General features: G+C 64.3%; 46 protein-coding genes (2 of these 46 running past the window's edge). 11 read left to right on the forward strand and 35 right to left on the reverse strand.

The window, feature by feature from the left end; translation table 11 throughout:
• Positions 1 to 966: the 3' portion of a Do family serine endopeptidase AlgW gene (gene algW / locus ACVWY1_RS14100; RefSeq protein ID WP_102685198.1), read on the forward strand. 195 nt of this gene lie to the left of the window's left edge; 966 of the gene's 1,161 nt are visible here — the last part of the coding sequence; its start codon lies beyond the left edge, outside the window; its stop codon occupies positions 964 to 966.
• A 251-nt stretch (positions 967 to 1,217) separates the two neighbouring features.
• On the opposite strand, the gene ACVWY1_RS14105 is transcribed toward algW, so the two are convergent.
• The 4 genes from ACVWY1_RS14105 to ACVWY1_RS14120 all read right to left on the reverse strand — a co-directional run bounded on the left by ACVWY1_RS14105 (position 1,218) and on the right by ACVWY1_RS14120 (position 5,375).
• A complete protein-coding gene (locus ACVWY1_RS14105) occupies positions 1,218 to 1,982 on the reverse strand; it encodes an amino acid ABC transporter ATP-binding protein (protein WP_023629378.1) in 765 nt (254 codons plus the stop codon).
• A 10-nt stretch (positions 1,983 to 1,992) separates the two neighbouring features.
• On the reverse strand, positions 1,993 to 3,090 hold the full coding sequence (locus ACVWY1_RS14110; RefSeq protein ID WP_110700506.1) for an amino acid ABC transporter permease: 1,098 nt from the start codon (positions 3,088 to 3,090) through the stop codon (positions 1,993 to 1,995).
• Positions 3,091 to 3,100: 10 nt separating this feature from the next.
• The gene (locus ACVWY1_RS14115) at positions 3,101 to 4,279 is read right to left on the reverse strand and encodes an amino acid ABC transporter permease (RefSeq protein ID WP_277502974.1); all 1,179 of its coding nucleotides are present in this window, start codon (positions 4,277 to 4,279) and stop codon (positions 3,101 to 3,103) included.
• 67 nt (positions 4,280 to 4,346) lie between these two features.
• Complete coding sequence (locus ACVWY1_RS14120) at positions 4,347 to 5,375, reverse strand: amino acid ABC transporter substrate-binding protein (protein ID WP_198754366.1); 1,029 nt, start codon at positions 5,373 to 5,375, stop codon at positions 4,347 to 4,349.
• 335 nt (positions 5,376 to 5,710) lie between these two features.
• Here ACVWY1_RS14120 and ACVWY1_RS14125 point away from each other — a divergent pair, with 335 nt between their 5' ends.
• Together ACVWY1_RS14125 and rhlB are read left to right on the forward strand one after the other, a co-directional pair.
• A complete protein-coding gene (locus ACVWY1_RS14125; protein WP_110700510.1) occupies positions 5,711 to 6,367 on the forward strand; it encodes an alpha/beta hydrolase in 657 nt (218 codons plus the stop codon).
• Positions 6,368 to 6,459: 92 nt separating this feature from the next.
• Positions 6,460 to 7,926, forward strand: a complete 1,467-nt coding sequence (gene rhlB, locus ACVWY1_RS14130; RefSeq protein WP_457378411.1) for an ATP-dependent RNA helicase RhlB — start codon at positions 6,460 to 6,462, stop codon at positions 7,924 to 7,926.
• 124 nt (positions 7,927 to 8,050) lie between these two features.
• Here rhlB and moaE read toward each other — a convergent pair whose 3' ends face one another.
• The 8 genes from moaE to ACVWY1_RS14170 form a co-directional block, all read right to left on the reverse strand.
• A complete protein-coding gene (gene moaE / locus ACVWY1_RS14135) occupies positions 8,051 to 8,497 on the reverse strand; it encodes a molybdopterin synthase catalytic subunit MoaE (RefSeq protein ID WP_277502972.1) in 447 nt (148 codons plus the stop codon).
• Between the two features lie 2 nt (positions 8,498 to 8,499).
• The gene (gene moaD / locus ACVWY1_RS14140; protein WP_023629385.1) at positions 8,500 to 8,745 is read right to left on the reverse strand and encodes a molybdopterin converting factor subunit 1; all 246 of its coding nucleotides are present in this window, start codon (positions 8,743 to 8,745) and stop codon (positions 8,500 to 8,502) included.
• Positions 8,745 to 9,215: a cyclic pyranopterin monophosphate synthase MoaC gene (gene moaC, locus ACVWY1_RS14145; RefSeq protein ID WP_046857035.1), complete on the reverse strand. Its 471-nt coding sequence runs from the start codon at positions 9,213 to 9,215 to the stop codon at positions 8,745 to 8,747. The genes moaD and moaC overlap by 1 nt, the downstream gene beginning before the upstream one ends.
• A 123-nt stretch (positions 9,216 to 9,338) precedes the next feature.
• Positions 9,339 to 10,733 carry a PhoH family protein gene (locus tag ACVWY1_RS14150; protein WP_102685458.1) on the reverse strand — a complete coding sequence of 465 codons (1,395 nt, stop codon included), beginning with the start codon at positions 10,731 to 10,733 and terminating at the stop codon, positions 9,339 to 9,341.
• Between the two features lie 292 nt (positions 10,734 to 11,025).
• On the reverse strand, positions 11,026 to 11,793 hold the full coding sequence (gene phnE / locus ACVWY1_RS14155; RefSeq protein WP_277502971.1) for a phosphonate ABC transporter, permease protein PhnE: 768 nt from the start codon (positions 11,791 to 11,793) through the stop codon (positions 11,026 to 11,028).
• Positions 11,790 to 12,617, reverse strand: coding sequence for a PhnE/PtxC family ABC transporter permease (locus ACVWY1_RS14160; protein WP_277502970.1), 828 nt, complete (start codon positions 12,615 to 12,617; stop codon positions 11,790 to 11,792). The genes phnE and ACVWY1_RS14160 overlap by 4 nt, the downstream gene beginning before the upstream one ends.
• Positions 12,611 to 13,405, reverse strand: coding sequence for a phosphonate ABC transporter ATP-binding protein (locus ACVWY1_RS14165; protein ID WP_457378412.1), 795 nt, complete (start codon positions 13,403 to 13,405; stop codon positions 12,611 to 12,613). The genes ACVWY1_RS14160 and ACVWY1_RS14165 overlap by 7 nt, the downstream gene beginning before the upstream one ends.
• Positions 13,402 to 14,256, reverse strand: a complete 855-nt coding sequence (locus tag ACVWY1_RS14170; protein ID WP_277502968.1) for a putative selenate ABC transporter substrate-binding protein — start codon at positions 14,254 to 14,256, stop codon at positions 13,402 to 13,404. The genes ACVWY1_RS14165 and ACVWY1_RS14170 overlap by 4 nt, the downstream gene beginning before the upstream one ends.
• Positions 14,257 to 14,376: 120 nt before the next feature.
• Between ACVWY1_RS14170 and selD the strand changes: the two genes are divergently transcribed.
• Both selD and mnmH read left to right on the forward strand, forming a co-directional pair.
• Entirely contained in the window at positions 14,377 to 15,411 is a 1,035-nt protein-coding gene (gene selD, locus ACVWY1_RS14175) for a selenide, water dikinase SelD (protein ID WP_139668746.1), read from the forward strand.
• Positions 15,411 to 16,523 carry a tRNA 2-selenouridine(34) synthase MnmH gene (gene mnmH, locus ACVWY1_RS14180; protein WP_457378413.1) on the forward strand — a complete coding sequence of 371 codons (1,113 nt, stop codon included), beginning with the start codon at positions 15,411 to 15,413 and terminating at the stop codon, positions 16,521 to 16,523. Before selD ends, mnmH begins: the two co-directional genes overlap by 1 nt.
• 73 nt (positions 16,524 to 16,596) lie before the next feature.
• On the opposite strand, the gene ACVWY1_RS14185 is transcribed toward mnmH, so the two are convergent.
• From ACVWY1_RS14185 to ACVWY1_RS14200, 4 genes are all read right to left on the reverse strand, one after another.
• Positions 16,597 to 16,953 carry a hypothetical protein gene (locus ACVWY1_RS14185; protein ID WP_457378414.1) on the reverse strand — a complete coding sequence of 119 codons (357 nt, stop codon included), beginning with the start codon at positions 16,951 to 16,953 and terminating at the stop codon, positions 16,597 to 16,599.
• A gap of 63 nt (positions 16,954 to 17,016) precedes the next feature.
• The gene (locus ACVWY1_RS14190; RefSeq protein WP_046857043.1) at positions 17,017 to 17,457 is read right to left on the reverse strand and encodes a Panacea domain-containing protein; all 441 of its coding nucleotides are present in this window, start codon (positions 17,455 to 17,457) and stop codon (positions 17,017 to 17,019) included.
• 117 nt (positions 17,458 to 17,574) lie between these two features.
• The gene (locus ACVWY1_RS14195) at positions 17,575 to 17,961 is read right to left on the reverse strand and encodes a lysozyme inhibitor LprI family protein (protein ID WP_457378415.1); all 387 of its coding nucleotides are present in this window, start codon (positions 17,959 to 17,961) and stop codon (positions 17,575 to 17,577) included.
• Positions 17,962 to 17,995: 34 nt separating this feature from the next.
• Positions 17,996 to 18,916: a LysR family transcriptional regulator gene (locus ACVWY1_RS14200; protein ID WP_457378416.1), complete on the reverse strand. Its 921-nt coding sequence runs from the start codon at positions 18,914 to 18,916 to the stop codon at positions 17,996 to 17,998.
• Positions 18,917 to 19,007: 91 nt separating this feature from the next.
• On the opposite strand from ACVWY1_RS14200, the gene ACVWY1_RS14205 reads away from it, so the two are divergent.
• A complete protein-coding gene (locus ACVWY1_RS14205; RefSeq protein WP_038707398.1) occupies positions 19,008 to 19,475 on the forward strand; it encodes a DMT family transporter in 468 nt (155 codons plus the stop codon).
• Between the two features lie 5 nt (positions 19,476 to 19,480).
• Here ACVWY1_RS14205 and ACVWY1_RS14210 read toward each other — a convergent pair whose 3' ends face one another.
• From ACVWY1_RS14210 to ACVWY1_RS14220, 3 genes are all read right to left on the reverse strand, one after another.
• Positions 19,481 to 20,020, reverse strand: a complete 540-nt coding sequence (locus ACVWY1_RS14210) for a hypothetical protein (protein ID WP_457378417.1) — start codon at positions 20,018 to 20,020, stop codon at positions 19,481 to 19,483.
• Positions 20,021 to 20,137: 117 nt separating this feature from the next.
• Positions 20,138 to 20,677 (reverse strand): hypothetical protein, encoded by a 540-nt coding sequence (locus ACVWY1_RS14215; RefSeq protein WP_457378418.1) that lies wholly within the window; start codon positions 20,675 to 20,677, stop codon positions 20,138 to 20,140.
• A 50-nt stretch (positions 20,678 to 20,727) separates the two neighbouring features.
• Complete coding sequence (locus ACVWY1_RS14220) at positions 20,728 to 21,291, reverse strand: GNAT family N-acetyltransferase (RefSeq protein ID WP_277502960.1); 564 nt, start codon at positions 21,289 to 21,291, stop codon at positions 20,728 to 20,730.
• 352 nt (positions 21,292 to 21,643) lie between these two features.
• Between ACVWY1_RS14220 and ACVWY1_RS14225 the strand changes: the two genes are divergently transcribed.
• Positions 21,644 to 22,963, forward strand: coding sequence for a hypothetical protein (locus ACVWY1_RS14225; RefSeq protein ID WP_457378419.1), 1,320 nt, complete (start codon positions 21,644 to 21,646; stop codon positions 22,961 to 22,963).
• A gap of 103 nt (positions 22,964 to 23,066) precedes the next feature.
• Here ACVWY1_RS14225 and ACVWY1_RS14230 read toward each other — a convergent pair whose 3' ends face one another.
• The 15 genes from ACVWY1_RS14230 to hmpA all read right to left on the reverse strand — a co-directional run bounded on the left by ACVWY1_RS14230 (position 23,067) and on the right by hmpA (position 52,874).
• The gene (locus ACVWY1_RS14230) at positions 23,067 to 23,318 is read right to left on the reverse strand and encodes a DUF3077 domain-containing protein (protein ID WP_457378420.1); all 252 of its coding nucleotides are present in this window, start codon (positions 23,316 to 23,318) and stop codon (positions 23,067 to 23,069) included.
• Positions 23,315 to 23,560, reverse strand: coding sequence for a hypothetical protein (locus ACVWY1_RS14235; protein ID WP_457378421.1), 246 nt, complete (start codon positions 23,558 to 23,560; stop codon positions 23,315 to 23,317). Before ACVWY1_RS14235 ends, ACVWY1_RS14230 begins: the two co-directional genes overlap by 4 nt.
• Before the next feature lie 425 nt (positions 23,561 to 23,985).
• Positions 23,986 to 39,192 (reverse strand): autotransporter-associated beta strand repeat-containing protein, encoded by a 15,207-nt coding sequence (locus ACVWY1_RS14240; protein ID WP_457378446.1) that lies wholly within the window; start codon positions 39,190 to 39,192, stop codon positions 23,986 to 23,988.
• 369 nt (positions 39,193 to 39,561) lie between these two features.
• Positions 39,562 to 39,945 carry a YkgJ family cysteine cluster protein gene (locus tag ACVWY1_RS14245; RefSeq protein ID WP_038707396.1) on the reverse strand — a complete coding sequence of 128 codons (384 nt, stop codon included), beginning with the start codon at positions 39,943 to 39,945 and terminating at the stop codon, positions 39,562 to 39,564.
• 232 nt (positions 39,946 to 40,177) lie between these two features.
• Positions 40,178 to 41,386, reverse strand: coding sequence for an alanine transaminase (alaC, locus tag ACVWY1_RS14250; protein WP_457378422.1), 1,209 nt, complete (start codon positions 41,384 to 41,386; stop codon positions 40,178 to 40,180).
• 220 nt (positions 41,387 to 41,606) lie between these two features.
• Positions 41,607 to 43,367 (reverse strand): isocyanide synthase family protein, encoded by a 1,761-nt coding sequence (locus tag ACVWY1_RS14255; protein WP_457378423.1) that lies wholly within the window; start codon positions 43,365 to 43,367, stop codon positions 41,607 to 41,609.
• Positions 43,368 to 43,389: 22 nt separating this feature from the next.
• Positions 43,390 to 44,091, reverse strand: a complete 702-nt coding sequence (locus ACVWY1_RS14260) for an HAD family hydrolase (RefSeq protein WP_277502954.1) — start codon at positions 44,089 to 44,091, stop codon at positions 43,390 to 43,392.
• 11 nt (positions 44,092 to 44,102) lie between these two features.
• Positions 44,103 to 45,095, reverse strand: a complete 993-nt coding sequence (locus ACVWY1_RS14265) for an isocyanide synthase family protein (protein WP_277502953.1) — start codon at positions 45,093 to 45,095, stop codon at positions 44,103 to 44,105.
• Between the two features lie 186 nt (positions 45,096 to 45,281).
• Positions 45,282 to 46,169, reverse strand: coding sequence for a heme o synthase (gene cyoE / locus ACVWY1_RS14270; protein ID WP_023629877.1), 888 nt, complete (start codon positions 46,167 to 46,169; stop codon positions 45,282 to 45,284).
• A gap of 11 nt (positions 46,170 to 46,180) precedes the next feature.
• A complete protein-coding gene (gene cyoD, locus ACVWY1_RS14275) occupies positions 46,181 to 46,513 on the reverse strand; it encodes a cytochrome o ubiquinol oxidase subunit IV (RefSeq protein WP_023629876.1) in 333 nt (110 codons plus the stop codon).
• Positions 46,513 to 47,136 carry a cytochrome o ubiquinol oxidase subunit III gene (locus ACVWY1_RS14280; protein ID WP_023629875.1) on the reverse strand — a complete coding sequence of 208 codons (624 nt, stop codon included), beginning with the start codon at positions 47,134 to 47,136 and terminating at the stop codon, positions 46,513 to 46,515. The genes cyoD and ACVWY1_RS14280 overlap by 1 nt, the downstream gene beginning before the upstream one ends.
• Before the next feature lie 3 nt (positions 47,137 to 47,139).
• Positions 47,140 to 49,161 carry a cytochrome o ubiquinol oxidase subunit I gene (cyoB, locus tag ACVWY1_RS14285; RefSeq protein WP_102682485.1) on the reverse strand — a complete coding sequence of 674 codons (2,022 nt, stop codon included), beginning with the start codon at positions 49,159 to 49,161 and terminating at the stop codon, positions 47,140 to 47,142.
• A gap of 3 nt (positions 49,162 to 49,164) precedes the next feature.
• The gene (cyoA, locus tag ACVWY1_RS14290; protein ID WP_102682486.1) at positions 49,165 to 50,109 is read right to left on the reverse strand and encodes a ubiquinol oxidase subunit II; all 945 of its coding nucleotides are present in this window, start codon (positions 50,107 to 50,109) and stop codon (positions 49,165 to 49,167) included.
• Between the two features lie 560 nt (positions 50,110 to 50,669).
• On the reverse strand, positions 50,670 to 51,176 hold the full coding sequence (locus tag ACVWY1_RS14295; protein ID WP_023629873.1) for a disulfide bond formation protein B: 507 nt from the start codon (positions 51,174 to 51,176) through the stop codon (positions 50,670 to 50,672).
• A 519-nt stretch (positions 51,177 to 51,695) separates the two neighbouring features.
• A complete protein-coding gene (hmpA, locus tag ACVWY1_RS14300) occupies positions 51,696 to 52,874 on the reverse strand; it encodes an NO-inducible flavohemoprotein (protein WP_102682488.1) in 1,179 nt (392 codons plus the stop codon).
• Positions 52,875 to 53,028: 154 nt separating this feature from the next.
• Between hmpA and norR the strand changes: the two genes are divergently transcribed.
• The 4 genes from norR to ACVWY1_RS14320 all read left to right on the forward strand — a co-directional run bounded on the left by norR (position 53,029) and on the right by ACVWY1_RS14320 (position 56,836).
• Positions 53,029 to 54,579, forward strand: coding sequence for a nitric oxide reductase transcriptional regulator NorR (gene norR, locus ACVWY1_RS14305; RefSeq protein ID WP_139668718.1), 1,551 nt, complete (start codon positions 53,029 to 53,031; stop codon positions 54,577 to 54,579).
• Between the two features lie 226 nt (positions 54,580 to 54,805).
• Complete coding sequence (locus ACVWY1_RS14310) at positions 54,806 to 55,705, forward strand: chemotaxis protein (protein ID WP_102682490.1); 900 nt, start codon at positions 54,806 to 54,808, stop codon at positions 55,703 to 55,705.
• 88 nt (positions 55,706 to 55,793) lie between these two features.
• Positions 55,794 to 56,105 carry a hypothetical protein gene (locus ACVWY1_RS14315; protein WP_198754354.1) on the forward strand — a complete coding sequence of 104 codons (312 nt, stop codon included), beginning with the start codon at positions 55,794 to 55,796 and terminating at the stop codon, positions 56,103 to 56,105.
• Complete coding sequence (locus tag ACVWY1_RS14320) at positions 56,102 to 56,836, forward strand: YkgJ family cysteine cluster protein (protein ID WP_277502950.1); 735 nt, start codon at positions 56,102 to 56,104, stop codon at positions 56,834 to 56,836. Before ACVWY1_RS14315 ends, ACVWY1_RS14320 begins: the two co-directional genes overlap by 4 nt.
• 97 nt (positions 56,837 to 56,933) lie before the next feature.
• Here ACVWY1_RS14320 and ACVWY1_RS14325 read toward each other — a convergent pair whose 3' ends face one another.
• Positions 56,934 to 57,671, reverse strand: partial view of a methyl-accepting chemotaxis protein gene (locus ACVWY1_RS14325; protein ID WP_373682090.1) — the 3' portion only. The gene runs 369 nt beyond the window's last position; 738 of the gene's 1,107 nt are visible here — the last part of the coding sequence; the start codon falls outside the window, past its right edge; it ends in the stop codon at positions 56,934 to 56,936.

Below are 57,671 nucleotides of genomic sequence, written 5' to 3' on the forward strand. Positions count from 1 at the left end.
GTGGTCAACCTCTATACCACCAAGGTGGTGAACAAGAGCGCGCACCCGCTGTTCGAGGACCCGCAGTTCCGCCGCTTCTTCGGCGACAACCTGCCCAAGCAGCGGCGCTGGGAGTCGAGCCTGGGCTCGGCGGTAATCATGAGCCCGGAAGGCTACCTGCTGACCAACAACCACGTCACCAGCGGCGCCGACCAGATCGTCGTGGCCCTCAAGGATGGCCGCGAGACCCTCGCCCGGGTGATCGGCAGCGACCCGGAAACCGACCTGGCAGTACTGAAGATCGACCTCAAGAGCCTGCCGGCGATCACCATCGGCCGCTCCGACAGCATCCATATCGGTGACGTGACCTTGGCCATCGGCAACCCCTTTGGTGTCGGTCAGACCGTGACCATGGGCATCATCAGCGCCACCGGCCGCAACCAGCTGGGCCTCAACAACTACGAAGACTTCATCCAGACCGACGCGGCGATCAACCCGGGCAACTCCGGCGGTGCGCTGGTGGATGCCAACGGCAACCTGGTGGGCATCAACACCGCGATCTTCTCCAAGTCCGGTGGTTCGCAAGGTATCGGCTTCGCCATCCCGGTCAAGCTGGCATTGGAGGTGATGAAGTCGATTATCGAGCATGGCCAGGTGATCCGTGGCTGGCTGGGCATCGAAGTGCAGCCGCTGAGCCAGGAACTGGCCGAATCGTTTGGCATGCAGGGGCGCCCGGGAATCGTGGTCGCCGGTATTTTCCGCGACGGGCCGGCGGCACGTGCGGGGCTGCAACTGGGCGATGTGATCATGAGTATCAACGGCGAGCCCGCCGGTGACGGGCGCAAGTCGATGAACCAGGTGGCGCGGATCAAGCCGACCGACAAGATCAGCATCGAAGTGATGCGCAATGGTCAGCAGATTAAGCTGATCGCCGAGGTGGGCCTGCGGCCACCACCAGCGCCGGTGGCCGCCAAGGAAGAGAAGTAAGGCTACAGGTGTGGGGCCGCTCAGCGGCCCCTTTACCGCGTCACGTCGCCACGACAAGCCGGCTCCCAAAGTTGCTATAGGCCTGATTGATGTGGGAGCAACTGCCCTGTGTCGTTTGCAAGGGCCTCATCGCTGGCAAGCCAGCTCCCACAGGGACGGCGCTTGAATTGAGGGCCGTGCGGTCGGAGTGGGAGCCGGCTTGTCGTGGCGACGAACCGCGGCGAAAGGGCCGCGAAGCGGCCCCGGGTACATCAATGCAGGATCTGGCTCAGGAACAGCCTGGTCCGGTCACTGCGCGGCCGGTCGAAGAAGTCGTCCGGCGCCGCCTGCTCGACGATCTCCCCCTTGTCCATGAAGATCACCCGGTTCGCCACGGTGCGGGCAAAGCCCATCTCGTGGGTCACGCAGAGCATGGTCATGCCATCCTCGGCCAGGCTGACCATGGTGTCGAGCACCTCCTTGACCATCTCCGGGTCCAGCGCCGAAGTCGGTTCGTCGAACAGCATGATCTTCGGCTTCATGCACAGCGCCCGGGCAATCGCCACCCGCTGCTGCTGACCGCCGGACAACTGCCCCGGGTACTTGTGCGCCTGCTCCGGAATGCGCACGCGCTCGAGGAAGTGCATGGCGATTTCCTCTGCCTTGCGCCGCGGCAGCTTGCGCACCCACATAGGCGCCAGGGTGCAGTTCTCGAGGATGGTCAGGTGCGGGAACAGGTTGAAATGCTGGAACACCATGCCCACCTCGCGGCGGATCGCCTCGATCTGCTTGAGGTCGTTGGTCAGCTCGACGCCGTCGACGACAATACGCCCCTGCTGGTGCTCTTCCAGCCGGTTGAGGCAGCGGATGGTGGTCGACTTGCCCGAGCCCGACGGCCCGCACAGCACGATACGCTCGCCCTGGCGCACGTTCAGGTTGATGTCCTTGAGCACATGGAACTGGCCGTACCACTTGTTCACGCCCTGCATCTGGATGATGCCTTCGGGGCCGGCAGGCTGCTTGATCGCTTCACTCATTTCGAAACTCCTAACGCTTGTGGCCAGTGTCCAGCTTGCGCTCCAGATGCATGGAGTAGCGGGACATACCGAAACAGAAAATCCAGAACACCAGGGCGGCGAACACATAGCCCTCGGTCGCCATGCCCAGCCAGGCCGGGTCGGCTGCGGCCTGCTTGACGCTGTTGAGCAGGTCGAACAGGCCGATGATGATCACCAGGCTGGTGTCCTTGAACAGGGCAATGAAGGTGTTGACGATGCCAGGGATCACCAGCTTGAGCGCCTGGGGCAGGATCACCAGGCCCATCGCCCGCCAGTAGCCCAGGCCCATGGCCGCGGCGGCTTCGTACTGGCCCTTGGGGATGGCCTGCAGGCCACCGCGCACCACCTCGGCGATGTACGCCGACTGGAACAGGATCACGCCAATCATCGCCCGCAGCAGCTTGTCGAAGCTCATGCCTTCGGGCAGGAACAGCGGCAACATCACCGAGGACATGAACAGTACGGTGATCAGTGGCACGCCGCGCCAGAACTCGATGAAGGTCACGCAGACCACCTTCACCGCCGGCATGTTAGAGCGCCGCCCCAGGGCCAGCAGGATGCCCAGTGGCAACGCGCCGACAATGCCGACCGTGGCGATCACCAGGGTCAACATCAGGCCGCCCCATTGGCTGGTGGGCACGGTGTCCAGTCCTAGCGTGCCACCGTGCAGCAGGATGTAGGCCAGGATCGGATACACCACCAGGAAGCCCAGGCCATACACAGCCTTGCGCGGGAAGCGCTTGATGAACAACGGGGCCGCGCCGAGCACGGCGAGCCACACGGTCAGGTCGACGCGCCAGCGCAGTTCCGTCGGGTAATAGCCGTACATGAACTGGCCGAAGCGCTGCTGGATGAACACCCAGCAGGCGCCCTCCTTGGTGCAGTCGGCGCGGGTGGTGCCAACCCAGTTGGCGTCGATGAACGCCCACTGCACCAGCGGCGGCACGATCAGCCACACCAGGTACAGCGCGAACAGCGTCAGCAAAGTGTTGAGCCAGCTGGAGAACAGGTTGGCCCGCATCCAGGCGAGCACGCCAACGGTCTTCACCGGTGGCGGCATGTCGGGTTTGAAAACATGGGCTGTCACGGAAGGACCCTCACCGTTCGATCAGCGCAATGCGCTTGTTGTACCAGTTCATCAACAGCGAAATGCTGATGCTGATGGCGAGATAGACGCTCATGGTGATGGCGATCACCTCGATGGCCTGGCCGGTCTGGTTGAGCACGGTACCGGCGAACAGCGAGACCATCTCCGGGTAGCCGATGCCGGCAGCCAGCGACGAGTTCTTCGCCAGGTTCAGGTACTGGCTGGTCAGCGGCGGGATGATCACCCGCAACGCCTGGGGGATGATCACCTTGCGCAGCGTCGGGCCTTCGCGCAGGCCCAGCGAACGGGCCGCCTCGGTCTGGCCGTGGCTGACCGAACGGATACCCGAGCGCACGATCTCGGCGATGAACGCTGCGGTGTAGATGGTCAGCGCCAGGGTCAGCGCCAGCAGCTCGGGGATCAGCACCCAACCGCCGACGAAGTTGAAGCCCTTGAGCTGCGGCACTTCCCAGTGCACCGGGCTGCCGAACAGCAACGCGCACACACCGGGGATGCCGATTAGCAGCAGCAGGCCCACCCAGAACTTGTGGAACGGCTGGCCGGTTTCATCGAAACGCTTGTTGGCCAGGCGCACCATCAACACGATGGCGACGATCGCCAGCACCAACGCGATCATGAACGGCCAGAAGCCCTCGGCCATGGCGGCGCCAGGCATGTTCAGGCCACGGTTGCTGATGAAGAAGGTGTCGTCGATATTGATGCTGCCCCGCGGCCCCGGCAGGGTCAGGAACACGGCGAAGTACCAGAACAGGATCTGCAACAGCGGTGGGATGTTGCGGAAGGTCTCCACGTACACCGTCGCCAGCTTGCTGATCATCCAGTTCGGCGACAGCCGCGCCACGCCGATGATGAAGCCCAGCAAGGTAGCCAGGATGATGCCGATGAAGGTCACCAGCAGGGTGTTGAGCAGGCCGATGACGAACACCCGGGCGTAGCTGTCCGATTCCACGTAGGGGATCAGGTGCTGGGCGATGCCGAAGCCGGCACTGCGCTCGAGGAAGTCGAAGCCCGAGGTGATGCCCCGGTGCTGCAGGTTGGTCTGGGTGTTGTGGAACAGGTACCAGCCCAGGCCCACCACGAAGACCACCGTGAGGATCTGGAACAGCCACGCGCGCACACGTGGATCACTAAGGGAAAACCCTTTCCGTGCGCCGATTTGATTTTGCATGAAGTGCCCCGAAAAGAAGGGATTCGAACGACCCGCGGCGGCAGGATGCCGCCGCGGGGTGCAGCCATCAGCGCACAGGTGGCGCGTACTGGATGCCGCCGTTGTTCCACAGGGCATTCATGCCACGGTCGATCTTCAGGTCGGTGCTCTGGCCCAGGTTCTTCTCGAACACTTCGCCATAGTTGCCGACTTGCTTGACGATCTGCACTACCCAGTCCTTGGGCAGCTTGAGGTCCTTGCCGTACTCGCCATCGGCGCCCAGCAGGCGGGCGACGTCAGGGTTCTTGGTGGACTTGGCCTCGGCCTCGACGTTCTTCGAAGTGACCCCTGCTTCTTCCGCGTTGAGCATGGCGAACAGGGTCCACTTGACGATGCTGAACCATTCCTCGTCGCCCTTGCGCACGACGGGACCCAGGGGCTCCTTGGAGATGGTTTCCGGCAGCACCACGTACTCGGTCGGCGCGGCCAGCTTGGAGCGCTGGGCGAACAGCTGCGACTTGTCCGAGGTCAGCACGTCGCAACGGCCGGACTCCAGCGACTTGGCGCTCTCGTCGGAGGTGTCGAAGGTGATCGGGGTGTACTTGAGGTTGTTGGCGCGGAAATAGTCGGAGACGTTCAGTTCAGTGGTGGTGCCGGCCTGGATGCAGATGGTGGCGCCGTCGAGCTCCTTGGCGCTGGAGACACCGAGCTTCTTGTTGGCGAGGAAACCGACGCCGTCATAATAGGTGACGCCGGCGAACACCAGGCCCATGCCGGCATCACGCGAGCTGGTCCAGGTGGTGTTGCGCGACAGCACGTCGACTTCGCCGGACTGCAGCGCGGTGAAGCGCTCCTTGGCGTTGAGCTGGCTGAACTTGACCTTGGTCGCATCGCCGAACACGGCGGCAGCCACGGCGCGGCACACATCGGCGTCGATGCCGACGATCTTGCCCTGTGCGTCAGGCACGGAGAAGCCGGGAAGACCATCGCTCACGCCACACTGGATGAAGCCCTTCTTCTTCACCGCGTCGAGGGTGGCGCCGGCCTGGGCGAAGCTGGTGGCGCCCAGCGCGGCGGCGGCGGTCAGGACTGCCAGGGTGGTTTTCAACATCTTCATCAACAACCTCCAAATCGCTCTTGTTGTATGAGCCGGAATTGCACCGCACCCTTATGAGGCGCATCCGACCCCTTGTTGGCTTGTTTTTGGGTCAATTGGCGCAATGGGCTGTTCTATGACAGCCTTCGATCCACACGAGGGGTGTTACCGGGACCGGCCCACCTCTTCGCATGACAAGGACATAGCAAAGGGCGTACCACAGTCCACGGCTTAAGCGATAAAGCGGTAGTCAAGTAGGAAAAGTTGTAGAGTTGCGACATCTTTTTTTGGCATTAACCGCCAATGCCTTCTTTTTACGCACTACATCAGTACGCCAGCACTCTTTCGGAGCAGTCATGACCCAACCGCTGATTCTCGAACCGCAGAAAACCGCCGACGCCTGTGTGATCTGGTTGCACGGCCTGGGAGCCGACCGTTACGACTTCCTACCGGTAGCGGAATTCATGCAGGAACGCCTGCTCAGCACCCGCTTCATCATGCCCCAGGCGCCGACGCGCCCGGTAACCATCAACGGCGGCTACCAGATGCCCAGCTGGTACGACATCAAGGCCATGACCCCAGCGCGAGCCATCGACGAAGCGCAACTGGAAGAGTCGGCCGACCAGGTGATCGCCCTGATCAAGGCCGAACAGGCCAAGGGCATCAACTTGTCGCGCATCTTCCTCGCCGGGTTTTCCCAGGGTGGTGCGGTGGTGCTGCACACAGCCTATATAAAGTGGCAGGAAGCGTTGGGCGGGGTCATCGCCCTCTCCACCTACGCGCCGACCTTCAGCGACGCGCAGCAGCTGAGTGCCTGCCAGCAGCGCACGCCGGCGTTGTGCCTGCACGGTGTGCACGACCCGGTGGTGATCCCCTCGATGGGCCGCACGGCGTTCGAGTACCTCAATACCTGGGGTGTGGCCGCCCAGTGGCATGAATACCCGATGGAGCACGAAGTGGTGGTCGAGGAACTGACGGACATCCACGACTGGCTGAGCCGCCAGTTGCAGTGATTCTGTAGCCCAGCCCGTATTGCACTACGCCGCGCCCGATTCTTGCTTTACACTGCCCGGCGTACATTCCTTAACCAGTTGACGAGACGACCGTGCTCAAGGCACTCAAGAAAATATTCGCCAAGGCAGACACCGCGCCACAGGCCGCCGAGCCCGTCGCCACGATCCCGCCCGCGCCAGCCGCGCAACCGGCTGCCGCCAAGGCCCCGACACGCCAGCACGCCAAGCCCAAGGCCGCCGCAAAGACCGCTGCCGAGCCGCAGTCCGCAGACCAACCGCGTGCCGAGCAACCGCCCAAGGACAAGCCGCGTCGCGAACGCAAGCCCAAACCCCAGGCCAGCCTGTGGAAGCCCGAGGACTTTGTGGTCGAGCCGCAGGAAGGCAAGACGCGTTTCCACGATTTCAAGCTCTCCAATGAGCTGATGCATGCCATCCACGACCTCGGTTTCCCCTATTGCACGCCGATCCAGGCCCAGGTCCTGGGTTACACCCTGCGCGGCCAGGACGCTATCGGCCGGGCCCAGACCGGCACCGGCAAGACCGCCGCGTTCCTGATCTCGATCATCTCGCAGCTGCAGCAGACCCCACCGCCCAAGGAACGCTACATGGGCGAGCCGCGGGCGCTGATCATCGCCCCGACCCGCGAGCTGGTGGTGCAGATCGCCAAGGATGCCCAGGCACTGACCAAGTACACCGGCCTGAACGTGATGAGCTTTGTCGGCGGCATGGACTTCGACAAGCAGCTCAAGTCGCTGGAAGCGCGCCATTGCGACATCCTGGTAGCCACCCCGGGTCGCCTGCTGGACTTCAACCAGCGCGGCGAGGTGCACCTGGACATGGTCGAGGTAATGGTGCTGGACGAGGCCGACCGCATGCTCGACATGGGCTTCATCCCCCAGGTCCGCCAGATCATCCGCCAGACCCCGCCCAAGAGCGAGCGCCAGACCCTGCTGTTCTCCGCCACCTTCACCGACGACGTGATGAACCTGGCCAAGCAGTGGACCACCAACCCGGCCATCGTCGAGATCGAGCCGGAGAACGTCGCCAGCGAGACCGTCGAACAGCACGTCTACGCCGTGGCCGGCAGCGACAAGTACAAGCTGCTGTACAACCTGGTTACGCAGAACAAGTGGGAACGGGTGATGGTTTTCGCCAACCGCAAGGACGAGGTGCGGCGCATCGAGGAAAAACTGGTGCGCGACGGCATCAACGCCGCCCAGCTCTCGGGCGACGTGCCGCAGCACAAGCGTATCCGCACCCTGGAAAGCTTCCGTGAAGGGCGCATCACCGTGCTGGTGGCCACCGACGTGGCCGGCCGAGGCATCCACATCGACGGCATCAGCCATGTGATCAATTTCACCCTGCCGGAAGACCCGGACGACTACGTGCACCGCATCGGCCGCACCGGTCGCGCCGGCACCAGCGGCGTGTCGATCAGCTTTGCCGGCGAGGACGATTCGTACCAGTTGCCAGCGATCGAAGAGTTGCTGGGGCGCAAGATCAAGTGCGAGATGCCGCCGGACGAGCTGTTGAAGCCCGTGCCGCGCAAGCATCACTGAATGGCAGGATCGGGGCCGCTACGCTGCCCTATCGCCGGCAAGCCGGCTCCCACAGAGATACGCGCTCCTGTGGGAGCCGGCTTGCCGGCGATCCGGGGCGCAGCCCCGGCCAGCGAATAGAGCATCACCAGCGCCCCGCCGCATCCTGGTCGCTCTGCTTGCCTTCCACCCAGCGCGGCCCTTCCTGGGTATTCTCCTTCTTCCAGAACGGCGCTCGGGTCTTCAGGTAGTCCATGATGAAGTTGCAGGCATCGAACGCCGCCTGCCGATGCGCGCTGGCCACGCCGACAAAGACAATCGGCTCGCCCGGTTCCAGGGCGCCGATTCGGTGCAGTACCTCGACCTTGAGCAGCGGCCAACGCCCTTCGGCCTCGACCACGATCTTGGCCAGGGCCTTCTCGGTCATGCCCGGATAGTGCTCGAGGAACATCCCCGCCACCTCCCGGCCATCGTTGAAGTCGCGCACATAGCCGACAAACCCGACCACCGCGCCCACGCCGACATTGGCGGCGTGCATGACGTTGACTTCGGCGCCCGGGTCGAAGGCCGCCTCCTGAACGCGCACGGCCATGGTCAACCTCCGGTCACAGGTGGGAAGAACGCGATCTCGTCACCCTCTTCCAATGGCTCATCGAGCCGGCACAGCTCTTCGTTGCGGGCACACATCAGGTTCTGCTCGGCCAGCACCGCGTAGTGCCCACCCTTGCCCGCCAAGGCCTGGCGCACGTCGTCCAGCACCTTGAAGTCACCTTCCAGGCGCTCGGCGTCGATGCCCAGCAACTCACGGTAGCGGGCGAAATACATGACCTTGACCTTCATCACCCCTCCACCTTGTAGTGGCCGCTCTTGCCACCGGTCTTCTCCAGCAGGCGCACCTGCTCGATGACCATGCCTTTGTCCACTGCCTTGCACATGTCGTAGATCGTCAGCGCGGCGACGCTCGCGGCGGTGAGCGCCTCCATTTCGACGCCGGTCTGCCCGGCCAGCTTGCAGCGGGCGACAATGTGCACCACGTCCTCGCCCTCGGCGGCCAGCTCGACCTTGACGCCGGTGAGCATCAGCGGATGGCACAGCGGGATCAGGTCGCTGGTCTTCTTCGCCGCCTGGATGCCGGCGATGCGCGCCACGGCGAACACGTCGCCCTTGGGGTGTTGGCCATCGACGATCATGCGCAGGGTGTCCGGCAACATGCGCACCCGTGCCTCGGCAATCGCCTCGCGGGCGGTCACGGCCTTTTCAGTGACGTCGACCATGTTGGCGCGCCCCTGGGAATCAAGATGAGTCAGCACTGCTCTGCTCCTGGGAAGGGATGACAGAGTGTAAACCCGCCGGTCAGCTTTGAGCAGAGGGCAGAACAGCGCATCGCAGGGCAAGCCCGCCCCAAAAGTGGGGACGGGCTTGCTGGCGACAGGTTACAGGTGCGACTCGGCGTACTCGGCCAGTACCGAGCGTGGCACACCCTGCAGGGTGATATGAACGCCGTGGGGGAAGTCCTTGAAGCGCTCGGTGAGGTAGGTCAGCCCGGAACTGGTGGCCGACAGGTAAGGGGTGTCGATCTGCGCCAGGTTGCCCAGGCAGACCACCTTCGAGCCGGTCCCGGCACGGGTGATGATGGTCTTGATCTGGTGTGGCGTGAGGTTCTGGCACTCATCGATGAGGATCAGGCTCTGCTGGAAGCTGCGCCCACGGATGTAGTTCAGCGACTTGAACTGCAGCGGCACCCGCTCGAGGATGTACTCGACACTGCCGTGGGTGCTCTCGTCATCCATGTGCAAGGCTTCGAGGTTGTCGGTGATCGCGCCCAGCCAAGGCTCCATCTTCTCCGCCTCGGTACCCGGCAGGAAGCCGATCTCCTGGTCCAGCCCCTGCACGCTGCGGGTGGCGATGATACGCCGGTAGCGCTTGCTGACCATCGTCTGCTCGATGGCTGCGGCCAGCGCCAGGATGGTCTTGCCCGAGCCCGCCGCGCCGGTCAGGTTGACCAGGTGGATATCCGGGTCGAGCAAGGCGAACAGCGCCAGGCTCTGGTGGATATCCCGTGGTTTGAGCCCCCAGGCCTCCTGGTGCAGCAGCGGTTCCTGGTGCAGGTCGAGCAGCAGCAGTTCGTCGTTGCGGATGCCCTTGATCCAGCCGACGAAGCCCTGCTCGTCGATGATGAACTCGTTGACGTGCACGGCGGGCAAGTTGTCCGTCAACTGCACCCGATGCCAGGTACGGCCACGCTCCTGGCGCGTGTCGACCTTGCTCACGCGGTCCCAGAACGACCCTGTGACCGAGTGGTAGCCCTTAGACAGCAAGGACACATCGTCGACCAACTGGTCGGTGCTGTAGTCCTCGGCGGCGATCCCGCAGGCACGCGCCTTCAGGCGCATGTTGATGTCCTTGGTCACCAGCACCACGTCGAGGTCCTTGCGCTTGGCGCGCAGGTCCAGCAGCTGGTTGATGATGATGTTGTCGGCGAGGTTCTCGGGGAGCAGGCGGTTGGGCTCGTTGCGCGTGCTCATAAGGATGGACAGGAAGCCCTTGGGCCCGCTCTTGCCGCGCTGGATCGGCACGCCCTGCTCGACATCGCTGGGCGAGGCGTCGCCGAGGGTCTGGTCGATCAGGCGGATGGCCTGGCGACATTCGGCGGCGATGGTCTGTTTACCGGTCTTGAGCTTGTCGAGTTCCTCCAGCACCGTCATCGGTATGGCGACGTGGTGCTCCTCGAAGTTGAGCAGGGCGTTGGGGTCGTGAATCAGGACGTTGGTATCGAGCACATACAGGATTGGCTGGTTGGAGGAAGGGGTGCGTCCTTGGTCATCCATACTCGTTCACCTTATGTGAAAGCCACACGGCGCGAACGGCTGCGCCGCAGAGTGACTGCCGTTCTCCCCGTATCCGCGTCGTTACGGGCGGGAAGCTCACCTGGCAAGGAAGGCGTGGATGACGCCACCTGTGCTGCAGGGTTCGGCTGTCTGGTTCCTTGATACCGCAAAAACCATGACCGGAAAAAGTCTTTTTACGCTCAGGTGAAGTTTATTTTTCGGATTGACGAACAGGGCTTGGCGTGGGCCCGGAGCAGGACTACAGTCAGGGATCAGGTGCCGCGAATTACACTCAGGCGCGCACGAAACGTTGGCGCAAGACATCGCTCAGGGCGTCCACCAGCAACACCAGCACCAGCATGGCGATGATCACCGTGCTGGCCTGGGCCTCCTGGAACAGGCTCAGGGTCGCGTAGAGCATCTGCCCCAGCCCGCCCGCCCCCACGAAGCCCAGCACGCTGGCCATGCGGATGTTGTTCTCCCAGCGATAGAGGCTGTACGCCAGCAGTTGCGGCCACAGATTGGGCAACGTGCCGAAACAGAACGCCACCACTTGGTTGCCACCTTGCAAGCGGATCGCCGCCGCAGGCTCTGGCGGTGCATTTTCCAGCGCCTCGGCGAACAGCCGCCCCAGCACCCCGGCAGTGTGCAGGGCCAGCGCCAGCGTACCGGCATTCGGCCCCAGGCCTGCGGCCAGCACGGTCAGCGCGGCCCAGACCAGCTCCGGAATCGCCCGCAGCGCGTTAAGCAGCAGGCGCGACGCGCCCTGCAACGGCCAGCCAAAACGCCCGGCGGCCGGCAACGCCAGCACCATGCCCAACAGCATTGCCAGCAGGGTACCCAACCCGGACATCGCCAGGGTTTCCAGCGCGCCATGACCCACGGCGCGCAGATGCTCGAACGACAGGTCCGGTTGCAGGAAGCGCCCAGCGTACTCGGCCATCTGCCCGAGCCCTCCATCGCCGATCACGGCATGCAGGTCCAGCTCCAGGTAGGCGAATGAAGCCAACACCGCTACCACGATACCCAGCAGCACCAGCAGGTTGATCGCCCGGCTCATGCAAGCCTCCCGCGCAGCAAGCGGCTGAGCAGGTCGGCCAACATCACCAGCGCCAGGAACGCCAGCAACATGCTCGCCACCTGGTCACCGGCAAACATGCGCATCGACAGGTCGATCTGCTGCCCCAGCCCTCCGGCCCCGACGAAACCCATCACCACCGAAGCGCGTACCGCGCACTCCCAACGGTAAACGGTATACGACACGACTTCCGCCGCCGCGTTGGGCAGGATGCCGTAGCAGAAAGCGGACAGACGACCGCTGCCGGCCTGCAGCAAGGCATGCGCCGGGCGCTGGTCCACCGACTCGAAGATTTCCGCGTAGACCTTGCCGAGCATGCCGCTGTAGGTGATGGCGATGGCCAGCACCCCGGCGGTCGGCCCCAGGCCCACGGCGCGGACGAACAGCAGCGCCCAGACGATCTCCGGCACGCTGCGCAGGAACACCAGCAGGCCACGCACCGGCAGGCGCACACCCCGTGACCAGGAGCCTGGGCGACCGCCTTGGGATGCCGCACGCAGCGACAGGGCGCGGCTGGCCAGCAGGCTGGCCGGCACCGCCAGCATCAGGGCCAGGGCCATGCCGACGGTCGCCACGGCCAAGGTCTGCAAGGTAGCAGCCCAAAGCAGGCCGAGAAACGCCGCATCGTGGGCCGGCGGCCAGAAAGCACCGACGAAACTGGCCATCTGCTGACGGTTCTCCGCCTGCAGCAGCACGCCGGGGTTCAGCTCGCTCACGTAAAGCCCCGGCCACAGCAGCGCCAGGCACAACAGCGTCAGCAACAAACGGGGCAGCGCTGCGGGGTCGCGGGCGTCGACGTTCAACATCGCGGAATCTGCACGGTCAGGGTCGCTCCCACGCTGACCGGCGAGGCCAGCTGTTCATTGGCGTAGAGCGCCTCAAGCAGGCTTTCGCTCACCGCCTCAGCCGGGCAGTCGAAGGCCACCTGCCCTTCGCGGATACCAATGACCCGCGGGAAATGCGCCAGCGCCAGCTCCACCGCATGCAGGCTGGCGACCAGGGTCACGCCATGCGCCTGGGCATGCCGATTGAGCAGCACCAGGCTGTGATCGGCCAGGACCGGGTCCATAGCCGAAACGGGCTCATCGGCCAACAGCACCTCCGGGCGCTGGTAGAGCACTCGGGCGATGCCGACCCGCTGCAGCTGCCCCCCGGACAACTGCCCGCACTGGACGAACAGCTTGTCCGCCAGCCCCAGGTCAGCCAGAACCTGACGGGCCCCCGGCACATCGCCCGGATGCACCAGGTTGAGCAGTCCACGCAAGGTGCTCCACTGCCCCAGCCGACCGGCCAGCACTGCCGTCACCACTCGCTGGCGCGGCGGCAACGGCGGCGCCTGGTGCACCAGGCCGATGCGCGCGCGCAGGCGCTGGCGCGCGTGCGCCGACAACGCCCACGGCTGCGCGTCGAGCACATCGAGCAGCCCGGCGCTGGGCCGGGTGGCCGTGGCCATCAGGTGCAGCAGGCTGGACTTGCCGGCCCCGGAGGGCCCGATGATCGCAACCCGCTCCCCCTTGTCGATACACAGGTCGACGGCATTCAGGGCCTGTACCTTGCCGTGGCGCAGGCTGGCCTCGTGCAGACGAATGCTCACTTCAGCAGGCCGGCCTCGCGTGCGGCCTGCTCGGTACCCTGGTAGTTCTCAGGCTTGGTTTCGATGAAGCGGCTGGCGGCCTGCAGGTCGAGGATCACCTTGTCCGCAGGCTTGGCCGGATCCAGGGCGAGGAAGGCCTGCTTGATCTTCTCTTTCAGCGCCGGGTCCATTTTGCCGCGCGCGGTCCAGTTGTAGTCGTAATACGTCGGTGTGGTGGCGAATACCTTGACCTTGTCGGTATCGACCTTGCCGGCATCGACCAGTTTCTGCCATACGCTGGCGTTGAGTACGCCTGCATCGACCTTACCCGCCGCCACCCAGGCCACGGTGGCGTCGTGGGCACCGGAATAGGCGACGCGGCTGAAGTAGCTCTCAGGCTTGATGTTGTCTTCCTTGAGCATGAAGTAGCGCGGCATCAGGCTGCCGGAGGTGGACGAAATCGAGCCGAAGGCGAAAGTCTTGCCCTTCAGGTCGGCCAGGCTCTTCACGTCAGGGTTGGCGGTGATGAACTTGGAGGTGAACTGGGCATCCTGCTCCCGCTGCACCAATGGCGTGGCGGTCGGGTCCTTCAGGTGCACCTGAACGAAGGTGAAGCCCCCCAGCCAGGCCAGGTCCAGGCGATCGCTGGCCAGCGACTCGACCACCGCGGGGTAGTCGGCGACCGGCACGAACTGCACCTTCATGCCCAACTGCTGCTCGAGGTATTCACCCAGCGGCTTGAACTTGCGCAGCAGTTCGGTCGGTGCTTCATCGGGGATGGCGCTGACGCGCAGGACGTCGGCGGCCTGGGCGACTACGGCGCAGCAGGACAACGCGAGACCGGCAAACAGTGCCAGGGGGCGTTTGAGCATGGGGGGTTCTCCGGTTCAATAGCGGGGCTTGGGTCAGTGTCGCATCGCGGGAAGTATAAGAGTCGCAGGCACAAAGGCCAGCTTTGCTACAATCGCGCATCACGAAAAGTCGAGGTGCACATGAGCGAGCCGATTCGTCTGACACAGTACAGCCACGGCGCTGGTTGCGGCTGCAAGATTTCTCCCAAGGTCCTGGATGTGATCCTCGCCGAGAGCGGTACGCAGGCCCTCGACCCGAACCTCTGGGTCGGCAACGCCTCGCGCGACGACGCTGCCGTCTACGCCCTGGATGACGAGCGCGGCGTGGTCTCGACCACCGACTTCTTCATGCCCATCGTCGACGACCCGTACGACTTCGGTCGCATCGCCGCCACCAACGCCATCAGCGACATCTACGCCATGGGCGGCGACCCGCTGATGGCCATCGCCATCCTCGGCTGGCCGATCAACCTATTGCCGCCGGAGGTCGCCCGCGAAGTGATCCGCGGTGGTCGAGCGGTCTGCGCAGAGGCAGGCATCCCCCTGGCCGGTGGCCACTCCATCGACGCCCCGGAACCGATCTTCGGCCTGGCCGTGACCGGCGTGGTGAGCAAGCGCCACCTCAAGCGCAACGACACCGCCAGCGTCGGCTGCCGCCTGTACCTGACCAAGCCGCTGGGCATCGGCATCCTCACCACCGCCGAGAAGAAAGCCAAGCTGCGCGAACAGGACCAGGGCCTGGCCCGCGACTGGATGTGCACCCTCAACACACCGGGAAGCCGCTTCGGCAAGCTCGACGGCGTGCAGGCGATGACCGACGTCACCGGCTTCGGCCTGCTCGGCCACCTGGTCGAAGTCGCCGAAGGCAGCGGCCTCACCGCGCGCCTGCAATTCGCTGCGGTGCCGCGCCTGCCCAGCGTCGAACATTACCTGGCCGAGGGCTGCATCCCAGGCGGCACCTTGCGTAACTTCGACAGCTACGGCCACAAGATCGGCGCGCTGAGCGACGAGCAGAAGCACCTGCTGTGCGACCCGCAGACCAGCGGTGGCCTGCTGGTGGCAGTCAGCCCGCAGGGCGAGGCCGAATTCCTCGCCGTGGCACGGGAGCTCGGGCTCGAATTGGCGCCGATCGGCGAGCTGGTCGAGCGACAGAGCCACGCAGTCGAGGTGATCTGATGCGCCCCGACTGCACCGAGCTGAAACAGCTGTTCCTCGACGACGTGCCGATGATGGACATGCGCGCGCCGATCGAATTCACCAAGGGCGCTTTCCCCGGCGCCGTCAACCTGCCGCTGATGAACGACCAGGAGCGGCAGAAAGTCGGTACCTGCTACAAGCAGCAGGGTCAGGCCGCCGCCATTGCCTTGGGCCACCAGTTGGTCAACGGCGTGCTCAAAGAGCAGCGCCTGGAGGCCTGGGCGGCATTCACCCAGGCTCACCCCGACGGCTACCTCTACTGCTTCCGTGGCGGGTTGCGCTCACAGATCGTCCAGGGCTGGCTCAAGGAAGCCGGCATCCAGTATCCGAAGGTGGTGGGCGGCTACAAGGCCATGCGCACCTTGCTGCTGGAAACGACCCAGCAAGCGGTGCAGTACTGCGACTTCGTGCTGCTGGGCGGCCTGACCGGCACCGGCAAGACCGACGTGCTGCTCCAGCTGGACAACGTGCTGGACCTGGAAGGCCACGCCAACCACCGCGGCTCCAGCTTCGGCAAGCGCGCCACCGCGCAGCCGGCGCAGATCGACTTCGAGAATACGCTGGCCATCGACATCCTGAAGAAGCGCAAGCGTGGCATCGACCAGTTCGTGCTCGAGGACGAAGGCCGCGTGGTCGGCAGCTGCGCGGTGCCGCTGGAGCTTTACCAGGGCATGCAACGCTATCCGCTGGTGTGGCTCGAAGACAGCTTCGCGCATCGCGTGGAACGCATCCTGCGCGATTACGTGATCAACCTGTGCGCCGAGTTCATCGCCGTGCACGGTGAAGAGGCCGGCGGCCCGCTGTTCGCCGAACGCATGCGCCAGAGCATGGCCAACATCTACAAGCGCCTGGGCGGCGAGCGCTTCCAGCGGCTGTCGGCGTTGCTCGACCAGGCGCTGGAGGAGCAGTTGCGCAGTGGTGACGTGAGCCTGCACCGAGGGTGGATCGAAGGGCTGCTCAAGGAATACTACGATCCGATGTACGCCTACCAGCGGGCGGCCAAGGCACAGCGGATCGAGTTCGCCGGAGACGGGGTGGAAGTGCGTGAGTACCTGAAGGCCCGGGCACTGCGTGAGCAACGCGGCGCCTGAATCGCAAGCCCGCTCCTACTCCCTTGTTGGAGCGGGCTTGCCCGCCCAACCAAAGGGGTCACTGTACTCCGCGTCAATGCTTGTACAACTTGAACTCACGATCTATCCAGATCACATGAAAAATCCGCCCACTGCGGTACCCCACCATCGCCACCAGGTCGAAAGCCCTGAACGCCAGCAGCCGAACATCTTCAGTGAGGAATGAAGGCAATACAGCCCTCATACTGCCGCGCGAAATCGTCTCCGTACCATAGCCATGGCGATCGAGCTGGCGGATCTCTCGCCACGTGCGCTGACTGATCTGACGCAAGCGCTCGAGCATCCTGGCGCGCTCTGCATGCTGGCAGTCCTGAATGCACCAACCTGATTGCAGATACTCCAGTGAGAACACCGGGGGGCGCAGGTCCGACTCGTCAGACTCGCCAGCCATGTGGCGTGCTCTTACCTGATTTCCCTGGGCATCTCGCTCCTTGAGCCGCTTACGTACCATCGCTCAGTTCACCAGGTGATTCCTGAAATACCGTTGCATTTCGTCCCGGGGAATCTCCCGGCTGAAAGCGCCCTCCTGATAGTTATCCCGCCAGGGGTCTTCTTCATGGGTCAGTTGACGGAGCTTCCACGCCGAATACTGCCCATAGACCTCGAAGACCTCCTTGATCAGGCGGGTCTGATCCCTGGAAAAGCAGGTCGGCTCGAACACTGCAGGCATCGGGATCGGGTTCGAGCCATGCTGGCTGAACCGACGGTAGAGGTCGGCCACGACCGGGCCATGCATCCAGGCCTCGATACGTTCTTCGAACAACGGGGCGCCCAGCAAGGCCAGGCTGAAGCCCTGCGCGTAGTAGACGAGCTTCTGCAGCTTCAGGTTCGAGATCTCACCCGTCTCGCCTTCCAGGGTGAGGAAGTAATTGGCGACATCGATGCTTTCAGGCATGTGCTCCTCCCTTGGTGAACGTGCTGTCCATGAGCTGTACAAAAATACAGCCATCAGCGTCGCGGCGATACCCTTCAGCCGACCAGTTCACCCGCCAATCTGTAAGCTGATGCTGCGCTACTGCCCCGGGCTGAGCACCCGTTCCAGCTCCGCCGCCCGGTCCTTGCTCATGTCCATTTCGCACATCGCGCCTTCGATGCGGTAGATGCTTCCGGTGCTCAACTTGCCGTGGAATGCGCAGTTGCCGTCGCGGTACTTCATCCAGGTGCGCTGGACTTCGCGCAGGTCCTTCTGCTGCTGGCTGTCGAGCTTGGCCATGAGCTGCTTGTAGACCCGGTTCAGCCGGTCATCCTGCAACCGGGTTTCGGCCTGGATGCAGGCGCCCATTGCCAGCGTGCTGGAGGCTTTGTCCATGCACCGGGTGTAAGTAGGCGAATAGTCCTCGGCCTGGGCGCCGGCAACGATCAGCAGGGCGGCGGCGCCGACCAGGCAATGCTTGAACATGGGCTTCCCTTTTCGCAAATGAATGCGGCACAGCCTAGCATTCTGCTCCGCCTTCGTTCACGCACAGCGCCTGGATTTGCGCCCGCAGCCAGCGGTGCCCGGCATCGCCGTCGCGCCGCGAGTGCCAGGCCTGGGCGAAGGCGAACGGCGAGATCGCCAGGGGCGGCGCGAACTGGCGCAAGGCGGGGTCCAGGCGAGCACCGGCGAGACTGCGCCGCGCCACGGTGAGCACCAGGTCGGTCCCGGCAATGACACGTTGAGCCACGCCCCAATGCGGCAGGGTCAAGGCGATGCGCCGACGTGCGCCCAAGATGGCCAGGGCCTGGTCGATTTCGTTGTCGATGCCGGGGCGCACCGCCACCAGCACATGGGGGCGCGCCAGCCACGGGTCCAGCGCCAGGCCGCCGCGGGGCGGCAGGCTGGCGCGGTCGGCCAGACAGACGAAGGACTCCTCGAACAGCACCTGCTGGGTCATTTCTGTCGGCAACTCCGGAAACACACCCAGCGCCAGGTCCGCCTCGCCGTCGATCAACTGGCCGAGCATCGCCTCGCGGCTGCCCTGGGACACCACCAGGTCGATGCCCGGCGCTTCGCGTCGCAGCAGGCGCATCAACGCTGGCAACACCACACGGGCGCCATAGTCGGACATGGCCAGGCGAAAGGTACGCCGGGCCCGCGCCGGCTCGAAGCCCGGCGTGCCGAGCAATCCGTCGAGTTGCTGCAAAGCCTCATGCAACGGCGCGTGCAGAGCTTCGGCGCGGGCCGTCAGCTGCAGGCGACCACCGCGTCGCACCAGCAGCGGATCGGCGAAGATCTCGCGCAACTGCGCCAACGCATGGCTGACCGCCGGCTGGCTGCGGTGCAGGCGCAATGCCGCACGCGAGACATGCTGCTCGCTGAGCAGGGCGTGCAGGGTCAGCAATAGATTGAGGTCGATACGGCGCAAATCATCCATGCCACGAATACAGCCTGTGCGAAGTTCGAATTTCCATCATTGAAGTGCATAGCGAAGACTGAGGCCAGTGTTTTGATCAGGAGTAGACACCATGCCCGCCAGCCTCTTCGCCGCCCTCCCCTTGCTCATCGCCCTGCTCGCCGGGGCTGCCGTGCCGTTTCAGGCGGGCAGCAACGCCGCGCTCGGGCGCCTGCTCGGTCATCCGCTGTGGGCGGCCGGGGTGTCGTTGCTGGTCAGCCTGCTGATGCTGGTGCCGGCCCTGCTACTGATGCGCGCGCCGCTGCCACAGGTGCAGCAACTGGCCCATGCGCCCTGGTGGGCCTGGTTCGGCGGGGTTGCCGGAGTGCTCTACATCACCGCCGCGCTGGTGCTGACGCCACGGCTAGGCGCGGCGGGGTTCATCGTCTGCGTGGTGGCCGGGCAGGTGCTGTCGTCGCTGCTGATCGACCAGTTCGGCCTCATGGGCCTGCCGGAGCGACCGGTGAACCTGCTGCGGCTGGCGGGAGTGGGAATGATCGTGCTTGGGATGATCGCGGTGCAGTGGGGCACGGCGCGTTAAGGCCATCACAAGGTGCGCGGCTGCTCCGGCGGCACGATCACCTTGTGCGGCTCGAAACGCAGCGACGGCATCTGCGTACCGGCATACAGCGCCACGCTGAGGGCCGCGATCAGCGCCACATCGAGCCAGCCCCAGCCCGGGACATCCGCTGCTGAACGCGCCTTCCAGCACCACCAGAGCTGCCCCATGCAAAACACCAGGATCGCCATCAACCACAGGTAGAAGCCCGCGCCAAAGCCGGTCACGTCCTGGAAGGCGTAACTCTGGTTGTCCGGCAAGCGGGTGATCGCAAAGCTGCTGGCCGCCAGATACAGCGCCAGTAGGCCGCACCCCAGTGCCAGGCGGCGGAACCGTCGGTGGACGAGGATCGCCAACGCCAGCAGTGGGTTGGCGAACCACTGGTACAGGCCAAAGGCAATACCCCACGGCCCGTAGAGCAGCATCTGCAATGCCGGTACATGTCGCCCTGCGCCTGTCAGGGCACCATCGAAGGCCAGGCTCAGCAGGTACAGGGCGAGGCTTGTGGTCAGGTAGAAAGCGGGCAAGTCAGGCACCTGGTGAAAGCGGACGAGCTGCGACCTTAACCCAGCCCCTGCCGTCTTTCCAAACCCAAGGCGCGTCTCGCCCTCCGACAAAAAGGCCGCGCAGCCAATCTGGAGAGTTCAGCCTGCCTGCACCTGCTCCATTGGCTCGTCGGAACTGCGAATTTGCACGCCCAGGCTGGGCATCTTGGTCGCCACGTAGATCGTGCTCGTCAGCACCGCGATCAGCAGCACATCGAACCAGCGCCAGCGCGGCATATCCTGCGCCGTCTGCACCTTGCGGCACCACCACCCCTGCCCCAGGCAGAACAGCAGGATTGCCAGTGTCCACAGGTAGTAGCCGGGGCCGAAACCGGTAAGCGGCAGGAAATCATAGCTGCGGTTGTCCGGCAGCCGCTCGATGCCCAGGCAACTGAGCGCGAGGCTCAGGGCGATCAGGCCCGCGCCAAGCGCCACCCGGCGAAAACGCCTACGGACGAGGATCGCCAGCCCCAGCAACGGATTGGCAAACCACTGGTACAACCCGAAGGCAATGCCCCATGGGCCCATGACCAGTATCTGCAGCGCCGGCATATGCCCGTCGACGCCCATCATCAGGCCATCGAAACACAAGCAAAGAAGGAACAGCACGAGGGTGAACATCACATAAAAAGCAGGCACGCGCAGGCTCCATCCAGCAGCGAAAGGCGCGACCATAGCGCAAGCGGGCGTCAGGCGACAGGCGGTTCGAGCAACAGACCGTAAAGCCCCGAGTCAGACAGCTCGCCGGCCACGCACCAGCGGGCGCGCAGGGTGCCCTCCAGGACGAAGCCCTGGCGCTCCAGAGTACGTGCCGAGCCCTGGTTGCGCGGGTCGATTTCCGCCTCCAGTCGACGCAGATGCAGGGTATGGGCGAGGTAGTCGATGAAGCAGGTCAGCGCCTCGTCCATATAGCCCCGGCCCTGGGCGGACTTGGCCAGGCAGTAGCCGATCTCGCCACGCCGCGAGCCTTCCTCGAGGTTGAACAGCTGGACCATGCCGATCAGCTCGCCATTGTCGCGGCGGTACATGCCCAGCTTGAGCAACTGTCCGGCGGCGTAGGCTTCGCGGTCGGCGGCCAAGGCGCTTTCGGCTTCGGCCAGGGTCTGCCAGGGAGCGTGGTACCAATAACGCATCACTTCCGGGTCGGCCATGATGGTCAGCCACTGCTGTGCGTCAGCATGGCGCATGGGGCGCAGCTGCAGGCGTGGGCTTTCAAGGCACAGGTCGCTGGGGAAACTGCGGGGGTCGGGCACGCCGGGACTCCTGTCCGGTGGTGGGGAGGATGACAGTCTAGCGCCTGTGGATGCCCGGACGCACGCGTGCGAGATAGGCCGAAAGGCTTGGTGGATAACGAAAGTTATCCACTCATGCACCCAATAGCGCCTGCCTCGATGGGTCCACCAATATCTGAGACCCTGGCATCGGTAACATTGAATATCCTCCTGCGAAGCAGATTTCATAACCGGTGCCTGACCTAGCATTTCTACCAGGTGGCAGACATAAGGGACTATGTTACATGTAGGGACGTGCGGGCACAGTCAGATTTACATACACCTGCGCGACGTAGGCAATCATTGAACCGCACTATCCTACTTGGAAACGGCCATGTCTATTGAAAAAAACACCCCCCAATCTCTGGAAAAACCTGAGATAGAGGAAGCGCCCAACGAAAAGTTAAACTGGTACGACCTGAACGGCAAAAATTTCAATACCATCATTAGAGACCTACCCTCCGACGCCGTCGACAAAGAACTGAAACTGACATGGCTGGGCACCACCACTGACGGAGATGAGCTAGATCCCGAATACAAAAAGCATATCGTACAATGGCCTGATATCTTCAACGGTCTCAAGATTGAACTGGAAAATGACCTCGCCAAGGCTGCAGTGGGCGGGAGCGCAGTAATTGATTATGAAATCGCACCTGACCTCAAGTCCCCTTCACTGAACATCACTGTAATCGATGGTACACCTGTCACACCCGAACCAGAACCAGAACTCAAAGCCCCTGAAATCACAGAAGCCATTGGTTCAGCATTGAGTCCGGACCGGGTAAACGAAGACGGGGCGACAGTACTGATCAAGACAGTAGCGCCTATCGTGAAAGGTGATCTAATCCAGCTTAAAGTCATCGCAACCAATGGTGATGGAACGCCGATCGAACTTGAACCACCGGCTAAAAAAGCGGGACCAGATGATACCGTGTTCACCCTTGCCAAGGGGCTGATCGAAACGATCGCCGGCGGCACGCTGACACTCACCTACGTTGTAAACGAAGAAACCTCACCTACTTTGGTATTAAGCGTGGATTACGGAATAATTCCACCCGAACTTGAAGGCAAACTCAATCCACCGCCAGACGACCCCATCAAGATAATCGTGCCAAAATACACGGGCATGAAGGGAGACAAGATAGCGATATCTATAGAGCTGCCACACCTGTACTATCGCTCATCGCAAGAAGAATCCAAAAGACTGGAAGACCAGGCATTTGAGATACCCTTTGGTGTTTTCATAGCCCCCCGGAGCACGACTGCAATCGTTCATTACCATGTCAGCCGCCCGATAGATGAGAACAATGAAAAGACGTGGACCTCACTTCCACTGAATGTACAGATAATTGGTCACGGCACAACTGTGGCACCGCCAGTCTACCTGTCATTCGCAGACACCGCCCCCAGATATAATTTGTCTTACCATGGCATTAGCGCAGGCAGTAGGGTTCAGGTCTATTGGCATGCAGTGGGTAGCGAGTCAAGACAAGAAAAGCTTACGATAGCCCGTGATGGGAAATATTACTATGTATCCATCCCTAAGGACTGGCTGACAGCGGATAAAGGTAGAGCCGTCTGCGGTAGTTACTCCATTCTTCAGAATGGAGATACTTCAAGACAGTACTCGCCCGGTGTGATTTTCCAAGCATAAAATCAGGGGACGCTTGATATCGTCAGGTACAATCCGCAAGTGCTCTGCCATTTCTGAAGTGCCCCTGTCGACGGCTGACACTCTGCCTCGACAAGGGCATCTTTCACTTGCCGCGATTCAGACCCAGTTCCATATCATCAATCAGCCCCTTGGCCAGCCCACTGAGAATCCGTGCGGCACTGCCGGCCATGAGATCCCCTTCCATTTCCGCTTCGGTGGTGAAATGCGCCACGCAGCCGAGCAGCACCGACAGGTCGCTGAAGGCGTGATCGAACGGGATACCGGGCTGGATACAGAAGATTTCGAGGCAGGTGGTCCTGCCCTGGGTCGGGCCGGGCTTTTGCTCGTCGCTCATACCGGCGCCCCCTTGGCCCGGGCGTGGCGGACCAGCGCGATGACCAGTTGCCCGAGGATTTCGACGCTGTCCATCATCACGTCGAGGCGCGTGTCGCGCTGGCAGACGGTGTAGGCGTGGACGGTGTCGCTGAGGGTGTGCATCAGCTTGTTGGCGTGGGCCATGGCTTCCTCGGGGTCGAGGTCGCTGATGATGGTGACGAAGGGGATTGGATAGGGTGGGTCGGGTACAAGTTTTTTCATGGTTACTCCTCGAAATTGAAATTCAGGAACAACCACCTCGATCCTTCTCACAGATTAGGGTGGCAGTCGTACGCATGGTGAGAAGCCCGTGTGTAACCATGAATCCACGGTCAGGCCAAAGCCTGCACGCGCACGACCGCCATTGACGAAATCGACATGGTTCACACAACGGGCTTCTCACACCCGGTCGCCAAATGTGACGACCCAGTGACGGTACCCCTGATGTATTTCCCGGCCAATTCAGAGCCTTCCGGCAGGCGCGTAGGATAGGTCCGAAGCGCTGACTGACTGAAGGATTTGGTTTCAATTTCGGAAAAATCTTACGCATGCAGAAACGTATCGCGGGGCAAGCCCGCCCCCACGAGACTTGATCGTGGGAGCGGGCTTGCCCCGCGATGGGCCACACGACGGCCCTGCTAGCTACCTCAGAACCCCATGCTGAAGCTCACCACCACGCCATGGTCGCGGTTCTCGCTGGACAGCTGCCCGGAGTAGCCGACCCCGAGCTTGCCGCTCGCGCCCACCGACAGGTCCACCCCGGCCTCGACCACCGCCGCGTCCTTGGCAATCGGCACACCCTCGGTGCTGAAACCGTCGCCGCCACCGATGAAGCGCAGATCGGCATCGGGCTTGTCGTCGCCGAAGGCATGGCGCCAGCCCACCGACAACCGCGGCGTGATAGTGCTGCCGTTGTCGAGCAGGATGCGCTTGCCAGCCCGCACGCCCAGGGTAGAGAAGGTCACATCCTGGTCGACCTTGCCCTCCAGCCGCCCTGCCCCGCCCTTCTCATGGGCGGTGTCACTGTCATAGTTGACATAAGCCAGCCCGGCGAACGGCTCCAGCGCAATGCCGCCGGCATCGATGGCGTAACCCACCTCACCGAACACCTGGGCGCTGCGCGCCTTGTACTTGGCCTTGAGGCGGTCGTCATAGCTGCCCACGGTGACATCGCGCTTGGTGTCGATGTCGTGCCAGCTGTAGGCCACGCCCAGGCGAGCGGCGAAGGCATCGAGCTGGTAACCGAGGTAGGTGGTCAGGTGGTAGCTGTCCACCGTGGCGTCCGAGCGGCGACGGTGCGCGTCGATGCTCGAGCGGGTGTAGCCGGCGGCGGCGCCCACTTTCCACTCATCGTCCAGCGCGCGGTCCACACCGAGCATGAAGCCCGACAGGTCGCGGTCGACGCTGGCATGGCTGCTGCTGCCGTCGTAGGTGCCCCAGCCGCCGATGGCGCGGATCCAGCCCACGGCCTGGCCCTGGCAGCCTTCGCTGGTCAGTTGCTGGTTGGCGGTCGGCGCCAGGGTGCGACGCGGGTCGTCCTGGTGGGTGCAGTCGGCCTGGCGCAGGCGGTCATTGACCGCGTCGCGGACGTAGCGCGAGTCCTCGATCAGCACGGTCGCGGTGCTGGCGTGGATCTCGCCGGACAGGCTGTCGAACGCCGCCTGGGCGCCCTGGCGGTCCAGCGGCAGCAGGTTGCTGACCAGTTCGGCCGGCGCCCCGGCACTGGCCAGCGCGGTGGCCACGCCACGCTGGTTGCCAGTGGCGGCGACATCGGCGAAGGAGTTGCCGTTGCGGCTGACCGACAGGGTCACCTGGTTGGCGCCGTAGTCCAAGGAGCTGTTGAGGAACGCCGAGTTGGCCAGATTGGTGGTGGCGAAGGTGCCATTCACCCCGCCCGCCGCACTGACCACGGTGTACTGGCCGTTGCCACTGGCCAGGTTGGCGACCATCAGGCTGCCGCCGAGGTTGGCGGTGCCGCCCACATTCAGGTAGTTCACCGGCGAGGTGCCGAGGTCGATCACCAGGGTGCCGGTGGCGCCGTTGGTGAAGTTGCCCGACACGTTGAGGTTGCCGGCAGGCCCTGGCAGCACGGTGCCGTTGTTGGTCAGCCCGGCGACGGTGCCGTTGCCGGTCAGCGCGGCGCCGTTGGCCACCGTGACCTGGGCTGCGAGGTTGCTGCCCGGATTGGCGGCATCGCCTACCTGGAGCACGCCCTGGTTGACGTTGAAGGCGCCGCTGAATGGTTGGTTGCCGGTCAGCAGCAAGGTACCGCCGCCCTGTTTGGTGGTGGTGCCCGTACCGCTGAGGGTGCCATTGAAGGTGCCATTGCTGCCTTGGGCAAAGACCAGGTTGGCGTTGTTGAGGATGTGGCCCTGCAGGCTGGTGGTGTTGCCGACCAGGGTACCGCCGCTCACGGTAGTGCCGCCGCTGTAGGTGTTGGCACCCGAGAGGATCAGAGTGCCAGCGTCGAGTTTCTCGATGCCGCCGGTACCGACCAGCGGCACGCTGACGGTGGCGGTGCCGCCAGCGTTGACACGCACCGGCGCCAAGCTGCCATCGCTACCGTTGACCGGCATCAGGCTACCCCCAGCACCCGGAACGACCTGATAGCCGTTGCTGAGGAACTGCAAGCCCTCGAACGACTGGTTGCCCACCACGGTGACGGTGCCCGGAGTACCGCCGAAGACCGCGTAGCCACCACTCCAACCTTCGTTGCTGGTGCCGCTGGCGTTGGTCCAACCGGTGTTCGGCCCCCAGGTACCACTGCCGCCGCCGATGCTGCCATCGGGGTTGGTCTTGCCGCCATTCCAGAACTGCAGCTCTTCGCCGTAGTTCTGCACCACCAGGTTGATCTGGTTGGCGATAGCGGTCTGCAGGCTCAGGTCACCCAGGACCACGCTGCCCGGAATGGCACCGAACACCAGGCCGTTGTCGGTGAGCGTGCCGCCGTAGCTGAACAGTTGGTAGACACCGGTACCGAAGCCACCGGCATCGGTAATGTTCAGCGTGCCGTCCAGCACCAGGTTGCCGTTGACCTTGACCACGGTGGTGGAGGCCGCTGGGGCGCCGAGGCTGAAGTCCAGGGCGCTACCCGACGCCAGGTCGAGGCTGCCGACGGTGAGCGGCGTGGCGCTCTGGCCGGCAGCCAGGGTGGCGCCATTGGCGATCTGCACAGCACCGCCGTAGGTACCGCTGCCGCCCAGGCGGGCGCCGGTGGCGACCTGCACGGTGGCACTGTCGAGGCGGCCATTGACCAGCAGGCTGCCGGCGTTGACCTGGGTCGCGCCGGTCAGGCCATTGATGCCGGTCAGCAACAGTTCGCCAGTGCCGTTCTTGGTCAGGGTGCCAGTACCGGTGAGGTTGCCGGTGTAGCTGCCATTGGCGTTCTGCTCGAAGGTCAGGGCTGCGTTGTTGAGGATCGCGCCTTGCAGGCTGGTGGTATTGCCCACCACGCCGCCTGCGTTGATCTGGGTGCCGCCGCTGTAGGTGTTGGCACCGTTCAGCGTCAACAGGCCAGCGCCATTCTTGATCAGCCCACCGGTACCGCTGACCACGCCGTTGAGGGTCAGGGCGTTGCTGCCGGCGATGGCCAGTGCACCGTTGAGCACGGCATTGTTGGCCAAGGTCACGGAGGTGTTGCTGTCCAGCGTGGTGCCGCCTGCGGCCGTCAGGGCGCCACTGCCCAGCGCGCTATCGTTGCCTAGCACCAGGGTGCCGCCGTTGAGGGCGGTACCGCCGCTGTAGCCATTGGCAGCGTTGAGCACCAGGGTGCCGCCGTCTTGCTTGGCGACGCTGCCGGTGCCGTTGAGGGCGACGTTGAGGGTGGCGGTGGCGCCGCTGTCGACCCGCAGGTTGGTGGTGCCGTTGCCCAGCAGTTCACCGGCCGTCCCCGCATTGAGCACATAGCCGTCGGTGACGAACTGCAGGCCGGTGATGCTGTGGCTGCCGTTCACGGTGACAGTGCCGGGGGCGCCCTGGAACACGGCGAAGGTATCGTTCCAGGTGCCGTTGAGCACGCCGTTGGCGTCGGTCCAGTTGGTGTTGGTGGCATCCCAGACGCCGCTGCCGCCCTCGATCACGCCGTTGGCCACGGTCTGGCTGCCGTCCCAGAACAACACGTTGCTGGCGCCACCGACCACCAGGTTGACCTGGTTGGCGACGGCGGTCTGCACCGTCAGGTCGGTGACCGGTACCGGCGTGGTGCCGAAGCTCATGCCATTGTTGGTAAGGCTGCCGCCGTAGGCGAACAGGCGGTATACGCCGGCGCCAAAGCCGCCGATGTCTGTGACATTAAGGGTGCCACCCAGGGTCAAGTCGTTGGCCACGTTGACCAGTGGGGTGCCACCAGCCGACGGTGCCCCGAGCGAAGCGTTGAAGTTGGCGCCGCTGTCGAGCACCAGGTTGCCGGCGTTCAGGGTGCTGCCGCCGATGGCCGCCAGGTTGCCGCCGTTAGCCACGGTCACCGAACCACCGAGGCTGCCGACGCCGCTGAGGCTGGCGCCGCTGGCGACGTTGACCGTGCCGCTGGCCAGCGAGCCATCCACCTTCAGCCCGCCGCCCTGCACGTTGGTAGTGCCGGTATGGCTGTTGGCGCTGTTCAGTGCCAGGGTGCCGCTGCCGAGTTTGTTCAGGGTGCCGTTGCCGCTGATGTTGCCGCCGAACACGCCGCCCTCGACCGTCAGGCTGTTGCCGGCGGCGATCTGGATCGCGCCGCTACCGCCGATTTCGCCCAGCGTGGTGTTGCCGTCGAGGTTGAGGCTGGCGCCACTGCTGACATTCAGCTCGCTCTGGGTGCCGAGGGCGGTGGTGCCGACGGTGCTCAGGCTGCCGGACAGGATATTGAGGATGCCGCTGAAGGTGTTGTTGCCCGACAGCGTCAGGTCAGCCAGGCCGCTCTTGTTCAGTTCACCGGCGCCGCTGAGCACGCCGGCCAGGTGCAGGTCATTGCTGCCCAGCACGTTGAGCACGCCGCTGACATTGACCGGATTGGCCAAGGTGACGGCACTGGCGCTGTCGAGGTTGGCGTTACCGGTGACGTCCAGGCCGCCGCTGCCAAGGGCGGCATCATTGCCAACCACCAAGGTGCCGGCCTGCAGCTCGGTACCACCGCTGTAGGTGTTGGCGCCCATCAGCGCGAAGCGGGCGAGGCCGGCCTTGAGCAGGCGACCGCTGCCGCCGACGGTGCCGCCGAGGGTCAGGTCGTTGCTGCCCAGGATCGTCAGGTCACCCGTGGCATTGACGCTGTTGGCCAAGGTCACGGCCTGGCTGCTGTCCAGGCTGGTGCCGGCCACGGTATTCAGGCTGCCGCTGCCCAGCGCGGTATTGGAACCCAGCACCAAGGTGCCGCCATTGAGCGCGGTGTTGCCGGCATAGGTGTTGTTGCCGGCCAGCGCCAGCCGGGCGCTGCCAGCCTTGACCAGGCCACCGGCGCCGCCGATGTTGCCGCCCAGCGCCAGGTCGTTGCTACCGGCGATGTTCAACGGCCCCGCCAGGGTGATGGCATTGCCCAGCGCGACCGAGGCGTTGCTGTCGAGGGTGGTACCCGCCGCAGTTTCAAGCGCACCGTTGCCCAGGGCCGTGTTGCTGCCGACGATCAAAGTGCCGCCACTGAGCACGGTACCGCCGCTGTAGCTGTTGTTGCCGTTGAGCACCAGGGTACCGCTGTCGAGCTTGTTGAGCTTGCCAACGCCGGTAAGGCCGACATCGAGGGTCGCCGTGGCACCCGGGTCGACCCGCACGCTGGTGTCGCCACTCGCGCCGTTGATCAGGTCGAGCACACCGGCGGTACCGGCCAGCAGGCGGTAGCCATCGCTGACGAACTGCAGGCCGTTGACCGTCTGGCTGCCGTCGACGGTGACATCGCCGGCTGTACCCTGGAACACCGCGAAGGTGCTGCCCCAAGTGGTGTTGGTCAGGCCGTTGAGGTCAGTCCAGTTGGTATTGCCGGCATTCCACACGCCGGCACCGCCGTCTACCTGACCGTTGGGCACGTTCTGGCTGCCATCCCAGAATTGGATATTGAGCCCCGCAGCGCTGACCAGCAGGTTGACCTGGTTGGCCAGGGCGGTCTGCAAGGTCACGTCGCCCAGGCCCACGCCCAGCGGCAGGCTGCCGAAGTCCAGGCCGTTGTCGGTGAGGGCGCCGGTGTAGTCGAAGACGCGGTACACACCGTTGCCGAAGCCGCCGATGCTGCTGACATTGAGCGTGCCGTCGAGGGTCAGGTTGCCACCGACGTTGAACAGCGCGGTGGCGCCAGTGGACGGCGAGCCGAGGCCGATATCGACGATCGAACCGCTGTTGAGCACCAGGCTGCCGAGGCCCAGGGTCGCGCCGCTCTGCCCAGCCAGGTGGCCGCCGTTGTCGATCACCACCGAGGCATTGGCGGTGCCGCTGCCGGTAAGGGTCGCACCGCTGGCCACGGTCAGCAGGTTGCTGCCCAAGGTGCCGTCGACTTTCAAGGTACCGGCGTTGACCTGGGTATTGTCGGCCAGGTTGCTGCTACCGGTCAGGGTCAGGGTACCGCTGCCGACCTTGGTCAGGCCGCCCAGGCCATTGAGGGCGCCAGCGAAGGTGCTGCTGAGGTTGTTGCCGCCCAGGCTCAGGACGCTGCCGACGCCAACATCGACCAGGCCACTGCCGGTCAGGCTGCCAAGGCTGGCATTGCCATTAAGGTTGAGCTGGCCGCTGGCGCCGACATTGAGGGTGTCGACGTTGGCCAGCACACCGCTGCCGAGGGTGGTGAGGGAACCCGCCTGGATATCCACGTTGCCGCTGAAGGTCTTGACGCCGACCAGGGTAAGGTCGTCGACACCGGTCTTGACCAGATTGCCGCTGCCGCCGAGGTCGCCGCTGAGGATCAGCGCATTTGCGGTTTCGACAGTCAGGTTGGCGCCGTTGCTCAGGGCTACGGTGTTGCCCAGGGCCATGGCCGAGCTGTTGGCCAGGGTGGCATCGGCGGTGACCGCCAGGGTGCCGGTGCCCAGTGCGCCGCTGCTGCCCAGGGTCAGGCGCCCGGCGTTGAGCTGGGTACCGCCCTGGTAGCCGTTGTTGCCATTGAGGGTCAGGTTGCCGCTGCCGTTCTTGGTCAGGCCTGCCGTGCCGTTGATCACGCCGTTGAGGGTCAGGTCATTGCCGCCATCGACGGTCAGGCCAGCGTTGAGGGTGACGTTGTTGGCCAGGGTAGTGCTGGCGCCGCTGCTCAGGGTCGAGGCCCCGGCGACGGTCAGGGCGCCCTGCCCCAGCGCGTTGTCGTTGCCGACCACCAGCCGGCCGGCACCGAGGGTGGTGCCGCCCAGGTAGCTGTTGGCGCCGTTGAGGATCAGGGTGCTGGTACCGGCCTTGTTCAGGCCGCCGACGCCATCCACCACGCCGGTGAGGGTCAGGTCGGCGCTGCCCGGCAGGTTGAGGGTGCCGCCCAGGTGCACGTTGTTGGCCAGGGTGACGCCCGCACCGCCGGCATCGAGGCTGGTGTTGGCGCCGGTGCTGAGGTCGCCGCTACCCAGCGCGGTGTTGCTGCCGACCACCAGGGAGCCGCCATTGAGGGTAGTGCCGCCGCTGTAGGTGTTGTTGCCGTTGAGGGTCAGGCTGGCGGCGCCGTTCTTGACCAGGCCGTTGTTGCCGGAGACCACGCCATTGAGGGTCAGCGCCTGGCTGCCGCCGAGGGTCAGGTTGCCACCGGCGAGGTTGACGGCATTGGCCAGTACCAGCGCCTGGCTGGCGTCGAGGCCGGCGGCGCCGTTGACGGTCAGGGCCCCGCTGCCCAAGGCGCCGGCATTGCCCAGCAGCAGGCTGCCAGCCTGCAGCGAGGTGCCGCCGGCGTAGGTATTGATGCCATTGAGCACCAGCTGCCCGGCACCCAGCTTGTTCAGCGCCCCGGCACCGCTGATCACACCGTCAAGGGTCAGGGTCTGGGCATTGTTGATAGCCAATGTGGCAGCGGCGCCGAGGCCGATGGCATTGGCCAGTTGCAGCGCCCCGGTGGTGGCCAGGGTGCTGTTGCCGGTCACCGACAGGTTGCCCGTGCCCAGCGCGGTGTTGTTGCCCAGCGTCAGGGTGCCAGCACCAAGCGTGGTATTGCCTTGATAGGTGTTGGCGGCGCCGAGGGTCAGGTTGCCGGTACCGGTCTTGGTCAGGCCGCCGGTACCGCTGATCACGCCGTTCAATGTCAGGTCGTTGTTGCCGGTCAGGCCCAGAGTGTCGTTCAGCGTCACCTGGTTGGCCAGGGTCAAGGCACCCGTGGTGGCCAGGTTGCTGGCGCCGCCGACCACAAGGTTGCCGGTACCCAGGGCCTGGTTGTTGCCCAGGGTAAGCGTGCCGGCATTGAGGGTCACGCCGCCAATCAAGGTGTTGGCGCCACTGAGGGTGAGGTTGCCGGCGCCGTTCTTGGTCAGGCTGCCGGCCCCCGTGACCAGCCCGCCCAGGCCCAGGTCGTTGCTGCCGGCGATGGTGAGGTTGCCCCCCAGGTTGACGGTGTTGCCGATAGTGATCGCCGAGGCGCTGTCCAGCGTGGTCCCGGCAGCCGCGTTGAGCTGGCCGAGGCCGAGGGCGCTGGCGCTGCCGAGCACCAGGGTGCCGGCATTGAGATTGGTGTTGCCCAAATGGCCATTGGTGCCGTTCAGGGTCAGGGTGCCGCTGCCGGTCTTGGTCAGGCCGCCGACGCCGCTGACGTTGCCGCCCAGGGTCAGGTTTTGCGCCCCGGCGACGGTCAGGTTGCCGGCCAGGTTGACCTGGTTGGCCAGGGTGACGTTGGCATTGCTGCTGAGGGTGGTGCCGCCGACTGCGTTCAGGGCACCCGTGCCCAGTGCAGTGTTGCTGCCTACCACAAGGGTGCCACCGTTCAGGCTGGTAATGCCCTGCTGGCTGTTGCTGCCGTTGAGGGTGAGCGTACCGGCACCAGCCTTGATCAGGTCACCGGTGCCGCTGAGCGCGCCGTTGAGGGTGAGGTCGTTGCTCCCCGGCAGGGTGAGGTTGGCGTTCAGGGCGACGGTGTTGCCAAGCGCCAGGTTGCCGGTGGCGTCCAGGCTTGAGGCGCCGGTAACGGTCAGGCCCCCAGTGCCCAGCGCCTGGGCGTTGCCCAGGGTCAGGGTACCGGCACCCAGGCTGGTGCCGCCGCTGTAGGTGTTGGCATTGCCCAGGGTCAGGTTGGCACCGCCGTTCTTGGTCAGGCTGCCAGTCCCCGAGACCACGCCGGACAGGCCCAGATCGGCGGAACCGGCGACAGTCAGGGCACCGCTGAGGCTGAAGGCGTTGCCGAGGGTGACAGCTGTATTGCTGTCCAGGATAGTGCCGTTGGCGGTGCTGACCGTGCCGGTACCGAAGGCAGTGTTATTGCCGACCACCACCGTGCCGCCATTGAACAGGGTGCCGCCGGTATAGCTGTTGGCCCCATTGAGCACCAGCGTGCCGCTGTCGAGCTTGGCCAGTTGGCCGCTGCCAGAGAGGCCAACGTTGAGGGTCGCGGTGACGCCCGGATCGACGCGCAAGGCAAAGGCGCCGTTGCTGCCGTTGACCAGGTCCAGGCCACCGGCGCCGATCAGGCGATAGCCGTTGGTGACGAATTGCAGGCCGGTGGCGGCCTGGGTGCCGACCACGGTGACATCGCCCGCGGTGCCCTGGAAGACCGCGAAGTCGCTGGCCCAACTGCCATTGAGCACGCCGTTGACATCAGTCCAGTTGGTGTTCCCCCCGTTCCACGTACCGGTCCCGCCGTCGATCACACCATTGGGCACGCTCTGCGCCCCATCCCAGAACTGCACGGTGCCGGTGGCGCCGCCGACCAGCAGGTTGACCTGACTGCCGATGGATGTCTGCACCTGTAGGTCGCCGGGCAACACGACACCCGGCACGTTGCCGATCAGCAGGCCGTTGTCCACCAACCCGCCGGTGTAGTCGAACAGCCGATAGATACCGGTGCCGAAGCCGCCGAGGTCGGTGACGTTGAGGGTACCGTCCAGGGTCAGATTGCCATTGACGCTGACCACTGCGGTGCCGCCGGTGGCCGGCGATGCCAGGCCAAAGTCAAGGATCGAGCCGCTGTGCAGGGTCAGCGCACCAGTGCTGAGGGTCGCGCCGCTGTTGGCCAGCAGGTGCGCGCCGTTGGCAATGTCGACTGCGCCCAGCAGGCTGCCGGTACCACCGAGGCTGGCGCCGCTGTTGACCTGCACGCTGGGACTGGCCAGCGAGCCGGTGACGTTGAGCAGGCCGGCATTGACCGTGGTATTGCCGCCGAGCACGTTGACGCCGGACAGTTCGAAGCTGCCAGTACCGGTCTTGATCAGCCCGCCACTGCCCGCCAGGGCACCACTGAACACACTGTTGAGGTTGTTGCCGCCCAGGGTCAGGTCACCGCCGCCGGCGATGTTCACCGTGCCGGCCCCGCTCAGGCCACCGATGGTGGCGCTGGCACCGAGATTGAGGCTGGTGCCGGCGCCGACGCTGACCGCCGAGGTATTGCCCAGGGCCGTGTTGCCGACCGTGGTGATGCTGCCGCCAAGCAGGTCGATGGCGCCGCTGAACGTGTTGTTGCCGGTGAGCGTCAGGTCGGACACGCCGTTCTTGATCAACCCGCCGGTACCACTGAGCACACCGCCCAGGGTCAGGTTGTTGCTGCCGCCGAGGGTCAGGTTGGCGCCGAGGTTTACGTTGTTGCCCAGGGTCATCGCCACGCTGTTGGCCAGCGTCGAGGCGCCGCCGACGTTCAATGCCCCGGTGCCCAGCGCGGCGGCGTTGGCCAAGGTCAGGGTGCCGGCATTGAGGTTCAGGCCACCGCTGAAGGTGTTGGCGCCGCTCAGGGTCAGATTGCTGCTGCCGTTCTTGGTCAAGGCCCCGGCACCGCTGATCACGCCGCCCAAGGTCGTGGTGTTGTTGCCTGGCAGGGTCAGGGTAGCGCCGTTGCCAAGGGCGATGGCGTTGCCAAGGTTGAGGGTGGCGCTGGAGTCGAGGCTGGCATTGCCGCCCACGCTCAGGGCGCCGCCGCCGATGGCGTTGTTGTTGCCCAGGACCAGGGTGCCGGCATTGAGGGTGGTGCCGCCGCTGTAGGTATTGTTGCCGTTGAGGGTCAGCACGGCGCTGCCGTTCTTGACCAACGCACCGCTGCCGCTGATGAGACCGCCGAGGGTGGTGGCGTTGCTGCCCAGTACGGTCAGGGTATTGGCGCCGAGGTTGATGCCGTTGGTCACGGCGACGGCGGTACTGGCGTCGAGATTGGCGTTGCCGCCCACGGTCAGGGCGCCGATGCCCAGCGCGGTGTTGCTGCCCAGGGTCAGGGTGCCGGCATTGAGCTGGGTACCGTTGGTGTAGAGGTTGTTGCCGCTCAGGGTCAGGTTGGCGGTGCCGTTCTTGACCAGCGAACCGATGCCGCTGACCACGCCGCTCAGGCCCAGGTCGGCGCTGCCATCGATGGTCAACGGGCCGGCGATGTTCACATCGTTGGCCAGGCTCACCGCCGTATTGGCATCCAGGTGGGTACCGGCCAGGGTGTTGAGGGTACCGGTACCCAGCGCAGTGTTGCTGCCGACCACCAGGGTGCCGGCGTTCAGGCGGGTGATGCCGCTGTTGCTGTTGTTGCCGGTCAGGGTCAGGGTGGTGCCGCCATTCTTGGTGATGCCGCCGGCACCGGCGATGACGCCGCTCAGGGTCAAATCGTTGCTGCCGGGCAGGATGAAGTTGCCCGCCAGGTTGAGCGCGTTGCCAAGGTTCAGCCCGGCCGCACTGGTGTCCAGCGTGGTGTTGTTGGCGGCGTTGAGCGCGCCGGTGCCCAGTGCCGTGTTGCTGCCGACCACCAGGGTGCCGGCGTTGAGGGTGGTGGCGCCGCTGTGGGTGTTGTTGCCGCTCAGGGTCAGGGTGGCGCTGCCGTTCTTGACCAGGCCGCCAGTGCCGCTGAGGGTGCCGGCCAGGGTGAGGTTGCTGGTGGTCGGCAGGGTCAGGTCGGCAGCGAGGTTGACGGCGTTGTTCAGGGTCATCGCCGTCGAGTTGGCGAGGGTCGATGCGCCACCGACCGTCAACGCGCCGGTCCCCAATGCGGCGGCGCTGGCCAGGGTCAAGGTACCGGCATTGAGCGTGAGGCCCCCGCTGAAGGTATTGGCGCCGCTCAGGGTCAGGTTGGTGGCGCCGTTCTTGACCAGTGCGCCGGTGCCGCTGATCACCCCGCCCAAGGTGGTGGTGTTGCTGCCTGGCAGGGTCAGGGTGTTGCCGGCGAGGTTGATGGCATTGCCCAGGTTCAGGGTGCCGCTGCCGTCGAGGCTGGCATTGCCGCCCAGGGTCAGGCCGCCAGTGCCCAGGGCATTGCTGTTGCCCAGGGTCAGCAGCCCGGCGTTCAGGGTGGTGCCGCCGCTGAAGGTGTTGTTGCCATTGAGCGTCAGGCCGGCACTGCCGCTCTTGACCAGGGCGCCGGTGCCGCTGATCTGCCCGGTCAGGGCAGTGGCGTTGCTGCCCAGCACGGTCAAGGTGTTGCCGCCCAGGCTGATGCTGTTGGTCGCCGAGACGGCGGTACTGGTGTCCAGGTTGGCGTTGCCGCCCAGGGTCAGGCCGCCGATGCCCAGTGCGGTGTTGCTGCCCAGAATCAAGGTACCGGCATTGAGCTGGGTGCCGTTGGTGAAGGTGTTGCTGCCACTCAGGGTCAGGCTGGCGTTACCGTTCTTGACCAGCGAGCCGATGCCGCTGATCACGCCGCTCAGCCCGAGGTTGGCAGTGCCGTCGATGGTCAGGGGGCCGGCGGCGATGACGTCGTTGGCCAGGCTGACCGCGGTGCTGGCGTCCAGGTGAGTCCCTACGGCGGTGTTGAGGATGCCGGTACCGAGCGCCGTGTTGTTGCCGACCACCAGGATGCCGCCGTTGAGGAAGGTGGAGCCGCTGTTGGTGTTGGCACCGGTCAGGGTCAGCGTGGTGTTGCCGGCCTTGGTCAGGCCGCCACTGCCGGCGATGACACCACTCAAGGTCAGGTCGTTGCTGCCGGGCAGGTTGAGGTTGCCGGCCAGGTTCAGGCCGTTGCCGATGTTCAGCCCGGCGACACTGGTGTCCAGGCTGGTGTTGGCCGCGGTGTTGAGCACGCCGGTGCCCAGCGCGGTGTTGCTGCCCAGCACCAGGGTGCCGGCGTTGAGCGCGGTGGCGCCGCTGTGGGTGTTGTTGCCGCTGAGGGTCAGGCTGGCGCTGCCATTCTTGACCAGGCCGCCGGTGCCGCTGAGGGTCCCGGCCAGGTTGAGGTTGTTGGCGCCTGTCAGGGTCAGGTTGCCGCCCAGGTTGACGGCGTTGCTCAGGGTCAGCGCCGCGGTGTTGGCCAGCGTCGATGCGCCGCCCACGGTCAGGGCCCCGGTACCGAGCGCCGTGGCGCTGGCCAGGGTCAGGGTGCCGGCGTTGAGGGTGAGGCCACCGCTGAAGGTATTGGCGCCACCCAGGGTCAGGTTGGTGCTGCCGTTCTTGACCAGCGCGCCGGTGCCACTGATCACACCACCCAGGGTGGTTGCGCTGGTACCAGGCAAGGTCAGGGTGTTGCCGGCCAGGTCGATGGCGTTGCCGAGGTTCACCGCCACGCCGGCATCCAGGCTGGCATTACCGCCCAAGGTGAGACCGCCGGTGCCCAGGGCGTTGTTGTTGCCCACGGTGAGGACACCGCTGTTGAGGGTCGTGCCGCCGCTGAAGGTGTTGCTGCCGTTGAGGGTCAACCCGGCGCTGCCGTTCTTGACCAGAGCGCCGGTCCCGCTGACCACGCCGCCCAGCGTGGTGCTGCTGGTGCCCAGCAGGTTCAGGGTATTGGCGCCAAGGTTGACGGCGTTGCCCAGGCTTACCGCCGTGCTGGCGTCCAGGCTGGCGTTTCCAGCAAGGGTAAGTGCGCCGGTGCCCAAGGCGTTGCTGTTGCCGACGGTGAGCTTGCTGGCATTGAGGGTAAGGCCGCCGCTGAAGGTGTTGTTGCCGTTCAGCGCCAGGTCCCCTGCCCCGCTCTTGACCAGCGTACCGGTACCGCTGATCACGCCACCCAGGGTGGTGGCGCTGGTGCCGAGCAGGCTCAGGGTGTTGGCGCCAAGGCTGATGGCGTTGCCCAGGCTTACCGCGCTGCTGGCATCGAGGCTGGCGTTGCCACCCAGGGTCAGCGCGCCAGTGCCCAGCGCACTGCTGTTGCCGACGGTGAGCTTGCCACCCGCCAGGCTGGTACCGCCGCTGTAGGTATTTACGCCGTTGAGGGTGAGGTCGGCGGCGCCCGCCTTGGCCAGCGCACCGGTGCCGCTGATGATGCCACCCAAGGTGGTGGCATTGTTGCCAGCGAGGGTGAGCGTACCTGCGCTCAGGGCGATTGCGTTGCCCAGATTGAGCGCCGAGGCACTGTCCAGGATGCTGCTGGCGGTCACCGTCAGGGCGCCGCTGCCCAACGCCGTGTCGCTACCCAAGGTAAGCGTTCCGCCGCCCAGGGAGGTGCCGCCACTGAAGGTATTGAGGCCATTGAGCGTCAGGCTGCCGGTGCCGCTCTTGACCAGCGAGCCGGTGCCGCTGAGTACGCCGCCAAGGGTCAGTGCGTTGCTGCCGGGCAGGGTCAAGGCCGCGTTCAGCGCCACCGCATTGTTCAACACCAGCGGCACGCTGCCTTGCAGGCTGCCGGCGCCACTGACGGTCAGCCCGCCGCTGCCGAGCGCCGTGGCGCTGGTCAGGTTGAGGCCGCCAGCGGCCAGGGTGGTACCGCCACTGTAGGTGTTGCTGGCGCCAAGGGTGAGCAGCCCGGCACCGGTCTTGGTCAAGCCGCCGACACCCGAGACCACGCCGTTGAGGGCCATGTCGGTGGCGCCACCCACGTTCAGGCCGGCATTCAAGGTCAGCGCATTGTTAAGACCCAGGCCTGCCACCGTGCCCGCGAGACCACCGCCGTTCACTGTGATGCCACCGGTGCCGAAGGCGCTGGCGTTGTCGAAGTTGAGCAAGCCACCGTTGAGGGTGGTCTGGGTGGTGCCGTTGAGCAATTGCCCGATCAGCGACCAGGTACCGCTGTCGACGATCAGGCGGTTGAAGTTGATGTAGTTCGAGGCGTTGATGGTGCCGCTGCCCGTGGTGCCGCTGCCGCCGCCGATGGCGTTCTGCAACGCCAGGGTGTTGGTGCCGCCAGCACCGCCGTCGACCACGCCAGCAGGCGCGAAGCCCAGGTTGGGGTTACTGGTGACCAACAGCGACACACCGACACCCGCCCCCGCGCTGAGGCTGGAGCCGGTAATGGCGTTGAAGCGGTTGGTACTGCCGGCGCCCATGGACAGGCTACCGGTCAGGCTCCCGGCGTTGGTGAAGGTGTTGCCGGCTGCGGACGCCTGAAATGCCGTGCGACCCAGCACGGTGCCGGTGTTGGTGAAGTTTACTGTTCCGCCCCCGCTCACGGCGATGACCGGGGTGTCCTCGCTGATTATCGTCAGACTGGCCAATGCCGTGGAGCCGATGCTGCCGGCGTTGTTGATGGTAGTGACGCCGCCGGCAGCGTTACGCACGTCCATTGCCATGCCGGTAAGGTTCAACAGGCTCGCGCCCAGCACCGCCCCGGTTCCTCGAATCACACCCGTGGCATTGTTGGTGATGTTGATGGTACTGGCAGTGCTGGTGTTGCCGATCACGGCGCCGGTGGACTGGATGCTCAGGATCCCCAGCAACGACGGGTTGACGGTACCGGAGTTGTTCAACGTGATGTTGTTGCCGGTAAGCGACAGCGCGGTGCCGCCCACGCCCAGCAGCACGCCCAGCGAGGCACCGGTGTTGACGTTGACGGTGAGGCCGCTGCCACTGTTGGAATAGCTCGGCGCGAGCGGGTTGGCCGCGCCGCTGCAGGTCACCGTGGAACCGGCCAGGCTGCAGGCGGCCAGCGCCTGTTCACCGTGCAGACCAAAGGCCATGGCAGTCACGGCCAGGCTGACGGCCAGCGACAGTTGGGAGAAACGGGCGGGCGAACGGGGGGCGGCGCGACTGTCCACGGAGAGCTCCTTCGTGGATCAGGCGATTCAGTCCTTGAAAGCGTGCACAGCGGGTTGGGCAAGAGCAGTGACACACGCGACGGCCGAAACACCTGATCTATGGCTACGAATATCCTTTGAAGGAATGTGTAGCCGCTCAGGGGCGGGCGGTTTGGCGTCGAAGCCGGTCAAATGGTGTTAATACTTTGTCGAGGCGGCACGTGTTTCGCGGGTTTCAGCGACGCATTCATTGGATCCAACCGACGAACGGTAGTGCCTGCTCCGCGACGAGCAGGCTTGACCCGAGCAGGTTCAGGCGACCTCCGCCCCGTCATCCGGCCAATGCGGCTCGTTGGCGCCCGGCGGCGTCAGCGGTGGCAGGCCATAGGCTGCCCGAGCGTCGTCACAGCTCGGATTGTGCACGCCGTTCTCCCACGACGCCTCAAACTCGCGGCAGGGGCTGGAGCGGTTCTCATAGATGGAGCACGCCACCTGCGTGCCGATCTCGCCACCGAGACTGACGCAACGGCAGGGCTTGGCGTCGGTGCCAATCATGGCGACGCGGGTCGGGTTGATCTGCACAACCAGGTCGTCGGGCACCAGGCCACCGGCGGACTGGCACTCACCCCAGAAGAAAGACACACGAAAGTAGCCGCAGCAGGCGCCGCAGGTCAGGCAAGGGTTCTGTTCGGACATGATGACCAGGGAGGGAGGTTGTTGTTATCGGGGCGGGCGCCCGCGGCGCTATTTGTAATCCAGGCGCGGGCGGCTGAGAAGAGGGGGAATGCAAAAAAAGATCGCCGCTGATCGGCGATCTGAAAGTCATGATCGATATCGCCTGTATCGGCCCATCGCCGGCAAGCCGGCACCCACAAGGTCCGGTGCCATCCTGTGGGAGCCGGCTTGCCGGCGATGAGGTCGGACCTGTTTACTTGCTGGTCAAACCATCGGCGCGGAACATCTGGCGGATCCCGCGAATAGCCTGGCGGATACGGTCCTGGTTCTCGATCAGGGCAAAACGCACATGATCATCGCCGTAGTCACCAAAGCCGATCCCCGGCGACACACAGACCTTGGCCTCGGCCAGCAGCTTCTTCGCGAACTCCAGCGAACCCAGGTGAGCGTACTGCTCAGGGATCTTCGCCCACACGTACATCGACGCCTTGGGGTTCTCGACCATCCAGCCCAACTCGTGCAGCCCCTTGACCAGCAGGTTGCGGCGCTGGCGGTACTGCTCGGCGATATCGCGCACGCATTGCTGGTCGCCTTCCAGGGCGGCGATGGCAGCCACCTGCAGCGGGGTGAAGGTGCCGTAGTCGTGGTAGCTCTTGATCCGTGCCAGGGCGCTGACCAGCTCCGGATTGCCGACCATGAAGCCAATCCGCCAGCCCGCCATGTTGTAGCTCTTGGACAGGGTGAAGAATTCCACCGCGATGTCCTTGGCCCCCGGTACCTGCATGATCGAAGGCGCCTTCCAGCCGTCGTAGACGATGTCGGCGTAGGCCAGGTCGTGCACCACTAGCACATCGTACTGCTTGGCCAGGGCCACCACCCGTTCGAAGAAGTCCAGCTCCACGCACTGCGCGGTGGGGTTGGAAGGGAAGCCGAGGATCATCATCTTCGGCTTGGGGATCGACTCGCGGATCGCCCGCTCCAGCTCGTTGAAGAAGTCCACGCCAGGCACCAGCGGCACCGAGCGAACCTGGGCGCCGGCGATCACCGCACCGTAGATGTGGATCGGGTAGCTGGGGTTGGGCACCAGGACCGTGTCGCCGTGTTCTAGGGTGCCGAGCATCAGGTGCGCCAGGCCTTCCTTCGAGCCGATGGTGACAATGGCTTCGCTCTCCGGATCGATGTCGACCTCGTAGCGTTCCTTGTACCAGTTGGAGATGGCGCGGCGCAGTCGCGGGATACCACGGGAGGTGGAATAGCCATGAGTATCTTCGCGCTGGGCAACCTGCACCAGCTTCTCGACGATGTGCGGCGGGGTGGCGCCATCGGGGTTGCCCATGCTCAGGTCGATGATGTCCTCGCCACGGCGGCGAGCGGCCATCTTGAGCTCGGCAGTAATGTTGAAGACGTAAGGGGGGAGACGATCGATGCGCGCAAAGCGGCGCGGCGAACCTGGGTTGGCCATGTGTTCCTCAAGAGACGTAAGCGCCCGGAACCGTCCGAGCGACGCTGGCCGCTGCGGCGACCGACAAACAACATAATCCCGCCACTATCACTTAGTAAAGGATAATTTCCTGTTTTATTAGATTTTTTCAGACGCTTTCTTTGAAAAAATCGTAATTACAGAACCACCCTCTAGCAGGCGATGCTTGCCTGAACACCGGCAAGCATCGCCGTCAAAGGGCTCAGTAGACCTGCACCCGCCATAGTTCGCGCGCGGCCGAGGCCGCGCTCATCGGCAGCCGCCCATGCAAGGTCTGGTAGTTGTCGATCAGCACCAGGTCACCCGCCTGCCACTCATGGGCAATCAGGCATTCGGGGTCGTAGACCAGTTCGTCGAGCTGGCTGATCAATGCCTGCTGGAAGGCTTCGTCGTGCCCCTGCACCTGCTGTTCGAGGGTCTGCAACGACGACTGGCAGCCCTCCTGATAGCGCAGTACCCGCTCGCCGCTGCGCGGATCGAGGTCGACCAGCGAGTAGCTGCGCGGCGAACCACCGAAATAGGTCATGCGCGTGTAGTAGGTCAAATCGATGCCCTGCCACTGGCGGGCGGTGCGCAGGCCCACCTTGCGCAAGGCGTTGCGGCTGTCGACGACGGTGGTCTGCCCTTCCCCCGGCTGCGGCGGCGTCCTGCAATACAACATGAAGGTGTGGGCACAGAACTTGGGATCGCGCTGCACCAGCGGATCGCTGTCGGGCAGCATGTTGAGGTCCCAGTGCAAGGGCGTCTTCTCCAGTGAATGCACCACGCCTTGGGGCTGGTCGGCCGGCTTGACCACATGTACCTCACCAAAGGACCAACGGTAGATGGTGCCGAAACGCTCGCAGTCGGCGGCGAATGCCTGCTGGTCGGTGAATTCACAGCCTCTGAGGCAGACAAAACCGAAACTGCGCACCAGTGCCTGCAAGGTCTCGGTGGACAGTCGCTGGAAACCCAGCCCCAGCGGGTCGCTGACCAGCAACCCGAACAAGGGGAGCTTCTGCAATGTGAAGTTGAAGCCCTCAAGCGCCTCGCCCGCTGTTTCATGGAACAGCCAGGGCTGCCCCTGCCAGGTCACCAGCACATGCCGCGCGGGGTCGATCTGCGCGCGGCTGCGCAGGGTCTGGCGACCGTCCAGCTGGCGCACCGGCACTGCATGCCAGGGGCTGGCTACATGATCGAGCCCCTCGGCCAGGGCTACGGTGAACTTGGGGCCGGCGTTGTCGTACTGGTGCACCGACAAGCGCACGTGCCCGGGGAAAAACCGCTCGACCGCCGCATTCAAGGCCTGGCCGCGCAGCATCATCTGGTAGGCCTTGTAGCTGATCTGGCGCAGGTGCTCGTCTTCGTCCTGCCCGGCCTGACGGCATAGGCGCAGGTCGTTGTAGAGGTGGCTGCACAACTTGTCGTGGGTCCGGCCCAGGGCCTCGTCGTGCTGGCACTGCTCGATCAGCGCTTCGACGTTCTTCCACGGCAGGCGGGCCTGCTTGATCAGGGTGGCGCGCAGGGCCTCGGCACTGCTGGCCTGGGGGAACAGGTCTTCCATGCTCACCCAGCGGATGCAATGGGTCGTGCACAGGGTGCGCAGCGCCTGGTTGTAGGCGCGGCGCACGTCGTCCGGCACGCCGACGATATCGTTGAAGGTGGTACCGTCGCTGAGGATTGCGATCTCGCAGCCAGGGGCGTGGAGCTCGGCGAGTTCCTGGGCGAGGCGGTCGAGGCGCTCGATGGCGATCACCTCGCCATGATCGGGCAGCACGCCAAAGGTCTTGTCGTGATCATTCGGCGACTTGCACGGGAAACCCGGCAACACCATGCGCAGTGGCTCGCCGCTGTCGAAGCAGCGCGCCAGGTCGCGGGCCAGGTGCGCCCTGCCCGCTTGGTCGAAGCGGTCGCCTTGCGCCTTGAGCAGGTAACCGTCCAGCACCTGGCCGACGGCTTCCATCCAGCTGTCTTTGTCTTGCATGTCGTGTCTTCCTTGAGAACGGCTACAGCGAACCGATTGGCGTTGCGGATTGGCTTGCACGGTGGAGCACTTGCTCCGGGCCCAGGGCCCGGAGCAAGTGCAAGGGCTGTTGGCAATGGAACTGCGGCCGCTGCTCGAGCAAGGCTTGCCACACCCCGTAGCCCCAACCGACGGCGGCAGCGGGCATGCCGGCGGCCTTGGCGGTCAACAGGTCGATGGGGGTATCGCCGACGAACAGGCAGTGGCCTGGGTCGATGCCCAGCCGTTTAGCGGCCTGCAGCGCGATGTCCGGTGCCGGCTTGAGCCGCTCGCCGGGACGATGGCCCAGCACCGCGCCAAATCGCTGCGCGGGCAGCAGCCCTTGCACGACACGCTCGGCGAGCGGGTGGGCTTTGTTGGTAACGACGGCCATGGGCAACCCTTTGCCGGCAATCGTCTCGATCAGGTCGACACAACCGGGGAACGCTCGGGAACGCTGGACCAGGTTGTCGTGATAACAGCTGCTGTAGTCGTCATGCAGGCGTTGGCGTTGCTCGGCGTCGAGGCCTACCGCGGCCCGCTCGAGCATCGCCGACACACCGCCACCGATCATGCCGCGGACCTCATCCGGCTGCAGCGCGCGCAGCCCGTGCAGAATCAGCACATGATTCAGGCACCAGGCAATATCAGGCAGGGTATCGACCAAGGTGCCGTCCAGGTCGAACAGAACCGCGCGTATGTCCATTGGCGCCACCCTCACTGCGCGCTGGCGTAGTGGCAAGGCCGGCCACGGCGGAATACCAGCCGGCTGTAACGCTCATCGACATTGCTGCGTCGGTCGAGGGTCACCACGCCACGGCGCTTGATCGCCACCGAATGCCAGGGGGTGCGCCACAGGTCGCTGGTCGGCACCAGGCGGATGCCGATCTTGCTCGATACCGCCAACTGCGGGTGGATCGACAGGCGCAGGCAATGCGGATAGCGCGCTTGCAGCAACGTACTCCAGGCCTCGCTACGCTGGATCACCCGCTGGGAGGCGGGCTTGGCCGCCTTCTTCACCGCGTTCATGCTCATGCCTTCGAACTCCACCAGCCCGGCGTAGTCCTCGGCGAGGAAACGATGGATGCCGCAGTACATCAAGCGCATGTGCTCCTCGTCCTCGAAGCGCTGCTGCAGGGCGCGCAGCGACTGGCCATGCTCGATCATCAGCTCTTCGCGCATGGAGTCCAGGCAGCCCAGTTGCGGATAGGCATCCTTGAGGTCGAACAAGGTGAAACGGCCGGGATAGTGCTGGCCGGCATAGCGCTGGATATCGTCGGTGTAGGCCTGGACATGGGCATCGGGCACCCGCACCAGGTCGGCGAAGACATAGCCGTCCGAGCAGATGTGAATGACCGCACCGGGGGCATGCAATGCGCGGATTTCCTCAGCCAGGCGATTCAGCTCGTCGATGGCATGGTGCTCTGCCAGGTCCGGGAGCGGGCCGAGGGTCTTCTGGCGGTTGGGCGACTTGCCGGGGAAGGCCGGGAGGACCATCTCCACCGGCAGCCCGCGCTCGACGGCCTGCAGCACCTTGGGCAGGTGCGGGGCGAGCACGGCATCGTCCAGCGCGTCATCCTGCCCGGGGGCCAGGCTGCGTCGACGAAACAGGCATTCGAGGATGGCCAGCGCGGTAGCGGTACTGGCAGAGGCATGGCGTTGGCGCAGCGAAGCCGCGCACGCCGAAGGAGCGGAGCTCGATTCGGTCATGGAACAGTCCTTGTCATGTGGATCGATCCGAATGGATCGTGGCCTACCTTGGCCTACAGGTCATCCTGACCTGCGGCGCATAACATCCGGCAAAGGACATGGCGCTGTCAACTGCCCTTCGAATGAATTTTCCGAGACAAAAAAAACGCCCCGGCAAGCCGGGGCGTCTTGTGCAGCAGCGGTGTTTCAGCGTGCGTAGGTCATCAGCACGTCGGCCGCGGTCTGGCTGTCCACGCCCATCATCACGCTCAGGGCAGTGACGGTGAGGATGGAGAAGCCAAACACCTTGCGCGCCCACTTGCTGTCGTCCTCGGCCTTGTAGCCGCCCCAGGCCATGTACAGCCAGTACAGGCCCATGGCGGCCGCCACGGCGAGATAACCCAGGCCGGCATAGCCGCCGAGGGTCAGCATCAGGGTGGCGAGCACAAAGGCCAGCACGTACAGCACGATCTGCTTCTTCGCCGCGAGGATACCGCGCGCCACCGGCAGGACCGGGATGTTGGCGGCGCTGTAGTCCTTGAAGCGGAAGATGGCGATGGCAAAGCTGTGCGGCATCTGCCACAGGCTGAACATCACCAGCAGCGTGAACGCGGCCAGGTCGAAGCTGTTGCTCACGGCGCAGTAGCCGATCACCGGAGGCATGGCACCGGACAGGCTGCCGACCAGGGTGCCGTGCACCGATTTGCGCTTGAGCCACAGGCTGTAGAAGCCGACGTAGACCACGAAGCCAACCAGGGCGCAGAACGCCGACAGCGGGTTGGCCTGGACATACAGCAAGCTGAAACCCGCCACCCCGAGCAGGGTGGCGTAGATCAGCGCCAGGGGCAGCGACATGCCGCCCTGGACCATGACGCGGTTCTTGGTGCGCTCCATCTTGTGGTCGATGTCACGGTCGATGCAGTTGTTGAACACGCATCCGGACGCGACCACCAGGGACGTACCGATCACCACCGCCAGGAACAGGGCGAAATCCACATGCCCCTTGGCGGCAAGGAAGAAACCGCCTGCCACGGAAAGCACGTTACCGAAAATGATCCCCGGTTTGGTGATTTGGATAAAGTGCTTCACGGACATGCAGTCTTACCTCACTTGGCCAGCATTTCGAAGTGGATGCTGAACATGATCCACAGCGACAGGCCGACCAGCAGTGCAATTACCAGAACGGTGAACAGGAACGTCGACACGTTGGAGCGCTGCTCTTTCGAGCGGTCCATGTGCAGGAAGTACACGAGGTGCACCACCACCTGGATGACGGCCATGGCCACCACGATCAGGACGGTCAGGTTCTTCGGCAGGCTTGGGTACATCACCAGGCCGAACGGGATCGCGGTCAGGATGATCGACAGTACAAAGCCGATCATGTAGGACTTCACGCTACCGTGATTGCCTTCGTGATGAGTGTCGTGTGCGCTAGCCATTACAGAACCCCCAGCAGGTAGACGACGGTGAACACGCAGATCCAGACCACGTCCAGGAAGTGCCAGAACAGGCTCAGGCAGCTCATGCGGGTCTTGGCGGTCGGCGTGATGCCGTGCTTGTTGATCTGGTACATCATGATTGCCATCCAGATCAGACCGGCGGTCACGTGCAGGCCGTGGGTACCGACCAGCGCGAAGAACGCCGACAGGAAGCCACTGCGCTGCGGGCCGTAGCCTTCGGCGATCAGGTGATGGAACTCATAGATTTCCATCGCGATGAAGCCTGCACCGAACAGGAAGGTCACAGCCAACCAGCCCAGTACACCTGCCTTGTTGCCGGCGAACATCTTCAGCATGGCGAAGCCGAAGGTGATCGAGGACAGCAGCAGGAACGCGGTTTCGACCAGCACGAAGTCGAGCTGGAAGATGTCGTGACCCGACGGGCCGCCGGCGAAACCGCCGGACAGCACCGCGTAGGTGGCGAAGAGCGACGCAAACAGGATGCAGTCGGTCATCAGGTACAGCCAGAAACCGAGTACGGTCATCTGGCCCGAGTCGTGGTGGTGGTCATCGTGCGCATGGTCATGACCATGCGCGCCACCGTGGATTACTTGACTGGACATTGATTACACCCGTTCAAACGATTCGACACGTGCGCCGCCGGCAGGCAGTGCACCAGCGTTGGCCAGCGCTTTCATGCGCTCGCCTTCGATGCGCGCCACTTCTTCGGCCGGCACCATGTAGCCCTGGTCGTCACGCGCGGCGTGGCGAACGAAGACAGCGATGGTCGCAACCAGGCTCGCACCCACCAGCCACCAGATGTGCCAGATGAAGGCGAAGCCGAACACGGTCAGCAACAGACCCATGAACAGACCGGTGGAGGTGTTGCTCGGCATGTGGATCGCTTCGTACTTGGCCGGAGCCTTGTATGCAGCGCCGGCTTGCTTGGCTTCGTGCCAGGCGTCCAGGCCAACGTGCTCAGGCATGTGGGCGAAGTTGTAGAACGGAGGTGGCGACGAAGTCGACCATTCCAGGGTACGGCCGCCCCATGGGTCGCCGGTGACGTCCATGTTGTCCTTGCGATCGCGAACCGAGACGTAGATCTGGATCAGCTGGCAGGCGATACCGAACAGGATCAGCACGGCGCCGACCACGGCTACGTACAGGTAGGGTTCCCACAGCGGGTTGTCGGAGTGGTTCAGACGACGGGTCATGCCCATGAAGCCCAGGGCGTACAGCGGCATGAACGCTACGTAGAAGCCGGAGATCCAGAACCAGAAGGCAGCCTTGCCCCACTTCTCGTTCAGGGTGAAACCGAAGGCTTTCGGGAACCAGAAGGCGAAGCCGGCGATGTAGCCGAATACCGCGCCACCGATGATCACGTTGTGGAAGTGGGCGATCACGAACAGGCTGTTGTGCAGAACGAAGTCGGCACCTGGAACAGCCAGCAGAACGCCGGTCATGCCACCGATGGAGAAGGTGACCATGAAGCCCAAGGTCCACATGATCGGCGCGGTGAAGCGCAGACGGCCCTGGTAGATGGTGAACAGCCAGTTGAACAGCTTCACACCGGTCGGAATGGAGATCAGCATCGTCGCCAGGCCGAAGAAGGTGTTGACGCTGGCGCCGGCACCCATGGTGAAGAAGTGGTGCAGCCAGACCGCAAAGCCGAGGATGGCGATCGCGCCCGATGCGTAGATCATCGAGTGGTGACCGAACAGGCGCTTGCCTGCGAAGGTCGAGGTAACTTCCGAGAACACGCCGAAGGCCGGCAGGATCAGGATGTAGACCTCAGGGTGACCCCACGCCCAGAACAGGTTGACGTACATCATCGGGTTCCCACCAAGCTCGTTGGTGAAAATGTGGAAGTCCAGATAACGGTCAACAGTCAGCAGTGCGAGTGCGGCGGTCAGGATCGGGAACGAAGCGACGATCAGCACGTTGGCCCAGGTGCAGGTCCAGGTGAAGATCGGCATGTCCATCAGCTTCATGCCAGGGGCGCGCATCTTCATCACGGTGACGAGGAAGTTCACGCCGGTAAGCGTCGTACCCAGACCTGATAGCTGTAGCGCCCAGATGTAGTAGTCGACACCCACCCCAGGGCTGTACTGGATACCCGCGAGCGGCGGATAGGCAACCCAGCCGGTCTTGGCGAATTCACCCACACCCAGCGAAATGTTGACCAGCAGCACGCCTGCCAGCAGCAGGTAGAAGCTCAGGGAGTTCAGGAACGGGAAGGCAACGTCACGTGCACCGATCTGCAGAGGAACCGCAAGGTTCATCAGGCCGGTGAAGAACGGCATCGCCATGAAGATGATCATGATCACACCGTGGGCGGTGAAGATCTGGTCATAGTGTTCAGGCGGCAGGTAGCCTTCGGAGCCACCGGTGGCGGCGGCCAGCTGGGTACGCATCATGATCGCGTCGGCGAAGCCGCGCAGCAGCATGACCATAGCGACGATGATGTACATCACGCCGATTTTCTTGTGGTCGACCGTGGTCAGCCACTCGGTCCACAAGTAGGTCCACTTGCGGAAATAGGTGATGGCACCAACGACAGCGAGACCACCGAGCGCGATCATGGCAAGCGTCACCATGACTATCGGCTCGTGATACGGTATCGCCTCCAGAGTTAATTTACCGAACATCTCTTACTCCTCTGCACCGGCAGCTGGTTGCATACTCGATTCCACACCCTTGGTAGTGGCCAGGTCTTTGCTGCCTGCTTCTTCGTGGTTCGGACGACCGCGGTTCATGCCTTCGTACTTGTCGACGATGCGCTGGAACTGGTCAGCCGGAGCCTCGCTGTACAGCGCGACTGGGTTGTTTTCGCTTGCTTTGGCCAAGGCGTCGTATTCGGCCTGGTCCAGTTTCTTCGGCGAAGCCTTCACTTCAGCGACCCATGCATCGAAGTCGGCTTGCGAAGTGGCGGTTGCCTTGAATTTCATACCGGTGAAGCCGGCGCCGCTGTAGTTGGCGGAGATACCGTCGAACTCACCGTTCTCGTTGGCGATCAGGTGCAGTTTGGTGGTCATGCCAGCCATGGCGTAGATCTGGCCACCCAGGCCCGGGATGAAGAAGGAGTTCATCACGGCGTCGGAGGTCACGCGGAAGTTGACCGGGGTGTTGGCCGGGAAGACGATCTTGTTGACCGTGGCGATGCCCTGTTCCGGGTAGATGAACAGCCATTTCCAGTCCAGCGCGACCACGTCGATCTGCACCGGCTTCACATCGGAATCCAGTGGACGGTACGGGTCCAGCTTGTGGGTGGAGTGGTAGGTGAAGTAACCCAGGGCGATGATGATCAGGATCGGGATGATCCACACCGCGGCCTCGATCTTGGTCGAATGCGACCAGTCGGGGGTGTAGGTGGCGGCCTTGTTGGACGCGCGATACTTCCAGGCGAACGCCAGGGTCATGATGATCACGGGCACGACCACCAGCAGCATCAGGCCGGTGGCGATCAGGATCAGGTTCTTCTGCTCAATGCCGACCTGGCCCTTCGGATCGAGCAGGGTCCAGTTGCACCCACTGAGTAAAAGCATGCCTAAAAAGGGCAATATGCCAAACAGTCTGGGGTAACGCTTTTTACTCATCTCACGACCTCTAGATCAGCTTGCTTCAATGCAATTTGTGTTTTGGTAGCCAACACTTCGTCCTGCCAAGTGCGGCAATTGGCGCCCGTACTCGCCCCTGCCAGGGATCCGACTGCTGGATCTTGGCGTCAAGCGGGTTGGCGGTGCTTATGGTTTCGTAGGCAACAGGCCTGTACTTCAGACCAAGTCCATTTGGTGCGGGAAAACGCGGAGGGGTGTCCGCCCGGTATCGCCGTTGGGCGAAACTTGTCGAAGTCAGCAAATGGAAAGCGCTGCGGCTCCCATCAATCCTGCGACTCGCAAGCAGTGCCGAACGGAAATTGGGGGCGATTGTAGATAGGTCGCCCCACGATGACTATGACTTATTGAGCAACAGTCTTTTACAGAATGCGTAACAATACTGGTCAAAAAATCAACTTCGCGACAGTTTGTCGCACCCCGCGCAGTAGCCCTGAAACCCTTGTCGCGCAAGGGCTGGTGGCTGACCTGGATCAATCATCGGGGGCCATTTGCAGCTTATCTCGCCGCGCAATAGACCCAGGTCAATTCGGGACTTTGGTCTAAGCGCGGCGACGGTTTCGATAGATGCCCAGGGGCACCAGGACCGCCGTCAGCACGAACGCCACCAGCGCCCATTGCGCGAGGGACAGGCCAAGGATCGGTGGGTAGGGCGTGGAACAGAACCCATCGACCTGGAACGCCAGCGGCCAGAGCTTGGCCAGCGGCAGGTCGTCGACGATGGGCTGCAAGGTGTCGATACCGCAGCTGACCATCGGGTTGGCGAGTATATACACATGATTGCCGGCGGCAACGATGCCACCGATGGCGCTGAGCACCACCAGCGCCTCGAAGAACGTCAGGCTACGGCGCCCGGGCATGGCGGCGGCGATGAAGGCGAAGATCGCGATGAACAGCAAGGCATAGCGCTGCAGGATGCACAGCGGGCAGGGCGCCTCGCCCAGCACCACCTGCATGTACAGGGCGCCGCCGATCAGCGCCAGACAGATCACGCCGAGGAGCACCAGAAAGCGCCGTTCCCGATTCAGGCGCGATGAGAGTTCGTTCATTGCCGATTCCTTCGATGGAGAGTGGCAGCGCGGGCTGCCCGAGGGGCGCCCAGTCTACACGCTGGAGATGACCTTTGAATGCATCGAGCGGGGGCGTGCGCGGCTATCCACTGATGACCTAGGACCGAGCGGGTCGGTTTCGGTTCACTGACGCGCGTGAAAAATGCGCCAGCCCGGTGCCGGGCAGGAGCAGGCCCCTCGACACCAGGAAGTGAAGGATACAGTGATTAAAGGAGGATTAAAGATGAAAGCGGGTGTAACCGCGTTCACCGCTTCCTTATATAGAAGATCGGTTAGGCCCAATCGCTGCGGTTCGGCGCTCGGCCAGGCCGACAGCGTCGAATGTCATCGTCCGCTTCGTTCTCGATTACCCACGGCCGGGAGCATCCTTGTGCTGGCGGCCCGACAGAACGCCGAACCGCAGCGATTGGGATGAAGTCCATCGCAGGGCAAGCCCGCTCCCACGCCGCCATCCTCGGCTTCGTGGGAGCGGGCTTGCCCCGCGATGGGCTCAGCGCTTCACTCCAAAGCCGCAGCCGGCCCGAAGAACTCATAGCGGCTCTGCCCTTCCGGCACACCCAAGCCCTTGAGCTGACGCTTGATCGCCGCCATGAAGCCCTTGGGTCCGAGGAAGTAGGCGTCGATATCGCGCTCACGCGGCAGCCATTCGGCCAGCAGGTCCTGGTCCAGCAGGCCCACTGCGTCGGCAGCCTGGCTGCCATCCTCCTCGGCGTAGCAGTAGAAGCGCTTGAGTTGCGGGTGACGCGCCGCCAGGCCATCGATCCAGTCGCGGAAGGCATGCACCGCGCCGTTGCGTGCGCAATGGATGAAGTGCACCGGGCGTTCGGTCTCGAGGGCCGCCTCAAGCATGGCCAGGGTCGGGGTGATACCCACACCGCCGCTGATCAGCACCAGCGGCTTGTCGCTGGCGACCAGGGTGAAGTCACCGGAAGGCGGGAACAGTTGCAGGGTATCGCCGACCATCAAGCCATCATGCAGGTAGTTGGAGACCTTGCCGCCCGCCTCGCGTTTGACGCTGATGCGGTACTGCTCACCGTCGCACAGGGCCGACAGCGAATAGTTGCGACGCTGCTCCTGGCCATCGATTTCCAGCTTCAGGCCGATGTACTGGCCCGGCTCGGCCTTGAGCACCGGCTTGCCATCGACCGGCGCGAAGTAGAACGAGACGATTTCGCGGCTTTCCTGCTCGCGGCGCACCAGGCGGAATTCGCGGGTGCCGCGCCAGCCGCCGGCAGCCTCTTCCTTCTGCTTGTACAGGTTCTCCTCGGCGCCGATGAGGATATCGGCAAGCTGGCCATAGGCCGCCGCCCAGGCAGCGATCACCTCGGCCGTGGCGATCTCCTTGCCCAGCACTTCCTCGATGGCGCGCAGCAGGCAGCTGCCGACGATCGGGTAGTGTTCAGGGAGAATCTGCAGGGCGACGTGCTTGTTGATGATCTGGCCTACCAGGCCGCCCAACTGCTCGAGCTGGTCGATATGCCGGGCGTACATCAGCACGCCGTTGGCCAGGGCACGCGGCTGGTCGCCGCTGGCCTGGTGGGCCTGGTTGAACAGCGGACGTACTTCGGGGTACTCGCTGAGCATCATCTTGTAGAAGTGGGTGGTCAGGGCCTCGCCACCGCTTTCCAGCAGGGGCACGGTGGCTTTGATGATTGCACGTTGTTCGGCATTGAGCATTACGACAACTCCTGAGCCTGTGGCTTCGAATGGTTGCGTAGACCATTTCAGCAATCGTGCCAACTTTGATCGTCAGTAAAACCGGGGGTTTTCATTGATCGATGTCAAAAGGACACACTCAGGCGTATAGTCATTCCGACCAACAGGAGTCCATATGACTGCAAAGCCCCTGCTCACTGCCCTCCTCCCCTTGGTGAGCGACTTGTCCCGCGACCTCCCCGACCAGGAACGCTACCGCCGGCTGCTGCAGGCCATGCGCGGTCTGCTGCCATGCGATGCCGCGGCGCTGCTGCGCCTGGACGGCGAATGGCTGGTACCGCTAGCGGTGGATGGCTTGTCGGCGGACACCCTGGGCCGACGCTTCCGGGTCAGCGAGCACCCGCGCTTCCAGGCCCTGCTCAGCCGCCCCGAGCCCACCCGTTTCCCTAGCGACAGCCCGCTGCCCGACCCTTACGACGGCCTGGTCGACGCCGCCCATGTGGATCTCGAGGTGCACGACTGCATGGGCTGCCCACTGATGGTCGACGAACGCCCGTGGGGCCTGCTGACCCTCGACGCGCTCACCGCCGGCCAGTTCCAGAGCCTCGAACTCGACGCCCTGCAGGCCTTCGCCAGCCTGGCCGCCGCCACGGTAACCGTGGCCGAGCGCATCGAGCACCTGGCCCTGCGCGCCGAAGATGAACACCAGCGCGCCGAGGTGTATCGCCAGGCCAGCGGCCAGGACCGCGAACTGATCGGCCAGAGCAAGGCACACAAGCGCCTGGTCGAGGAGATCCGCCTGGTCGGCGGTAGCGACCTGACCGTGCTGATCACCGGCGAGACCGGCGTCGGCAAGGAACTGGTGGCCCAGGCCCTGCACCATGCCAGCCAGCGTGCCGGCAAGCCGATGGTCAGCCTCAACTGCGCCGCGCTGCCCGACACCTTGGTGGAGAGTGAATTGTTCGGCCATGTGCGCGGCGCCTTTACCGGCGCCCATGGTGAACGCCGCGGCAAGTTCGAGCTGGCCAACGGCGGCACATTGTTCCTCGACGAGGTCGGCGAACTGCCGCTGGCGGTGCAGGCCAAGTTGCTGCGGGTATTACAGAGCGGGCAGTTGCAACGCCTGGGTTCGGACCGCGACCATCAGGTCGATGTGCGCCTGATCGCCGCGACCAACCGCGACCTGGCCGAAGAGGTGCGCAATGGCAACTTCCGCGCCGACTTCTACCACAGGCTGAGCGTCTATCCGCTGCAAGTTCCACCCCTGCGCGAGCGAGGCCGCGACGTGCTGTTGCTGGCGGGGTTTTTCCTCGAACAGAACCGCGCGCGCCTGGGGCTGGGGAGCCTACGGCTGTCCACTGACGCCCAGGCCGCCTTGCTGGCGTACGGCTGGCCGGGCAACGTCCGCGAACTGGAGCACCTGATCGGTCGCTCGGCGCTAAAGGCATTGGGACAGCACGGGCGGCGGCCGAAAATCCTCACCCTGGAAGCGGCTGACCTCGATCTGCGCAACGTGGCGCCGAGCATGCTGGCAGAAATCGAGGCACCGTCGGCTGACGCGCCGCTGCCCGAGGGGGGGCTGCGTGAGGCGGTGGATGATTATCAGCGGCAGATCGTCGAAGCGTGCCTGGATCGCCACCAGGACAACTGGGCAGCCGCAGCCCGGGAGCTGGGGCTGGATCGGGCCAACCTGAGCCGGTTGGCCAAGCGCTTGGGGCTGCGCTGATGGGGCCGCTTCGCAGCCCATTCGCCAGCAAGCCGGCTCCCACAGGGATGGCGCTTGGCTGAGCTCAGCGCGGCCAGTGTGGGAGCCGGCTTGTCGTGGCGACGAACCGCGGCGAAAGGGTCGCAAAGCGACCCCACTGCAGATCCAATAGCAAACTAAGCTAAAGCCTGGCGCCAGAAAGCCGATAACCCGGCATCCTCCCCCTCATTCATAGCGAAGGTTGTCCATGGCCACGCAAAAAGCCCGCGCGGACTCGCTGTCCCTGCTGCTGTTCACCCTGCGCAGCGGCAAACTGATGGCAATCAACCTGCTCAAGGTCAGCGAGATCATCCCCTGCCCGCCGCTGACCAAACTGCCGGAGTCCCACCCGCACGTCAAAGGCGTCGCCACCCTGCGTGGCAACTCGCTGTCGGTGATCGACCTGTCCCGCGCCATCGGCGAAATGCCCCTGGCCGACCCCGACGGCGGCTGCCTGATCGTCACCGAGATCAGCCGCTCGCGCCAGGGCCTGCACGTGCAAGCGGTGAGCCGCATCGTCCATTGCCTGAGCACCGACATCAAACCGCCACCCTACGGCTCGGGCAACCGCTCGTTCATTACCGGCGTCACCCGGGTCGACAACACCCTGGTGCAGGTGCTGGATATCGAAAAGGTCATCCACGGCATCGCCCCGCCGCCCCACGAACCGCACCCGGGGGAAGTCAGCGAAGAGGACGCCAGCCTGCTGGCCGCCGCCAACATCCTGGTGGTGGACGACAGCCAGGTCGCGTTGCAGCAGTCGGTGCACACCCTGCGCAACCTTGGCATCGAGTGCCACACCGCGCGCAGCGCCAAGGATGCGATCAATGTGCTGCTGGAGCTGCAAGGCACCGACAGAGAGATCAACATCATCGTCTCGGACATCGAGATGTCCGAGATGGACGGCTTCGCCTTCACCCGCACCTTGCGCGAAACCCCGGACTTCCAGCACCTGTACATCCTGCTGCACACCTCGCTGGACAGCGCGATGAGCGGTGACAAGGCCAAGCTGGCCGGGGCCAATGCCATTCTCACCAAGTTCTCCTCGCCGGAGCTGACCAACTGCCTGGTAACGGCGGCGCGGGCGGTGGTGTTCGAGGAGCGTTGACACATCAAGTCAGGATTTTCCTGACTTGATGAAGGAAAACGTTCGGGCATAATTCGCGCCCCTCGCAGGTTCATTGCCGGTGTCGCGTATGAAATTTCTCAATTCGTTCCTGATTCTCTGCGCCCTAGCCAGCGGCGCAGTCCACGCTTCGAGCAAGCAAGCCTGGAGCGATCAGCGCCAGCACATGCTCAAGGCCTGCCTGGCCATAAGCCAGTTCAAGGATGCCCACGCTCTGGGCAAACCCGCCGAGTTCGACGACCAGGTCGGTTACAGCGCGCTGCTGATCGAGGGCACCTACCCGCAGAAACACATGCAGAACCGCATCGGCACCGAGCTGTGCCTCTATGATCGCCAGCGCCAGCAGGCCTTCGTCACCGACTGGGAAGTCGGCAAGCGATGAGCGACAGCATTCGGTTCGCCTGCACCGGCTGTGGTAAATGCTGCACCGGTCATCACGTGCCTTTGACCCTGGCCGAGGCCCGGCAGTGGGCGAGTTCCGGCGGCCAGGTGGTGGTGCTGATCGAGGGTTTTCTCGCCGATGGCCCGGGTATGCCGGCCGACCAGCGCGAGCATGTGCTGCGCCGTTCACACCCGGTGCCGTGCGGTGACGCGCAGTTGCAGGTGTCGGTAACCTTCGCCGCGTTCAACCCCGGGCGCTGCCGCAACCTCGATGACAATGACCTGTGCGGTATCTATGAAAGCCGCCCGCTGGTCTGTCGTATCTACCCGGCGGAGATCAACCCGCACCTGCCGCTGCGCCCGGAAAACAAGGACTGCCCGCCCGAGGCCTGGACGCAAGGGCCGGAACTGATTCACGGCAGCCTGCCGGTGGATGAGGCGCTGCGTGCCCTGATCGAGGCCTCACGCCAGGCCGACCGCGACGATATCGCGGCCAAGGTGGCGATCTGTCAGGCGCTGGGGATGACCACCAGCGCTCTGAAGGGCAATGGATTTACTGCCTGGCTCCCGGACATGGCGGCGTTTGCCTCGGTGCTGGAGCAGGCGCCACGGGCGGTCGATGGACCGTGGGCTGTGCATGTGCAGGACGAGGCGCTTGCGGCCGGTCTGCAGGAACATCGGCTACAGGTGACGGGCGAAGCGCCGGTCTACTATGCGTTCATCGGTTTCTAGATAGATCCAATCGCGGGGCAAGCCCACGCCAAGTACCAAGGTGCTTCGTGGGAGCGGGCTTGCCCCGCGATAAGGCCGGCACAGACAACTCAGTCAGTCACTGACAACGCCGCCAGAACTCATCCGCCAGTCGCCGCAGGTCCTTGGCCAGGTCCGCCACGTCACTGGCACTGCTGTGGCTGCGCTGCCCGACGCTGACCGTCGCCTCACTGGCCTGGCGGATGCTGTTGATGTTGCGGTTGATGTTCTCGCTGACCTGGCTCTGCTGCTCCACCGCCGCAGCGATCTGCAGGCTCATCTCGTTGATCTGGTTGACCCGCACGCTGATGCTGTCCAGCGCGTCGCTGGCCAGTTGCGCCTGCTCGACGCTGTGCCCGGCATGCGCGCTGCTCTGCTGCATCACTTGCACCGCCGCGCGAGCCCCATCCTGCAGAGCGCCGATCATGCGCTGGATATCGTGGGTCGACTGCGCGGTGCGCTGGGCCAGGCCACGCACCTCGTCGGCGACCACCGCGAACCCCCGCCCCTGGTCACCCGCCCGCGCCGCCTCGATGGCGGCGTTGAGCGCCAGCAGGTTGGTCTGCTCGGCAATGCCACGGATCACATCAAGCACCCCGGAAATCTCGCTGCTGTGGTTTTCCAGTTGCTGGATCACCTCGCTGGCCTCCACCAGCGAGCCCGCCAGGTCCTGGATCGCGCAGCGGTTGCGGTTGACCAGCTGATGCCCGGACTGGGTCTCGTCTTCCGCCTGGTCGGCCGCCATCGCCGCCATCTGCGCGCTGCTGGCTACCTGGGCGACGCTGGCGCTCATCTGCTGGATCGCCGTGGCCACCTG

This window comes from Pseudomonas sp. TE6288 (assembly GCF_054062095.1).

Bases quoted from the DNA above. Each gene is read 5' to 3' on its own strand.
- ACVWY1_RS14105 (WP_023629378.1), bottom strand. From the start codon at position 1,982: ATGAGTGAAGCGATCAAGCAGCCTGCCGGCCCCGAAGGCATCATCCAG.
- ACVWY1_RS14115 (WP_277502974.1), bottom strand. From the start codon at position 4,279: ATGCAAAATCAAATCGGCGCACGGAAAGGGTTTTCCCTTAGTGATCCA.
- ACVWY1_RS14120 (WP_198754366.1), bottom strand. From the start codon at position 5,375: ATGAAGATGTTGAAAACCACCCTGGCAGTCCTGACCGCCGCCGCCGCG.
- ACVWY1_RS14125 (WP_110700510.1), top strand. From the start codon at position 5,711: ATGACCCAACCGCTGATTCTCGAACCGCAGAAAACCGCCGACGCCTGT.
- moaE (WP_277502972.1), bottom strand. From the start codon at position 8,497: ATGGCCGTGCGCGTTCAGGAGGCGGCCTTCGACCCGGGCGCCGAAGTC.
- moaD (WP_023629385.1), bottom strand. From the start codon at position 8,745: ATGAAGGTCAAGGTCATGTATTTCGCCCGCTACCGTGAGTTGCTGGGC.
- ACVWY1_RS14150 (WP_102685458.1), bottom strand. From the start codon at position 10,733: ATGGATGACCAAGGACGCACCCCTTCCTCCAACCAGCCAATCCTGTAT.
- phnE (WP_277502971.1), bottom strand. From the start codon at position 11,793: ATGAGCCGGGCGATCAACCTGCTGGTGCTGCTGGGTATCGTGGTAGCG.
- ACVWY1_RS14160 (WP_277502970.1), bottom strand. From the start codon at position 12,617: ATGTTGAACGTCGACGCCCGCGACCCCGCAGCGCTGCCCCGTTTGTTG.
- ACVWY1_RS14170 (WP_277502968.1), bottom strand. From the start codon at position 14,256: ATGCTCAAACGCCCCCTGGCACTGTTTGCCGGTCTCGCGTTGTCCTGC.
- selD (WP_139668746.1), top strand. From the start codon at position 14,377: ATGAGCGAGCCGATTCGTCTGACACAGTACAGCCACGGCGCTGGTTGC.
- mnmH (WP_457378413.1), top strand. From the start codon at position 15,411: ATGCGCCCCGACTGCACCGAGCTGAAACAGCTGTTCCTCGACGACGTG.
- ACVWY1_RS14185 (WP_457378414.1), bottom strand. From the start codon at position 16,953: ATGGCTGGCGAGTCTGACGAGTCGGACCTGCGCCCCCCGGTGTTCTCA.
- ACVWY1_RS14190 (WP_046857043.1), bottom strand. From the start codon at position 17,457: ATGCCTGAAAGCATCGATGTCGCCAATTACTTCCTCACCCTGGAAGGC.
- ACVWY1_RS14195 (WP_457378415.1), bottom strand. From the start codon at position 17,961: ATGTTCAAGCATTGCCTGGTCGGCGCCGCCGCCCTGCTGATCGTTGCC.
- ACVWY1_RS14200 (WP_457378416.1), bottom strand. From the start codon at position 18,916: ATGGATGATTTGCGCCGTATCGACCTCAATCTATTGCTGACCCTGCAC.
- ACVWY1_RS14205 (WP_038707398.1), top strand. From the start codon at position 19,008: ATGCCCGCCAGCCTCTTCGCCGCCCTCCCCTTGCTCATCGCCCTGCTC.
- ACVWY1_RS14225 (WP_457378419.1), top strand. From the start codon at position 21,644: ATGTCTATTGAAAAAAACACCCCCCAATCTCTGGAAAAACCTGAGATA.
- ACVWY1_RS14230 (WP_457378420.1), bottom strand. From the start codon at position 23,318: ATGAGCGACGAGCAAAAGCCCGGCCCGACCCAGGGCAGGACCACCTGC.
- ACVWY1_RS14235 (WP_457378421.1), bottom strand. From the start codon at position 23,560: ATGAAAAAACTTGTACCCGACCCACCCTATCCAATCCCCTTCGTCACC.
- ACVWY1_RS14240 (WP_457378446.1), bottom strand. From the start codon at position 39,192: ATGGCCTTTGGTCTGCACGGTGAACAGGCGCTGGCCGCCTGCAGCCTG.
- ACVWY1_RS14245 (WP_038707396.1), bottom strand. From the start codon at position 39,945: ATGTCCGAACAGAACCCTTGCCTGACCTGCGGCGCCTGCTGCGGCTAC.
- alaC (WP_457378422.1), bottom strand. From the start codon at position 41,386: ATGGCCAACCCAGGTTCGCCGCGCCGCTTTGCGCGCATCGATCGTCTC.
- ACVWY1_RS14255 (WP_457378423.1), bottom strand. From the start codon at position 43,367: ATGCAAGACAAAGACAGCTGGATGGAAGCCGTCGGCCAGGTGCTGGAC.
- ACVWY1_RS14260 (WP_277502954.1), bottom strand. From the start codon at position 44,091: ATGGACATACGCGCGGTTCTGTTCGACCTGGACGGCACCTTGGTCGAT.
- ACVWY1_RS14265 (WP_277502953.1), bottom strand. From the start codon at position 45,095: ATGACCGAATCGAGCTCCGCTCCTTCGGCGTGCGCGGCTTCGCTGCGC.
- cyoE (WP_023629877.1), bottom strand. From the start codon at position 46,169: ATGTCCGTGAAGCACTTTATCCAAATCACCAAACCGGGGATCATTTTC.
- cyoD (WP_023629876.1), bottom strand. From the start codon at position 46,513: ATGGCTAGCGCACACGACACTCATCACGAAGGCAATCACGGTAGCGTG.
- ACVWY1_RS14280 (WP_023629875.1), bottom strand. From the start codon at position 47,136: ATGTCCAGTCAAGTAATCCACGGTGGCGCGCATGGTCATGACCATGCG.
- cyoB (WP_102682485.1), bottom strand. From the start codon at position 49,161: ATGTTCGGTAAATTAACTCTGGAGGCGATACCGTATCACGAGCCGATA.
- cyoA (WP_102682486.1), bottom strand. From the start codon at position 50,109: ATGAGTAAAAAGCGTTACCCCAGACTGTTTGGCATATTGCCCTTTTTA.
- ACVWY1_RS14295 (WP_023629873.1), bottom strand. From the start codon at position 51,176: ATGAACGAACTCTCATCGCGCCTGAATCGGGAACGGCGCTTTCTGGTG.
- hmpA (WP_102682488.1), bottom strand. From the start codon at position 52,874: ATGCTCAATGCCGAACAACGTGCAATCATCAAAGCCACCGTGCCCCTG.
- norR (WP_139668718.1), top strand. From the start codon at position 53,029: ATGACTGCAAAGCCCCTGCTCACTGCCCTCCTCCCCTTGGTGAGCGAC.
- ACVWY1_RS14310 (WP_102682490.1), top strand. From the start codon at position 54,806: ATGGCCACGCAAAAAGCCCGCGCGGACTCGCTGTCCCTGCTGCTGTTC.
- ACVWY1_RS14315 (WP_198754354.1), top strand. From the start codon at position 55,794: ATGAAATTTCTCAATTCGTTCCTGATTCTCTGCGCCCTAGCCAGCGGC.
- ACVWY1_RS14320 (WP_277502950.1), top strand. From the start codon at position 56,102: ATGAGCGACAGCATTCGGTTCGCCTGCACCGGCTGTGGTAAATGCTGC.